This is a genomic window from Streptomyces sp. LUP47B (genome assembly GCF_001746295.1).
GTDB lineage: Bacteria > Actinomycetota > Actinomycetes > Streptomycetales > Streptomycetaceae > Streptomyces.
Map to the genome: position 1 here is coordinate 1 of NZ_MJAH01000018.1, position 57,671 is coordinate 57,671.

Annotated in this window: 54 protein-coding genes and 3 pseudogenes; 33 read left to right on the forward strand and 24 right to left on the reverse strand. The window is 67.8% G+C overall.

Features of this window, described 5'->3' with window-relative positions; translation table 11 throughout:
• The 4 genes and pseudogenes from BFN33_RS50690 to BFN33_RS39730 form a co-directional block, all read left to right on the forward strand.
• On the forward strand, positions 1–209 hold a 209-nt coding region (locus BFN33_RS50690; RefSeq protein ID WP_176742557.1), incomplete at its 5' end, for a transposase.
• A 137-nt stretch (positions 210–346) separates the two neighbouring features.
• A complete protein-coding gene (locus BFN33_RS39725) occupies positions 347–718 on the forward strand; it encodes a hypothetical protein (RefSeq protein WP_256122991.1) in 372 nt (123 codons plus the stop codon).
• A 7-nt stretch (positions 719–725) separates the two neighbouring features.
• Positions 726–911, forward strand: a pseudogene (locus tag BFN33_RS50695) (ISKra4 family transposase); the annotation flags it as partial.
• A gap of 129 nt (positions 912–1,040) precedes the next feature.
• Positions 1,041–1,667, forward strand: a complete 627-nt coding sequence (locus BFN33_RS39730; RefSeq protein ID WP_256122992.1) for a hypothetical protein — start codon at positions 1,041–1,043, stop codon at positions 1,665–1,667.
• A gap of 800 nt (positions 1,668–2,467) precedes the next feature.
• On the opposite strand, the pseudogene BFN33_RS54815 reads toward BFN33_RS39730, so the two are convergent.
• Positions 2,468–2,707 (reverse strand): annotated as a pseudogene (locus BFN33_RS54815) (IS701 family transposase); the annotation flags it as partial.
• Between the two features lie 1,308 nt (positions 2,708–4,015).
• Positions 4,016–4,993 carry a helix-turn-helix transcriptional regulator gene (locus tag BFN33_RS39740; protein ID WP_069765081.1) on the reverse strand — a complete coding sequence of 326 codons (978 nt, stop codon included), beginning with the start codon at positions 4,991–4,993 and terminating at the stop codon, positions 4,016–4,018.
• A 139-nt stretch (positions 4,994–5,132) separates the two neighbouring features.
• Between BFN33_RS39740 and BFN33_RS39745 the strand changes: the two genes are divergently transcribed.
• Both BFN33_RS39745 and BFN33_RS39750 read left to right on the forward strand, forming a co-directional pair.
• Complete coding sequence (locus BFN33_RS39745) at positions 5,133–5,579, forward strand: peptidase inhibitor family I36 protein (RefSeq protein WP_069765082.1); 447 nt, start codon at positions 5,133–5,135, stop codon at positions 5,577–5,579.
• A gap of 509 nt (positions 5,580–6,088) precedes the next feature.
• Positions 6,089–6,580, forward strand: a complete 492-nt coding sequence (locus BFN33_RS39750) for a lamin tail domain-containing protein (protein ID WP_079141267.1) — start codon at positions 6,089–6,091, stop codon at positions 6,578–6,580.
• Positions 6,581–6,864: 284 nt separating this feature from the next.
• Here the strand turns inward: BFN33_RS39750 and BFN33_RS39755 are convergent, their stop codons facing one another.
• Both BFN33_RS39755 and BFN33_RS39760 read right to left on the reverse strand, forming a co-directional pair.
• A complete protein-coding gene (locus BFN33_RS39755) occupies positions 6,865–7,536 on the reverse strand; it encodes a class F sortase (protein WP_088245487.1) in 672 nt (223 codons plus the stop codon).
• A 99-nt stretch (positions 7,537–7,635) separates the two neighbouring features.
• The gene (locus BFN33_RS39760) at positions 7,636–7,986 is read right to left on the reverse strand and encodes a hypothetical protein (RefSeq protein ID WP_370743357.1); all 351 of its coding nucleotides are present in this window, start codon (positions 7,984–7,986) and stop codon (positions 7,636–7,638) included.
• A gap of 483 nt (positions 7,987–8,469) precedes the next feature.
• Here BFN33_RS39760 and BFN33_RS53455 point away from each other — a divergent pair, with 483 nt between their 5' ends.
• Positions 8,470–8,616 (forward strand): hypothetical protein, encoded by a 147-nt coding sequence (locus tag BFN33_RS53455; RefSeq protein WP_176742590.1) that lies wholly within the window; start codon positions 8,470–8,472, stop codon positions 8,614–8,616.
• A gap of 264 nt (positions 8,617–8,880) precedes the next feature.
• Here BFN33_RS53455 and BFN33_RS39765 read toward each other — a convergent pair whose 3' ends face one another.
• Positions 8,881–10,314 (reverse strand): hypothetical protein, encoded by a 1,434-nt coding sequence (locus tag BFN33_RS39765; RefSeq protein ID WP_069765085.1) that lies wholly within the window; start codon positions 10,312–10,314, stop codon positions 8,881–8,883.
• Between the two features lie 1,046 nt (positions 10,315–11,360).
• Here BFN33_RS39765 and fxsT point away from each other — a divergent pair.
• On the forward strand, positions 11,361–13,628 hold the full coding sequence (gene fxsT / locus BFN33_RS39770; protein WP_256122993.1) for an FxSxx-COOH system tetratricopeptide repeat protein: 2,268 nt from the start codon (positions 11,361–11,363) through the stop codon (positions 13,626–13,628).
• A 632-nt stretch (positions 13,629–14,260) separates the two neighbouring features.
• On the forward strand, positions 14,261–14,581 hold the full coding sequence (locus BFN33_RS39775; protein ID WP_069765086.1) for a hypothetical protein: 321 nt from the start codon (positions 14,261–14,263) through the stop codon (positions 14,579–14,581).
• A gap of 216 nt (positions 14,582–14,797) precedes the next feature.
• Here BFN33_RS39775 and BFN33_RS55685 read toward each other — a convergent pair whose 3' ends face one another.
• Positions 14,798–15,247 carry a DUF6193 family natural product biosynthesis protein gene (locus tag BFN33_RS55685; protein ID WP_370743358.1) on the reverse strand — a complete coding sequence of 150 codons (450 nt, stop codon included), beginning with the start codon at positions 15,245–15,247 and terminating at the stop codon, positions 14,798–14,800.
• Positions 15,136–15,528: a hypothetical protein gene (locus tag BFN33_RS52805; protein WP_141758038.1), complete on the reverse strand. Its 393-nt coding sequence runs from the start codon at positions 15,526–15,528 to the stop codon at positions 15,136–15,138. Before BFN33_RS52805 ends, BFN33_RS55685 begins: the two co-directional genes overlap by 112 nt.
• A gap of 855 nt (positions 15,529–16,383) precedes the next feature.
• Here BFN33_RS52805 and BFN33_RS39780 point away from each other — a divergent pair.
• From BFN33_RS39780 to BFN33_RS54825, 4 genes are all read left to right on the forward strand, one after another.
• The gene (locus tag BFN33_RS39780; protein ID WP_069765087.1) at positions 16,384–17,190 is read left to right on the forward strand and encodes an SDR family oxidoreductase; all 807 of its coding nucleotides are present in this window, start codon (positions 16,384–16,386) and stop codon (positions 17,188–17,190) included.
• A gap of 27 nt (positions 17,191–17,217) precedes the next feature.
• The gene (locus BFN33_RS39785; RefSeq protein WP_069765088.1) at positions 17,218–18,111 is read left to right on the forward strand and encodes a helix-turn-helix domain-containing protein; all 894 of its coding nucleotides are present in this window, start codon (positions 17,218–17,220) and stop codon (positions 18,109–18,111) included.
• A 410-nt stretch (positions 18,112–18,521) separates the two neighbouring features.
• Positions 18,522–21,314: a GH92 family glycosyl hydrolase gene (locus BFN33_RS39790; protein WP_176742591.1), complete on the forward strand. Its 2,793-nt coding sequence runs from the start codon at positions 18,522–18,524 to the stop codon at positions 21,312–21,314.
• A gap of 350 nt (positions 21,315–21,664) precedes the next feature.
• Positions 21,665–21,796 carry a hypothetical protein gene (locus BFN33_RS54825; protein WP_256122994.1) on the forward strand — a complete coding sequence of 44 codons (132 nt, stop codon included), beginning with the start codon at positions 21,665–21,667 and terminating at the stop codon, positions 21,794–21,796.
• A gap of 52 nt (positions 21,797–21,848) precedes the next feature.
• On the opposite strand, the gene BFN33_RS39795 is transcribed toward BFN33_RS54825, so the two are convergent.
• Positions 21,849–22,697, reverse strand: coding sequence for a sugar nucleotide-binding protein (locus BFN33_RS39795; RefSeq protein WP_069765089.1), 849 nt, complete (start codon positions 22,695–22,697; stop codon positions 21,849–21,851).
• Between the two features lie 158 nt (positions 22,698–22,855).
• Between BFN33_RS39795 and BFN33_RS39800 the strand changes: the two genes are divergently transcribed.
• Together BFN33_RS39800 and BFN33_RS39805 are read left to right on the forward strand one after the other, a co-directional pair.
• Complete coding sequence (locus tag BFN33_RS39800) at positions 22,856–24,064, forward strand: RNA-guided endonuclease TnpB family protein (RefSeq protein ID WP_069765090.1); 1,209 nt, start codon at positions 22,856–22,858, stop codon at positions 24,062–24,064.
• Positions 24,065–24,991: 927 nt separating this feature from the next.
• Positions 24,992–25,978 carry a cellulase family glycosylhydrolase gene (locus BFN33_RS39805; RefSeq protein WP_069765091.1) on the forward strand — a complete coding sequence of 329 codons (987 nt, stop codon included), beginning with the start codon at positions 24,992–24,994 and terminating at the stop codon, positions 25,976–25,978.
• A gap of 239 nt (positions 25,979–26,217) precedes the next feature.
• Here the strand turns inward: BFN33_RS39805 and BFN33_RS54830 are convergent.
• Positions 26,218–26,426 (reverse strand): annotated as a pseudogene (locus tag BFN33_RS54830) (IS5/IS1182 family transposase); the annotation flags it as partial.
• Between the two features lie 552 nt (positions 26,427–26,978).
• On the opposite strand from BFN33_RS54830, the gene BFN33_RS54835 reads away from it, so the two are divergent.
• The 7 genes from BFN33_RS54835 (at position 26,979) to BFN33_RS39835 (ending at position 32,253) form a co-directional block, all read left to right on the forward strand.
• Positions 26,979–27,218 (forward strand): helix-turn-helix domain-containing protein, encoded by a 240-nt coding sequence (locus tag BFN33_RS54835; protein WP_305144242.1) that lies wholly within the window; start codon positions 26,979–26,981, stop codon positions 27,216–27,218.
• Between the two features lie 56 nt (positions 27,219–27,274).
• Positions 27,275–27,418 (forward strand): hypothetical protein, encoded by a 144-nt coding sequence (locus BFN33_RS53460; protein ID WP_176742589.1) that lies wholly within the window; start codon positions 27,275–27,277, stop codon positions 27,416–27,418.
• A 203-nt stretch (positions 27,419–27,621) separates the two neighbouring features.
• Positions 27,622–27,990, forward strand: a complete 369-nt coding sequence (locus BFN33_RS39815) for a Tat pathway signal sequence domain protein (RefSeq protein ID WP_069765218.1) — start codon at positions 27,622–27,624, stop codon at positions 27,988–27,990.
• 2 nt (positions 27,991–27,992) lie between these two features.
• Positions 27,993–28,634, forward strand: a complete 642-nt coding sequence (locus tag BFN33_RS39820) for a class F sortase (RefSeq protein ID WP_069765217.1) — start codon at positions 27,993–27,995, stop codon at positions 28,632–28,634.
• 115 nt (positions 28,635–28,749) lie between these two features.
• A complete protein-coding gene (locus BFN33_RS39825; RefSeq protein WP_069765093.1) occupies positions 28,750–29,241 on the forward strand; it encodes an RNA polymerase sigma factor in 492 nt (163 codons plus the stop codon).
• The gene (locus BFN33_RS52815) at positions 29,225–29,773 is read left to right on the forward strand and encodes a hypothetical protein (protein ID WP_141758040.1); all 549 of its coding nucleotides are present in this window, start codon (positions 29,225–29,227) and stop codon (positions 29,771–29,773) included. Before BFN33_RS39825 ends, BFN33_RS52815 begins: the two co-directional genes overlap by 17 nt.
• Before the next feature lie 470 nt (positions 29,774–30,243).
• Positions 30,244–32,253 carry a S9 family peptidase gene (locus tag BFN33_RS39835; RefSeq protein WP_069765095.1) on the forward strand — a complete coding sequence of 670 codons (2,010 nt, stop codon included), beginning with the start codon at positions 30,244–30,246 and terminating at the stop codon, positions 32,251–32,253.
• 117 nt (positions 32,254–32,370) lie between these two features.
• Here the strand turns inward: BFN33_RS39835 and BFN33_RS53730 are convergent, their stop codons facing one another.
• The 5 genes from BFN33_RS53730 to BFN33_RS54845 form a co-directional block, all read right to left on the reverse strand.
• A complete protein-coding gene (locus BFN33_RS53730) occupies positions 32,371–32,499 on the reverse strand; it encodes a TerD family protein (RefSeq protein WP_218109067.1) in 129 nt (42 codons plus the stop codon).
• A gap of 893 nt (positions 32,500–33,392) precedes the next feature.
• The gene (locus BFN33_RS39840; RefSeq protein ID WP_256122995.1) at positions 33,393–34,742 is read right to left on the reverse strand and encodes an ankyrin repeat domain-containing protein; all 1,350 of its coding nucleotides are present in this window, start codon (positions 34,740–34,742) and stop codon (positions 33,393–33,395) included.
• Between the two features lie 87 nt (positions 34,743–34,829).
• Positions 34,830–35,339 (reverse strand): hypothetical protein, encoded by a 510-nt coding sequence (locus tag BFN33_RS39845; protein ID WP_256122996.1) that lies wholly within the window; start codon positions 35,337–35,339, stop codon positions 34,830–34,832.
• A gap of 59 nt (positions 35,340–35,398) precedes the next feature.
• Positions 35,399–35,545, reverse strand: coding sequence for a hypothetical protein (locus BFN33_RS54840; RefSeq protein ID WP_256122997.1), 147 nt, complete (start codon positions 35,543–35,545; stop codon positions 35,399–35,401).
• Positions 35,526–35,741, reverse strand: a complete 216-nt coding sequence (locus BFN33_RS54845) for a hypothetical protein (RefSeq protein ID WP_256122998.1) — start codon at positions 35,739–35,741, stop codon at positions 35,526–35,528. The genes BFN33_RS54840 and BFN33_RS54845 overlap by 20 nt, the downstream gene beginning before the upstream one ends.
• Before the next feature lie 246 nt (positions 35,742–35,987).
• Between BFN33_RS54845 and BFN33_RS39855 the strand changes: the two genes are divergently transcribed.
• The 4 genes from BFN33_RS39855 to BFN33_RS39870 all read left to right on the forward strand — a co-directional run bounded on the left by BFN33_RS39855 (position 35,988) and on the right by BFN33_RS39870 (position 38,892).
• Complete coding sequence (locus tag BFN33_RS39855; RefSeq protein WP_079141269.1) at positions 35,988–36,971, forward strand: tetratricopeptide repeat protein; 984 nt, start codon at positions 35,988–35,990, stop codon at positions 36,969–36,971.
• 130 nt (positions 36,972–37,101) lie between these two features.
• Positions 37,102–37,422 carry a hypothetical protein gene (locus BFN33_RS39860; RefSeq protein ID WP_069765099.1) on the forward strand — a complete coding sequence of 107 codons (321 nt, stop codon included), beginning with the start codon at positions 37,102–37,104 and terminating at the stop codon, positions 37,420–37,422.
• Between the two features lie 80 nt (positions 37,423–37,502).
• On the forward strand, positions 37,503–37,907 hold the full coding sequence (locus BFN33_RS39865) for a hypothetical protein (protein ID WP_141758041.1): 405 nt from the start codon (positions 37,503–37,505) through the stop codon (positions 37,905–37,907).
• Positions 37,908–38,286: 379 nt separating this feature from the next.
• Positions 38,287–38,892, forward strand: coding sequence for a hypothetical protein (locus BFN33_RS39870; RefSeq protein WP_370743359.1), 606 nt, complete (start codon positions 38,287–38,289; stop codon positions 38,890–38,892).
• Between the two features lie 258 nt (positions 38,893–39,150).
• Here the strand turns inward: BFN33_RS39870 and BFN33_RS39875 are convergent, their stop codons facing one another.
• The 3 genes from BFN33_RS39875 to BFN33_RS39885 all read right to left on the reverse strand — a co-directional run bounded on the left by BFN33_RS39875 (position 39,151) and on the right by BFN33_RS39885 (position 41,659).
• Positions 39,151–39,942: a hypothetical protein gene (locus BFN33_RS39875; protein WP_069765102.1), complete on the reverse strand. Its 792-nt coding sequence runs from the start codon at positions 39,940–39,942 to the stop codon at positions 39,151–39,153.
• Between the two features lie 173 nt (positions 39,943–40,115).
• Complete coding sequence (locus BFN33_RS39880) at positions 40,116–40,655, reverse strand: RNA polymerase sigma factor (protein WP_069765103.1); 540 nt, start codon at positions 40,653–40,655, stop codon at positions 40,116–40,118.
• A 371-nt stretch (positions 40,656–41,026) separates the two neighbouring features.
• On the reverse strand, positions 41,027–41,659 hold the full coding sequence (locus BFN33_RS39885) for a DUF2461 family protein (protein WP_256122999.1): 633 nt from the start codon (positions 41,657–41,659) through the stop codon (positions 41,027–41,029).
• A gap of 281 nt (positions 41,660–41,940) precedes the next feature.
• Here BFN33_RS39885 and BFN33_RS39890 point away from each other — a divergent pair, with 281 nt between their 5' ends.
• Complete coding sequence (locus BFN33_RS39890; RefSeq protein WP_256123000.1) at positions 41,941–42,471, forward strand: hypothetical protein; 531 nt, start codon at positions 41,941–41,943, stop codon at positions 42,469–42,471.
• A gap of 213 nt (positions 42,472–42,684) precedes the next feature.
• The gene (locus tag BFN33_RS52820) at positions 42,685–43,038 is read left to right on the forward strand and encodes a hypothetical protein (RefSeq protein WP_141758042.1); all 354 of its coding nucleotides are present in this window, start codon (positions 42,685–42,687) and stop codon (positions 43,036–43,038) included.
• A gap of 80 nt (positions 43,039–43,118) precedes the next feature.
• Here BFN33_RS52820 and BFN33_RS53465 read toward each other — a convergent pair whose 3' ends face one another.
• Both BFN33_RS53465 and BFN33_RS39895 read right to left on the reverse strand, forming a co-directional pair.
• Positions 43,119–43,274, reverse strand: coding sequence for a hypothetical protein (locus BFN33_RS53465; protein WP_176742593.1), 156 nt, complete (start codon positions 43,272–43,274; stop codon positions 43,119–43,121).
• Positions 43,275–43,519: 245 nt separating this feature from the next.
• Positions 43,520–44,173 carry a TetR/AcrR family transcriptional regulator gene (locus tag BFN33_RS39895; RefSeq protein WP_069765105.1) on the reverse strand — a complete coding sequence of 218 codons (654 nt, stop codon included), beginning with the start codon at positions 44,171–44,173 and terminating at the stop codon, positions 43,520–43,522.
• Positions 44,174–44,306: 133 nt separating this feature from the next.
• Here BFN33_RS39895 and BFN33_RS39900 point away from each other — a divergent pair, with 133 nt between their 5' ends.
• The gene (locus BFN33_RS39900) at positions 44,307–45,056 is read left to right on the forward strand and encodes an NADPH-dependent F420 reductase (RefSeq protein WP_069765106.1); all 750 of its coding nucleotides are present in this window, start codon (positions 44,307–44,309) and stop codon (positions 45,054–45,056) included.
• Positions 45,057–45,363: 307 nt separating this feature from the next.
• Positions 45,364–46,305, forward strand: coding sequence for an alpha/beta fold hydrolase (locus BFN33_RS39905; protein ID WP_069765107.1), 942 nt, complete (start codon positions 45,364–45,366; stop codon positions 46,303–46,305).
• Positions 46,306–47,426: 1,121 nt separating this feature from the next.
• On the opposite strand, the gene BFN33_RS39910 is transcribed toward BFN33_RS39905, so the two are convergent.
• Both BFN33_RS39910 and BFN33_RS39915 read right to left on the reverse strand, forming a co-directional pair.
• Positions 47,427–48,104 carry a response regulator transcription factor gene (locus tag BFN33_RS39910; RefSeq protein WP_069765108.1) on the reverse strand — a complete coding sequence of 226 codons (678 nt, stop codon included), beginning with the start codon at positions 48,102–48,104 and terminating at the stop codon, positions 47,427–47,429.
• Positions 48,105–48,117: 13 nt separating this feature from the next.
• The gene (locus BFN33_RS39915; RefSeq protein WP_069765109.1) at positions 48,118–49,305 is read right to left on the reverse strand and encodes a sensor histidine kinase; all 1,188 of its coding nucleotides are present in this window, start codon (positions 49,303–49,305) and stop codon (positions 48,118–48,120) included.
• Positions 49,306–49,344: 39 nt separating this feature from the next.
• Here BFN33_RS39915 and BFN33_RS52825 point away from each other — a divergent pair, with 39 nt between their 5' ends.
• The 3 genes from BFN33_RS52825 (at position 49,345) to BFN33_RS39925 (ending at position 53,879) form a co-directional block, all read left to right on the forward strand.
• Positions 49,345–49,620 carry a hypothetical protein gene (locus tag BFN33_RS52825; protein WP_141758043.1) on the forward strand — a complete coding sequence of 92 codons (276 nt, stop codon included), beginning with the start codon at positions 49,345–49,347 and terminating at the stop codon, positions 49,618–49,620.
• Between the two features lie 85 nt (positions 49,621–49,705).
• The gene (locus BFN33_RS39920; protein ID WP_069765110.1) at positions 49,706–52,156 is read left to right on the forward strand and encodes a glycoside hydrolase family 2 TIM barrel-domain containing protein; all 2,451 of its coding nucleotides are present in this window, start codon (positions 49,706–49,708) and stop codon (positions 52,154–52,156) included.
• Positions 52,157–52,217: 61 nt separating this feature from the next.
• Positions 52,218–53,879, forward strand: coding sequence for a DUF5597 domain-containing protein (locus BFN33_RS39925; protein ID WP_079141271.1), 1,662 nt, complete (start codon positions 52,218–52,220; stop codon positions 53,877–53,879).
• Positions 53,880–54,263: 384 nt separating this feature from the next.
• On the opposite strand, the gene BFN33_RS39930 is transcribed toward BFN33_RS39925, so the two are convergent.
• From BFN33_RS39930 to BFN33_RS39940, 3 genes are all read right to left on the reverse strand, one after another.
• Positions 54,264–54,659, reverse strand: coding sequence for a hypothetical protein (locus tag BFN33_RS39930; RefSeq protein ID WP_069765112.1), 396 nt, complete (start codon positions 54,657–54,659; stop codon positions 54,264–54,266).
• Positions 54,660–54,858: 199 nt separating this feature from the next.
• Entirely contained in the window at positions 54,859–56,073 is a 1,215-nt protein-coding gene (locus BFN33_RS39935; RefSeq protein WP_079141272.1) for a CaiB/BaiF CoA-transferase family protein, read from the reverse strand.
• Entirely contained in the window at positions 56,070–57,572 is a 1,503-nt protein-coding gene (locus BFN33_RS39940) for an aldehyde dehydrogenase family protein (RefSeq protein WP_069765114.1), read from the reverse strand. The genes BFN33_RS39935 and BFN33_RS39940 overlap by 4 nt, the downstream gene beginning before the upstream one ends.
• Positions 57,573–57,671 lie beyond the last annotated feature (99 nt).

A 57,671-nucleotide genomic window follows, 5' to 3' on the forward strand; every position in this document is an offset into this window, starting at 1 on the left:
TCGAGAGCGTCAACGCCCGCATCCGCAGGTCCGTCCGCGCCCGCGGCCACTTCCCCAACGAGGCCGCCGCCCTCAAGTGCATCTACATGGCCTTGATGAGCCTGGACCCGACCGGGAAGGGCCGCAGGCGGTGGACCATGCGCTGGAAAGCACCTCTCAACGCGTTCCAGATCGCCTTCGAGGGTCGCCTGACCCCGAGCAACAGCTGACCACTCAACAACCAAGATCAGCCGTTAAATTGACACACCCGGAACTGGAGGCGAAGTCAGCTGAGTTGACCGCTCGGCTGGAGGGCGAGCGTGAGGTGTGGTCGCGGCTGCGGGTGATGCGCGAGACAGTGGCCCAGGTGCTCTCCGAGCTGCCCGGACAGGACGTTGCCCAGACTGCGTCGTTGCGGGAGCCGGTGGCGGCGGAAGAACCGGTGAAGCCCGAAGTGCGGGTGGTGGGGGCGGTCACGGTGCCGCACTGGCGGGAAGGTTTCACGACGGACGTCCTGCCGGATGCGTACCGGGACATCGTCGAGGTGATCGCGGATGCGCCGGGACCGATGCATGCCAAGCAGATCGCGCCCAGGACCGGGCTTCCCGCCGTGACCGCGAAGATCGAGGGGACGCGGGGGAAGCTGAAACGGCTGGTGGAACACGGCTGGCTGATCGAGGATCAGCCCGGACGGTTCGCCCCGGCTCACCCGGCGCCGGGCGGGGAATCGGCGAACTAGCGGAACGATAATCGGTGACCGCCTCGACATCACCGGCAGCCGCTGGGGCCTGGACGGCGCCGAAGCCGTCCTCCAGCTCCGCGCTCTCATCGACAATGGCGACTTCGACGCCTACTGGCGATACGACCTCGCACGCGAGCACGAACGCCTCTGCCCAACCCCCGACCAGCACCACTACGAACTCACGGCCTGACATGGCGCTTAGCGAACGGACCGACCCGCCAAAGTAGCCGATACTCCTGTCCCACCTGCAGGACTCCCGAAACACGTCCGTCTTCCAGTGCACCTTCAGACGGGCCTTCCAGGGCGATAGCGTGTGGTCGTGACGGACCATGCGTATGACGCGGCCGACATCGAGGTGATCGAGTTCGATGCCGCCGTGCGCAGACGGCCGGGCATGCACTTCGGGGTGGAACCTGAAAATCCGAAGCTGCCGGCCAACTTGCTCTGCGCGGTGGGTCGTCATGTGCTTCATCCGGCGACAAGCGTTGCCGAGAACCACACCCTGCGTGGTCTCCTCGAGATCACCAGCGACAGCAGCTTCACGATATCCATGGACCAACCGCACGCCTGGCATGACCCCGGTACTCCCGTCCTCGGATACTACGGCTCTCTCCTCGGGCCCGAATGGTGGCTATTGGCCGCTGCTGCCGCGCTCTCCGGGCAGGTGACTGTTGAGATGTGGGGCGCGGGGCGCGGGTTGCGTCAAGTCCACACTGGCATCCGGCCCCGCACCGCTCCCCGAGAGTTTCGTCCACCACAAGGCAGCGGCACGAGGGTGAGCTTCACCTTCGACCCGGCATATGTCGGGCCGCACTTCGTTCTCCCCACGGAACTTGAGAACCTCGACCTGCACGGTCCGCACTGCGCGCAGCCAGCGGGCTCGGGCCACGTCCTGTTCAGGGACATCCGCTGCGGACGAGAGGCACAGGAAGTCTTGCACCGCTGACTCAACCGCGTGATCAGGGACGTTCCTCAAGGGCTACACCCGTCGAAGATGCGGTCGTACGAGAGCGACTGGCCAGCACCAGACCACGCCCGAGTTCCTGCCCGTACACGTCCAGGAAGTCACGAACCCGCGCTTCCGCCCGCACCGACGGCAACGCCTCCCTGCTGCTGGCATGCAACGTCGCCGTCCTCGCCAAACTCGGCTCGATCGCAGACGGAGGCCTGCCGACCGTCACGAAGGGCTTCGCCGCCGTGCTCGCCCTGGCTGGAGTTGAGGAGGAGGGAGGGCGGGATGGGTGGCGCGGACGCCCCGGGGATCGGGGCGGGCTCGTTCGTGTTGCACATCGAGCGGTCTCCACGCCCGTGCCGCCGTTAGCTCGGCGGCGACGTCCGGGACGTCGGCGGGGGAGAGGTCGGGGTAGGCGTGCGGCTATGGGTAACCGTTAATGTGGGAAATCTCTGTTGGTTCGGGAATGAATTCCCGGACCAACAATCATTTCCTGAATTCAGACGGGTGCTGCGCTGCTAAATGCGGAGAAGGGTGCATCGATGAATGACGCGGTAAGGAAAACTCTAGTCTTCTCTGCAATTTTGATCGTAGGGGGACTCTGCGGGTGCGTTGTTGGACTGATTGCTGGAGACGTGCCGCCGATAGTGATGGGTGCGGCCGGTGCAGCATGCGGAGCGCTTCTGGCGGCTTTTTCCGTGCTGGCCCATCGGAAAAATCGCTCTTGACCATGGTGCTAAATTTGGCGAGTCGACGTTCGCGCCAGGTAGTACTCCAGTCGCAGATCGTGATCTTCATGTCTGGGATACGGCTTGTCGCCGGTAGTGGCTGGTGCGGGACTGGACTTGATGGCGGCGTCGCCAGTCAGACCAGCTGAGGTCGTGCGCTGCGCCATGGGCCGGTCGGATGACGAGCGTGATGAACAGGCCCTGGATCTCGTTGCAGGACAGCGGGATCAGTCCGTCGGGGGCCGCGGGCTAGCGGGCGTGTTTGTCGGCACGGACGACGGCGAGGAAGGCGTAGGCGAGCATGGCTCCCTGCATCCGCATCAGCAGATGGACCACTGCTGATGTTCCGGCAACACTCCAGTTTCCTCGACCAGGTAGGTGACACCGGACGTAATGCCCGGCACCACCTACCCACGTACGTGCCTTACGCAGCTACGAGGTAGCTGATGCTCTCACCGGGTTGTGTCTTGAACTCCAGGCGGAAGCGGGTGTTGTCCCGCACGTTGGTGGACAACGTCGCCCATCCCGGGTATGGCAGCAGCTTCCAAGGGCTACAGCTGATCGTCGATCCGTTGGCACGCTCCAGGCAAGAGCGGGCGTCCGTCTGGTATCGGACGTGCGTAAGCTGCACGTTGATATCCGCGCAGCGGTTGGTTGTGTAGTAGGGCCCTACCGCGGTGGAGCCGTACGGCAGCCTGATGGTCGCCGACTGGGCGCCCCCATAGCAGCTCGTCGCGGCGGAACTGACTCCTGCGCTCGGTCCCGATATACCCCCCAAGGCCATGGCTGCCACAAGAGCGATCTTCGCCCACTTGCGCATACACACCTCCATCGATAGACCGGATGATTCGGTCTATGGGTTCATTAAATGCCCCATGGGGTGTATTAGGGGTGATTGCTAATTAGTGCTCTTAAATGCCCATCAGGAGTGACACCCTGTCCGTTGGTGTTCGGCGTAGTAAGCCTCATTGACCAGTACTTCGAGTGTGTGTCGACGCCTCCCATTACCGACGGCAAGTATCCGCTCAGCCGTGAAGATCGCGATCTGCAGCTGGAGTACTAGGAAAGCCCGTAGCGCGACGGTGGAGGACTCGCTCTGTCGGCTTTTCCCGCCTTTCTGGGACGAAGCACCCCAGAAAGGCGGGAAATGCGTGCCTCCGATGACACCAACCGCCGCAGGTGTCTACCTCGACCCCTCAGGCTTCTACAAGACGGGCGCCTGCTACTACGACCCCAGCCTCGGCCGCTTCACCCAGTGCGACCGGAGCGGCAAAGAAGGAAAGGTGCACACGGGCAGGCTCGGCCACCGCACCTCCAGCAGGGGGCTCGGACGTCACCGGGCATCCAACCGCCACGACCACCAACCCGGCGAACCAACGCGGTCAGAGCCTAGTGATCACGCGATCCCGATGATGTTCGTGGTCCGAGTCCCTCGCGGGAATCTCTCAACTCACTGGGCGCTTCCGAGCCCCTTGCAAAGACCAGGACGGTGACGACCCGCCACAGGCGCAGCCCGCGCTGCTCCGTCCGGCGCCGAGGCAGATGTGTTCTCACACATCCTCAGGACGGTCCCGGGCCATGAGCCGGCTGCGATCCCGTCGCCTCGGCACGACGTTAGCGGGCCGGCGCCCGCAGCAGGGCGGCTCCGAGTGGGGTCAGGGTGTGCAGGACCGTGTTGGCGTGGCGGTGGCTGTTGATCAGGCCGGCGTCGCGCAGTACGGCGGTGTGATGGCTGGCCGTCGTGGGGGTCACGCCGGCCCGGCGGGCGGCCTCGGTGGTGGTGGAGCCGGTCGCGCTGGCTCTCAGGATGGCGGCGCGGGTGGGGCCGAGCAGCACGTGCAGTGGTGGGGAGTCTGCGTGCGAGGTCGTCGTCGGCAGGTGATGGAGGGGATAGAGGAGAACGGGCGGGAGCCCGGGGTCGGCCAGAGCGATAGGCGCCTGCCAGCAGAAGTGGGAGGGGATCAGGAGCAGCCCCCGCCCGTCGAGGTGGACGTCGCGGTGGTCCGGATACGGATCGATCTCCAGTACCGGTGGCCGCCAGTGAATCGCGGGGCCCAGTCCGGAGAGCAGGCCTTCGGTTCCCGCGTGGAACAGGGTGTGGGCGTGCCGGGCCCGTTCGGCGTGCAGGTGTTCCTGGATGCACTCCTCGTGCGGGGCGATCGCGGCACGGTGGTAGGCGCGCAGGGCGCCCACGAGTTGTTCGCGCAGGTCCGGCTCGGTGAGCCGGCGTGTCCAGGCCGGGGCTCCGACGACCCGGTTGAGCGCGTCGACCTCGCGCGCGACCCTCTGGCCCGGCGTGTCCCGAATTGCCTCCAGCCCGGCGTCCAGTCCTTGGGTGCCCTCCAGTGGTGTCAGGAAGTCGGGGAAGTAGCTGGCGCGGGGGAAGAGCGGCAGCAGGAAGTTCTTCACCGTCCGTTCGAGCCCGGCCAGACGCAACGAGTCACGTGCGGTGCGGAACCAGGGTGCGTAGGCCCAGCGGCCTTCGCGGGTCTGGAGCCGGTGCAGACTGACCGCGATCTCCCAGAGCGCGTGCGGTTCGGTCGCCACTCTGACCCTGGTGAGGTCCTCGGACGTGAAGTGAAAGCGGAGCATCCCTTTCCCCGTGGGGTACTGGTGCCGACCTGCGAAGTGTCAGTGGACTCGCATGAGCATGACAGCGATACGCGGGGCCGGGAAGCATGTATCCCGCCAGCCGTAGGCCCGTTGGGGCAGTCCACTAGAAGGGTACGAAATGTTCCCGTACGAGCAGGAGCACGACCGGAAGTCCAGCCGCACCCGCCGTCGGGGCCGCCGGGGTCTCGTCGCCGCGGCGCTCACCCTCGCCACGGCCGCCCTGGGCCTGATCGCACCGAGTGCCGCGAGTGCCACGGCGCAGGCGTGGGAGTGCAACAGCGGCAGCGTGTGCGTCTACAGCGGCAACAACGGCACGGGCAGCCGATGTTCATGGAGCAACGCCGACCCCGACTGGTACAGCGGTGACGTCCAGTGCTCGTGGGCCGACAACCAGGTAGTCAGGTCGATCTACAACCGCGGCACGTCGTCCTCGTACAACTGGGTCGTTCTCTACACCGGCGCCAACTACACCGGCGACCACTATTGCTGGGCGCAGAACGGTGGCTTCGGATCAGAATTCAACACCAAGATCCGCTCCCACCGCTGGCGCGCTTCCTGCTCATGACCGGATGACAGGTCGGCGGGCCCCCGAGCGCGGGGACCCGCCGATACCTGTGGGCCCCACACCCCGGTGGAGCTCATTCAACGAAGCGGCTCCTCGTGGTGACCTGCCGTGCGCGGTCGGGTTCCCGCACGTGAGGGTGCGTGGCGCCCGGACGGAGAGCCTGTTACGCACTTTCGGGTGACGGCCCGCCAGGGACTGGGGTGGCGCATTCCGGCAAACACGGGCGAGGGACCAAGGCGCATACCGCTCGATGATCTGACGTGGCGTCAACATGGTGCGTTCGCGGCATAAATGGACAATGCATCCAAGAGTCACAGCAATGTGGATGACCAGTAACGGACCGTCCGTATTGCGTTCACAACCTGCACGGCACGGCCATGGTGTGGATGTGCGGCCAACCGGCCGCCACCCGCACACCGCACCAGCCCGTTCCACCGGCCCCGCTGCAAGGGGCCGTCGGGACAGGGCGGGTGCTCGTACAGCCTGGGGGCTTTGTGTCTTCTTCCACGGTGACCGCCCGTCGTCTCTCCGCCGCCGTGCTGTCGGCCGCCGCGATCGTCGGGGCGGCGGCGCTGCCGGCGTCGGCGGCCGACCACGCCCGGCCCGACCGGACGAAGGTGGAGATCAGCGCGGTCCAGTACGACGCGCCCGGATGGGACGACCGCTCGCGGCGCTCGCTGAACAAGGAGTGGGTGGAGCTGTCCAACCCCTCCCGCCGCACCGTCAACCTCGACGGCTGGACCCTGAAGAACGAGGACGGCGACACCTACACCTTCGACCACTACCGTCTCGAGGGCCGCGCCACGGTCCGTATCCACACCGGCTGGGGCCACGACACCGACAGCGACCTCTACATGGACCGCCACAACGAGGTGTGGGACAACCGCTCCGACACCGCCACCCTGCGCAACGACCACGACCGCTTCGTCGACGACGAATCCTGGGGCCGCCACCACCGCGGCCACGGCGGTCACCACCACGGCGGCAACCGCCACCACTGATGCGTCGTCCCGCACCTGCGGCATGAGGTGGTGCTGCAGGTGCGGACGGGGTGTGGCCCCGGACGGTTCGCCCGGATGCTGTTTGGTTGCTTCTGGGGGCTGACGTGACGTCGGCCTTCGACCATGGAGGATGTGGCCGACCCGTTTACGGAACTGACAACGACGGATGGGACCCTCGGGCTCAGTGTCTTGTAGTCGGTGACCGTCCTGGAGGCGGTCGTGCGGGCATCCGAAGAAACCCTCGCAGAGGGCGAGCTCTGGGGCGTGGCAGGCCGGCTCGGTGGTCACGTCACCGCGGTCAGCGTCGCAAATACCACGACATTGCCTCGGTAGCCGGTTCCTGCGGCGTATTCACCCCCACAGGTGATCACGCGTAATTCGGGCCGGGGGGAACTGCCGTAGACCTTCTCGTCCGGAAATGCCTTCTTGTCGTAGAGCTCGACGGCGTCGACCGTGAAGACTGCTGTGTGCCGGTCTGCCCGGGTGATCTCGATGGTGTCGCCCTTGGCCAGTGCCCCGAGCCGGTAGAAAACCCCCGGTCCTTCCTGCGTGTCGACATGTCCCGTCGTGATGGCTGTGCCCTGCGAGCCGGGAGTTGGGCCTTCGCCGTACCACCCGGCGAAGGCCGGCATATCTGCCGGTGGTGGGCGCAGTGCTCCTGTCTCATCGAGGGTCAGTTCCGTCATGGGGGCGTTCACGCCGATGGCGGGGGCCCGCAGCCGGACCGGATCAGAGGGAGGCAGCGCCGACACTGAAGGGTGGTGGGCCGAGGCGGTGTTGCTGGGACTGGGCTGCAGGGAGGGGGAGAAGGACTGCGTGGTCGAAGGCTGCGGAGGCTGTCCGTCCCGGAGTGCCGTGGTCATCAGCATCAAGCCCGTCAGCAGGGTGCAGGCGAGCCACTTGGTGGAGGGGGTGAACAGGGGGGAAGGTTCGACGGGCTCGTCGCTGGGTGCCATCGCTCTAGCGCCTTTGCTGTGCGGCCGAAATGAGTGACGGGAGCGACTCGAGCCCCGGGACCGACGAAGGCCCGGGGGCTGGGCCGATGGAGCAGAGCGTCAGGTGCGGGCACCGGCCTGGCGGCGGCGCATCTTGATCGCGCCTCCGGCGGCGGCTCCGGCGAACAGCACCGCCCCCAGGGCAAGCTGTGTGCCCTTGTCGTTGCCCGTTCCGAAACCAGCGTCGACTGGACCGTTGGGGTTGCCGGTGCCGACCAGGTATGTGCCCGTGATTTTGACTCGCGGCGGGCACTTCAGGGTGACGGTGTAAGCACCGGGCTCGGTTCCGCTCGGCACCTGGAATTCGCCGGTCAGTACGCCCGTGCGGGCGCCTGGGAAGAGGTGGAACATGCCTCCTGCCTCGGCCTCGCCCTTCCCATAGGTCTCCGAGCCACAGGCTGTGGTGCTCACGCGGACGGTGGAACCTGGGGCGGCGTGTCTCGTGCTGATGTGGATACCTGATTCGCTGCTGGGGCCGCTCGCGGCTGCTGCGGCTGTGCTCGACAGTCCGACGGCACCGAGAACCAGACCGATGCCGGCGCCTGCACATTTGATACGCATGAAGTTCCTCCGGGGAAGCAGTGGCCGGCCCGATTGCGCAGCCCCGTTGTTGTGCTCCGCTCATGAGAAAACCGACAGACCGTCAGGGCCGCAACACGGCATACGGACGGATGGGTCATCCGGCCACACCCAGCGACCGCAGTCCTTTGATCATTTACGCAGGTGAGCGGCTTTGAGGGAGAGATTGGAAGAATGCACCGCACAGGTGACGAAGGACCAGCGTCCGTCATGGCTGAACCTTGAGTCGAGTCCCCACGTTGCTTTTGGAATGACGATCACCCTCCTGCATCGCGCGGGGGAGGAGCGCACCGGTTCCTATGGAGCTGCCCCGGAATGGTTCCTGAGCCGGGAGAAATGCAGGTCGTCGAGGTCGACCAGCCCGATCGACGCGCCGTCGGCACGCCCAAGACGGGCGAGGGCCCGGCCGCCGACCTGCGCGCGCTGAGACCGGCGAAGGAATCGGCCGTCAAAGCCCGGTAGCCGACGGCGAACCCCGCAGCGTCGGCGAGGTTCGCTGCGCGCTCCCTGCAGCCTGGCCGTTCCGAGGAGGGAGTGTCCTGCCAGGGGGCATCCAGTCTGACTGCGGTCCAGCCGGTGGGCTGCTTGCCCCATCTGCAGGCCATGCTCGGCATTCTCCGGGTCCACGACCTGGCCCTCACAAGCTAACCCACGCCCCATACGGGACAACCTCTATGAGAGCCGCCTGCCGCTCACCTGCACCTCAAGGACCGGACCGGTGCCGTGTCACCGGTGTCTTCTGTGCCCGGCCGCGCCCTGACGGCTTTGACGGCCGCGGAGGCCGGGCTTCGGCTGGTGTCGCTTGCGCCGCTTGCCCGACCGGTTCACGGCCGTCTGAGCACGCGCCTGGGCGGGCGGGCCGGTTTGCCGCAGGCTCTCGATCGTGTCCTCAATGTCGTGCAACTCCGCCTCGGCACGCCCCGGTTCCTCCGCGTCGAGCCGGGCGAATGCGTAATGCGCCTGCTCGTGCGCGCGCAGCACCTTGGCCCGGGGGCGGCCCCGGCCTCCGTACGACTGGGCCAGCACTTCCTGCGCCCGGGCCCTGTTGAACCTGAGTCGCCAGGCACGTACGTCCAACTCGTCGTACAGCGTCAGTGCCCGGCGGGCGGCGGCCTCGGCCCGTCCGCAGGTCTGCCGGGTCGCGGGTGCGGCACGCTGCGGCCGGCCGGTCGCGTCCAGCGCGAGCAGAACCTCCGCCTCCAGACAGTTCGTCCAGGCCTCGTGGATGCGATTGGCCCACCGGTCCTCCTCGCGCATCCCTTCGTACTGTTCCAGCGCCTGCTCGACGTGTTCCAGCGCCTCGAGCAAGTCCTCCTGGCGGCTCTCCGCCGGACGGGCACGCGCCCTGCCCAGGTGCGCCTCCGCCAGTCGGCCCAGCGCGAGGGCGTGCTGCGGCCGTACGGCCTCGCGGTACTCCCGCTCCAGGGCGTTGTAATGACGGTTCAAGGCTTCGGTGTGCCGCTCGACGCTCTCGTCCCACTCCTGCCGGGCGGCGTGCTGGACGCCCAGGATGGACAGGGCTTCGGCGATGTCCCGTTTCCACAGGCCCGGACACCTCTCGCGCAGCGCCTCGTAGATCTCGACGCTCTCCGAGGCCCTGGCCACCGCATGGTCGACGCGTCCGCTCGCACCGAGCTGCCACGCCAGACCGCGCAGCGCGAACGCCCGCATGCCCTGGATCTCGTCCGGCGCGTGCTCGTCGCTCTCTTGGGCGTGCGGCAACCGCTCGATCAGCTCGCACGCCTCGGTTGCCGCCTGCAGGGCCTCGCGCTGGCGGCCGATGCGGTGAGTGGCCGTGGCCAGCGTGCACAAGGACTTCACCAGACCGAAGGCGTTCCCGCGGCTGGGGTTGCGCTGGAACAGCGGTTCCAGACGCCGTATGGAGTCCCGGGCACAGAGGTCCGCGTCCTCGAACCGCCCCACGTCGACGAGCCGGTCGGCCAGGTCCTTGAGGGCCTCCGCCAAGGCGAACTCGTGCTCCTCGGACGGACTGAACTGGTGCAGCGCGTGGTATATGTCCACCGCCTGCCCGGCGACCTCATGCGCCTGGATGCGCAGACCCGAACTGGCCAGGTACAGCGACCAGCGCTGAAGGGCCTGGGCCAGCTCTTCCCGGTGGTCCTGGGCGGGCGCTCCGCTGCCCTGGCGGTAGTGCTGCACGGCGTGTTCCGCGACGGCCGTGGCCAGCTCCAACAGGACGTCCGGGCAGGCGAGGTCGAGTTTCCCCGAGGACCTGGGCGGCGACCTCCTGCGCCGACTCCTTGCGCAGCGTGGAGTTCAGCGCGCAGGCCAGCGAGGTGCCGATGGCGCGCGCGAACTGGTCCTGATCGGTGGCCGCGACCTGTTTGACCAGCCTGACGAGGGGGCGGGCGTGATCGCGCAGCGCGGCGTCCAGCGCCTCGCGGGCCCGCTGCTGGGCCGACGGCTCACTCGTCCCGTCGGCCCGCCAGCCGTCGGAGCCGGCGGTGAGCTGAAGGACGTGCAGCACATTGAGTATCTGGCGTGCCTGGTCGGTCGAGGCCTGGGGGATCCCCGGGCCGTCGCCGCCGACGTCGAGCAGTCGCGGGGCGATATCGGGAAACGCGGCGATGACCTTCGCGCCGAGCCGTTCGGCGAGCCTCAGCGGCTGGAGCGACCGCAGGTAGCCGTCTCCGGTGAGCTCCGCGTGCTGCCATCGGGCGAATGCACGCGTGAGCCACTCCGGTTCGTCGGCGAGGTCGGGGACGAGCCGCAGCCGGCGCGCCGCCTCGGTCTCCCGCTCCCCGTCCGTCTCGCCGTCGGCCACCGCCAGACTCGAGACGGCGACGATCCGTTCGAGCAGGACCGGGTCGTGGGGCAGCCTCTGACGCTCGGCGGACGCCTGCCACCTCTGGCGTTGCACGTCGAGGGCGTAGTCCAGCAAGGCGTTGGCGCGTGAGCGCGTGGGCGGTCCCGCGGTGGCCGAGTGCGTTTTGAGCAGTAGGCTGCGGGCGTCCACCAGTGCCTGGATGAGGATGAGCAAGGGGACGCGGTGGCCTGGTCGCTCGGCACGATGCAGCGAGGGGCACGTGACGGGTGAGTTCCAGCAGCTCCAGCTCGTCGTTGCCGACGCGGCGAGACAGCCGCCGTTCCCCGCCGACGTCGAGTGTCACGCAGTGGTGGTGCTCTTTGCAGGCATTGTCCATTGTCCTACACAGCGATCAAGTCGCTTATCCCAATGAGCGGTTGTGACCGTCGCGGGCTCCGGGCGGCCAAGTCATTTCGGCCATCAAGCGGCGACAAGCTCACTGCCATACCCGGAGCCCTCGGGCCCACTGATCCTACGAACGACCGGAGTTGGCCCGCGCCAAAACGGTAGGACAAGCTCAGTTTCTGTCTCTTCGGCAGGCCCTTTCATCGGTTTAGTCAGCGGCTCCTGGGATAACATCACGCAGGCTGTTGATCGTCGCGGCAGCCGTGATACCGAAGAGGGAGCCATGTGGCGAACGCTGGCCGGTGTGGTGTCCGGTCTGCTCGTGCTGTTCGTCGGCAGTCTCGCCTTCAACGCGGCGTCCGGGCAAAGCCATTGGCCAGGACCGCTCGACCTCGTGCGGGTCCACCCGTGGCTGGTTCTCCTCCTCCTGATACCTGTGTCGCTGATCGGGCTGTGGCAGGCGCCGCGCCGCGACCGCGGGCAGAGCCCGCCCGCGCCCATGACGTACCAACTGCCGCCACGCAACACTGACTTCACTGCCCGCGACGCCACGCTGCGGGAACTGCGGCAGCGCCTCACCTCGACGAACGGTGTCGCGATGCTGGTCGTGCGCGGGATGGGCGGTGTCGGCAAGACCCAACTCGCGGTCGAATACGCCTACCGGCACCTCGAGAAGTACCGGTTCGTCGCGTTCGTGCATGCCGGGGACGCCGACCGGGTGGCGTCGCAGTTCGTGTCCCTGGCCGGGGAGCTGGGGCTGGCGGAAGCAAGCTTCGACCAGGTCATCCCGCGGGTGTACGGCAAGTTGGCGGACCGCAGGCCCTGGCTGATCATCTTCGACAACGGGGAGGAACAGAACACTCTCACGCACGCGCTGCCATCGGGTGGCCTGGCGAGCAACGGCCATGTCATCGTCACCACCAGGGTGAGGAACTGGTCGAGCAGTGCCGGTGTCATCGGCCTGGACGTGTTCGCCAGGCAGGAGTCGGTGAGCCTGCTGACGCGTCGGGTGCCCGGCATGACCGCGGCGGTGGCGGACCGGATCGCCGAGGAACTGGGGGATCTGCCGCTGGCGTTGGAGCAGGCAGCCGGGTACATGGAGTACAACCAGACGGCGCCCGATGACTACGTGAGTCTGCTGACGTCCCGGCTGGAGGAGATGATCTCGCTGGGCGCGCCGGGCGACCGGTCGGCGGTGATGGTCGGGGCCTTGTGGCAGCTCAGTGTGCGAAGGCTGGAGGCGGAGCGGCCGCAGGCAGTGCGGATGCTGAGGCTGTGTGCCCTACTGGCGCCGGAACCGATCCCGCTGGACCTGTTCACCCGTAGTCCCGAGATCCTGAACGTGGGCGCCTCCGATCCGCTGGTGTGGGACAGGACGCTCGGTGCTCTGGCCGGTCTGGGACTCGCGCGGCGCGGGAACGCGTCGCTGGTGGTGCACCGGCTGGTGCAGGCCGCCGTCCGGGCCGATATGCCGGAGGAGGCGCATGCCGACGCCCGGGTCCAGCTGTGCCGGGCGCTGGTCGCGGCCGTACCGCACGACGTCCACGGCGACCCGGACGCGCGGCCGCGCTGGCAGGAGTTGCTCTCGCATGTCCTGGCGGTGACCAAGGACGATCCACCGGTCGAGTGCGCTGCGGAGACGGCGGTGCTGCTCAGGCTGGCGTCGGAATTCCTCATCCAGATCGGGGACTACCAGATGGCGCTGCCTCTGTGTGAGCGTGCCCTCGCGATCGACGAGTCGATCGAGGACCGGGATGCGGAGACTGGCTTCGATCTGATCACTCTGGCGCAGATCCACCGGGAGCTCCACGCGCCGGAGAGGGCCCGCCCACTCGTGGAACGCGCGCTGCGGCTGCACGAGTCCTGCCTGCCGGCGAACGATCCCGCCATCGCAACGGACCTGGCCACGCTCGCGCGCACGCTGTGCCTCCTCGGTGAACACCGTGCGGCGCTGCCACTGGCCGAGCGGGCGCTGCAGATCGACGAGGCGGCGCTCGGGCCGAACGACCCATACGTGAGCTTCGACCTGATTGCACTGGCGAATGTCCATGTCGACCTCGGCGACCACGAGGCGGCCCTGCCACTGATCTCACGGGCACTGCAGATCCGCGAGGCCGTCTATGCGCCGGACCATCTGTACATCGGCTACGTCCTCATCTTCCAGGCCAAGGTCCTGCACGCGATGAACAACCCGACCGCCGTGGGTTTCGCGCGCCGGGGTGCACAGATCCTGCAGACCCGGCTGGGCCGGACCCACCCCAAAACCGAGGATGCCTTCACTCTGGTCGACCGGCTGCGTTGACTGACGCGACGAGTGGCACCGAGGCCGGCAAGGCCACTGTGCGGCGTCCCCGGAGGTGGCCGAGTTCCTCGGTGGGGTCGACTTTTGGTGGCCCGGGCTCAGGCCGGGGGCGGCTTCCTGCAGCAACTGACCAGGCGGTTGCTGGAGTCCGCGCTGGAGGGCGAGCTCACTGATCACCGGGCTCGTGCCCCAGATGATCAGTGAGCTCGCCGTCCTTCATCCACCCCGTCGACGGGCAGGTCAAGATGCTCGCCGGACTGTACGAGTACGGTCAGCCCGGAGATCAAGAACGACCACGGCCCGGCCACCTGGCTGATGAACTGCACGACCATCGCGCCGGGCCGCGTCCACCCCTGCATGCCACTCGCCCCGGCCCCGCCCCTCTACGACGCCTGGCTCCATCCCCACCCGGAAGACCCCGACGACCTGCGGGCCCTGCTCATAGCGTCGGCGGCGTCAACCCTGCGGCCCTTGAGGACATGGCGGGCGCGGGAGCCGGGGTTGGTGGCGATCACGGTCATCAGTTGCGGCGTGGTGACAGCGACCGGTGCGCGGGTCGGGGTCCGTTCGGTGGCCAGTTGCTCGGCGCCGGCCGGAGCCGCTCGGGCCTCGCCGGAGAAGACACGACTCTCGTGCGCGAGTTCGGAGAGGTAGTCGAAGAGGCGGAGGCTGGCGTCGCGGATCTTGTCGCGGCTGACGCCGAGCTCGCCCCGGAACGGCTCCCTCGGATGGTGATGGGGATGGGCTCGACGTGCCCGGAACGGGCGATCCCGCGGGAAGGGATTGATGATCGGGCCGGTGCCCTCGTCCAGGTGGAAGTTGTAGAAGTGGTGGGCGCGTACTTCGTTCCGGCTGACGGCTTGCCCGTGACGAGATTCGGTGTACCAGGTTCTGCCCTCGTGGGCGGCGCAGGGCTGGGCGTGGTGATCCCGCGCTGCTTGAGCCGCCAGTGAACGCGAATCGGCCTGTCACCTATCTGCATCCACCGAGCGAAGTCCCGCGCTTCGTGCCTGTCCTTCGTCTCACCGGATCTCCGAATCGCGCAGCCACGCTGACGACCTGGCACCAGTAGATATCTCCACTTGCGCCCGTCTGGTGAGGAGTCATGTGGCCATGAAAGTGGTCACCATCAGTAACTCGGTTCAGATTGCTGATTTCTGATGCGGACATCACACAGGTGACTCGCCGGTTCCGGCGGTGGCCGGGCCGAGGCCCGGTGGGAGGTGGGCCACTGCCAGGGCGGCAGCCTCTTCGGCTGTGGCAGCTTCGCCGAGGACACCCTCGTGAAGAAACCGCTGAACACGGTACGGGCGTCCGGCGTGGGACGGGACAATGGCCACTACCACGGGGGATCTGCGCCCGGTGTAGGTCCTGAAGCCGAGCGTCCAGTGGCTGGAGATCGGGGAGAGCTGCCGCAGGCGCGGTTCGGTCTGGGCAGCTTCCACAAGCAGACCGAATTCAGGGAAGTCCGGCGCATCGGCGGCCTGTTCCCGGAGCAGACGCCAGCTCACGTCAACCGCTGCGGCAGGCCCGCGTTCGTGAGCCTCGGCAAGTTCGCTGAAGTGCAGAAACGGCAGTTGAGCGTGCAGTTCCCGCAGGCTCTTACCTTCCCCCCCCACGCCACGCCTGCCCGGACGACGTCAGCGAGATCGGGGGTTGCTCCGGTGATGAGTTCGACTCCCTGGCTCCAACCGGAAACACCGAACCAGCGCCTCTCGGCTCCGATGTGAACGGATAGCGGCAGACGTTCAGGAACCAAGGCCGCGATGCTCGCCGAAACGACTGGACCCCAGTCCCCGGGCAGGGTCACGAGATCGACACCAAGTTCGGCCGCCACCTGGTCCAGGGCGGCGGCCAGACTGCCGGCGGCGGCCAGGTCGGGATAGAGATCGGAGTTCACGATCAAATTGTGCCTTCACCGCGCTCTGGCGAAGAACAGCAATCGATGAAGGAAGTGGCGCCGGGCGCCGGGACGCACGGGGACAAGAGTCACTGCTCGTGTCCGGCGTTCGCTGCTTGGGAGTGCGACTGGCCACCAATGGGGACCGTGAGCGGAGGGTCCCTGGCCGTACACGGGGAGAAGGTCTTGGTCACCGTCCAGACCTGAACCTGCATCAACACGGACAGATCTCCTGAATGACGCCGTCCTGGCCGCGCCTGTGAGGGAGTTCGGGAGGCCGGCCGTCGTCCGGACGCGGAGTTCGACCTCCTTCATCGCAGCAGCGCGGTGGCCTCGAAGTCTCCTCGCAGGAATTGGGGCCGTGCCTTCGCCTCCAGAACCGGGCACGAGTTCGATGTCGAGCCGTTGAACTGCTCTGATCCAGGGCAGGCCTTGGTCGGGTGCGGCGTGTCCCTGGCGGGTGACGAGGAACGAGCCCGATGTGTCCTGTCTGACGTTCCAGACCATGAGTCCGCGGTTCAGCAGCCACGACCACGCTTCTGTCAGCGCCAGAACAGCCTCGGGCTTCTCGTAGTAGGTGACTCATGCCTGTTTAAGCCAGTTTTGCCAATTCCACTCGTTGTTGTCCCGAGCGTCTTTGAGTGAGTCAGCGCACCAAGCAAGGGGGGCTCTCACAGTACCTGTATCACCAGGGTCTCCCGGACGTCCCAAACGCCTGTCAACCTGGTTGAGTCGAAGGCGCCGACGACACTCCATGGACACGGACTGCCGCTTTACTCCCATCAGTTCAATTCAGCTGCCGCGAATGCGCGACCCTGTCGGCGCATTCTTCCGCGACAGAAGGAACGGAGACCAATGGCGAACAACGAATTCACCACTCAGACAGAACTTTTCGATCTGAGTGGGAAGTGCGCACTTGTCACTGGCGGCACCAGGGGCATTGGGATGATGATCGCGCGCGGCCTTCTCCAGGCGGGCGCCCGCGTCGTCATCAGCTCACGCAAGGCAGACGCGTGCGCGGAGGCCCAGCATCTACTGTCCGAATTCGGCGACGTTCAAGCAATCCCCGCCGACCTGTCCAGGCACGACGAGTGCCAGCGCCTCGCTGACCTTGTCATGGCCGACTCGGAACGCCTGGACATCCTTGTCAACAACGCGGGAGCGATGTGGCGCGAGCCGCTGGAGACGTTCCCGGACGAGGCCTGGGACTCAGTGATCGACCTAAACCTCAAGTCGCCGTTCTGGCTGGTACAGGCGCTGCTCCCCGCACTTCGCAGGGCGGGTACCGCCGATGATCCCGCGCGGATCATCAACATCGGCAGTATCGCCGCCATCCACGTCGCCCAGGCGCCCAACTACTCGTACGCCAGCAGCAAAGCGGCACTCCATCAACTCACCCGCGTGCTTGCCAGGGAGCTGGGCCCACAGCACGTCACGGTGAACGCGGTAGCACCGGGAGTGTTCCCGTCGCAGATGATGGAGGCCACGCTCGATGCCATCGGCGACAAGATCTCGGCGGCGGCCCCTCTGCGCCGGCTCGGCCGCGACGACGACATGGCGGGTATCGCCGTGTTTCTCGCCAGCCGGGCTGGGTCCTACCTCACGGGCACCATCATCCCGGTAGACGGCGGCACCGCCACGACCGCAACGGGCACCCCCTAGTTTGCGGCACGGGCTTACGGTAAGGGGATGGCCACGATGGATCCACGCACCGAGATCCGGGAGTTTCTCAGCTCGCGTCGCGCGCGCATCACACCCCAGCAGGCGGGCCTGCCCGCATACGGCGGCAACCGTCGGGTCAAAGGTCTGCGCCGCGAGGAGGTAGCGCTGCTGGCGGGGGTGTCGGTCGACTATTACGTGCGCATGGAGCGCGGCAGCCTCGCCGGTGCCTCTGATGGCGTGCTCGACGCGTTGGCCTCTGCTTTGCAACTCGACGAGGCCGAGCGCGATCACCTGTTTCACCTCGCGCGCCAATCCAGGGCACCCAGCGGCCCACGCCGGCGTAAGCCTGCCGTGACGGTGCGCTCGACGCTGCAGCAGGTGCTCGACGCGATCTCCGATGCGCCGGCCTGGATCGGTAACGGCCGCTATGACGTGCTCGCCATGAACCAACTCGCTCGCGCGCTGTATTCACCGGTGCTGGCCGATCCGCGACGGCCCGCGAACACAGCGCGCTTCGTCTATCTAAACTCTGAGGCGGCCAGAGATTTCTTTGTCGATTACGACCAAGTTGCCGGCGCCGCGGCCGCGAAGCTACGCATGGAAGCCGGCCGCAATCCGCACGACGAGGAGCTGATCGCCCTGGTCGGTGAACTGTCGACGTGCAGTGAGCTGTTTCGGCAGCGGTGGGCATCTCAGGACGTGCGGCTGCACCGGTCCGGCCGCAAGCGTGTGCACCACCCGATCGTGGGTCAGCTCGACTTGGACGTCGAGTCCCTGGAACTGCCCGCCGAACCCGGCCTGCACCTCAACGTCTACACCGCACCCGCGGGCACACCGACCGCTGACAATTTGGCGCTCCTGGCGTCGTGGGCGGCCACCCAACAGACGTTGGCGACCGAGCTCGAAGCACACAACGGATAGTCCACCGCCATCAGCCGTACTAGTCAGCGGACCATGACGTGGGGCAACAACCTGCCGGGAAGTAAACACGGGAGTGAGACAAAAATCAGTGTGGACACGCGTGAATCGTTGAAGATGGCGCTGTGGCGGCGCGATGACGCCTGACGCCGTGTCAGTGACGGGCTGATCCATCACAGCGATGCCGGGCCAATACAACTCGAATGCGATGCGGAAACTTCTCACTCGTTGCAGAAAAGCGGTGTCAACGGCCCCTTGGCGCCGAGCTGTTCAGTTCCACTTCAACCGGCGTCTCGCCTTTTGAGAATCTGCCCTACCGCCTCTTTCGTCTCGTCTCCACCACGAGCAAGATGGGTGCCTCGAGGGATGGCAACGTTGTCATCCCTCTCCGCGCGCACTTCCTTGGAGACACCATGCACGCCACGACGGGCCCCGCCCGGACCAGAGCGCAGGCCTTGTTGTCGCACCGGATACGGACGCGGCCAACTCCGCCGACACGGACTGTCCTCATCCTCATCGCCCTGCTGGCCGCGCTCATCCCGCCGCTCGGCATTACGAACCTTGCGGCAGCAGCAGCCCGGCCCGAGACCGCTTCCCGGTCGAACGTGAGCCAAGTCAACCCGTTCATAGGGACGACCGGCAGCAGTAGCACCGAGTACGGGGGGATGATCCCAAGTACCGCGCCGCCCTTCGGGATGACGCGGTGGTCGCCGATGACGCGCGAGAACTACGTCAGCCGCCTGCCCTACCACCTCGGCGACCCGAAGATCACGGGCTTCATCGGCACCCACCAGCCGGCGATCTGGATGGGCGACTCCGGCTACGTGGTCGGAATGCCCGGGGTCGGCGCCGTCAAGACCGCTGAAGCAGACCGCGGACTGCCGTACAGCCACAGCGATGAGACTGCCTCCCCCGAGCTGTACACCGTGCACATGCACCCGTCGCCCGAGCAGACGCTCCGCGCCGAACTCACCGCGACCTCCCGGGTCGGCGTTCAGCGACTGACCTACCCTCAGCACACGGCCCCGAATTACGTGGTGCAGGCGACACGATCCGGCATCACCGGCAACGTGCACATCGATCCAGCTCGGCGGGAGATCAGTGGTTACAACCCCGACCGCCAGGACAGTAACCTCGGGCCCTTCAAAGCGGCCGGCTTCAAGGGCTACTTCGTAGCGCGCTTCGACACCTCCTTCGCCGGCTACGGCACCGCGACCGGCGCCACACAGTACGACCGGCAGAGCGACCGCACGGATCAGGACGTCTCGGGCTACGTGCGGTTCCCGTCCGGCACCGCGAACGTCACCGTACGGATCGCGACCTCGTTCATCTCGGTCGACCAGGCCCGGGCCAACCTCGACAAGGAGGTACCCGACCGGCAGAGCTTCGACGCCACGGTGGCCAGGACCAGGGCCGCCTGGGCGGACAAGCTCGACCGGGTCGACATCGACGGCGCGACGCCCGACCAGCGGGCCGTCTTCTACACCGCGATGTACCACGCCCTGCAGTACCCCTCGGAGATGTCCGAGTACGGCCACTACTACAGCGCGTACGACGACAAGGTGCACAAGGGAGTCAGCTACACCGGATACTCGCTGTGGGACACCTTCCGCGCCGAGAACGCCATCCTCACCCTCTTCGCGCCGGAGCGCATCAACGGCATGGTCACCTCCATGCTGCAGGACTACCAGCAGGGCGGCTGGCTGCCGTTGTGGAAGAACCTCACCGAGACCAACATCATGGAGGGCACGAACGCCGACTCGGTGATCGCCGAGGACATCGCCAAGGGCTTCCACGGCTTCGATCTGAACCTCGCCTACCAGGCCGTCCGCAAGGACGCGATGACACCACCCGACGACGACACCACGCTCTGGTACGGCGACCGTCAGGAAGGCACACCTGTCGAGGCCCGGGCGGGCCTGACGACCTATCTGAAGAACGGCTGGGTCGCCGCCGACCACACTGCCGAGGCGGGCGCGCGGACCATGGACTACGCCTACGAGGACTGGGCCGTCGCACAGGTCGCCAGAGCAGCGGGCAAGACCTCCGACGCCGCGTACTTCCTCAAGCGCAGCAAGAACTACCGGAACCAGTACAACGCCGCGACCGGTTTCATGCAGGCCCGCAACCTCGACGGCAGCTGGGCCGGCGGTGCGTGGACCGAGGGTGACCAGTGGGTCTACACGAACGACGTCCTTCACGACGTCCCCGGCCTGATCGCGCTCAAGGGAGGAGACACCGCCTTCGCCTCCTGGCTCGACACCTACTTCGCCGGGGGACACAACAACCACACCAACGAGCCCAGCCACCACATCCCCTACCTGTACGACTACGCCGGCCGGCCGTGGCAGACCCAGCAACTGGTACGACAGATCGCCGACGCCAACTACCAAAACACTCCCGACGGACTCAGCGGCAACGAGGACGCCGGCCAGATGTCGGCCTGGTACCTGCTCTCCGCCATGGGCTTCTACCCGGTGAACCCGGCCTCGGGCCAATACGCCGTGGGCAGCCCCTTCTTCGACAAGGTCACCCTCGAACTCCCCGGGGCACACCGCCCGCTCGTCATCTCGTCACCGCACGCGGCGTCCCGGCCGTACGTGCAGGCGCTGAGCCTGAACGGCAAGAGCATCACCAAGCCCTTCCTCAGCCAGACAGACCTCACGGGCGGCGGCCATCTCGACTTCACCATGAACGCCGCACCGCAGGCCTGGAGCGCGTCGACGACGCCGCCCCCGGCGGCCCAGAACCTTGCCCGGTCCAAGCCGGTGGAGATGATCGACGGAACTCCGGCGATCGACTGGGGCAAGCCCACCGACAACGCCGTTGACGGAGACCCCTCGACCGAGGCGCAGTCGACCAGCGGCGAGCCGTGGAGTCTACGAGTGGACCTGGGCGCCGCCACCACCGTGGGACGCGTGGTGGTCAACCCCGACTGGGAGAACTACCCAGTGAACTACGCCATCAAGGTCTCCGACGACGGCACCACGTGGACCACCGTGGCCGCGGAAACCGCCGCCGGCGGCACAGCTACCTGCTCCGCTTACGGCGTCACGACATGCGGTCAGCTTCACACCTACACCTTCACGCCGACGAATGCCCGCTATGTGCAGCTGAGCGTCAACAGCTGGGCCTCCGCCAAGACGGGCGCACCGGCCAATGGGTACGGCTGGGCACTCAGAGAGTTCGAGGTCTACGCCGGCTGACACGTAACGTGCCGGTCGTCGGCCTGCCTGTTCGGGGTGGAATGCGTGATTCCTCCGAACGGGCAGGCCGAGTGTGGCGGCGCATGTGCCTGCGGGGGAGGGGTTCTTACGGTTGTGACGGTCTTGGCTCGGCCTCCCACCCACATGTGCCCGCGCGCCGCGCGTCATGAGAGCGGCAGTGCTCGTGGGACAGGGAGCCCGATCGGCTCACCGAGGTCCACATGAATGACCTGCTCAGCGATGACGAGGCGCGCCGCCCTTGCCCTTTCGGCGGCACCGTGCGTGTGCTCAAGCGCTGCTGGCGATCGCCTGCCTGCGAACACTCGCGAAGTGGGAACGGCGTCCCGCTCGTGGACCATCGCTTCGCACACCCGCGCCAGCCGCTGTCCGCGACATGGCTGTACTGGTGGAGTCTCGCCCTCCAGGACGCCTTCTGGTACCGCAGGCAGCGGCAAGGCGCCGGCAGCCTGCCGACGGCGTGAAGTCCTTCATTCGGGCGGGCCAGGCGCAGGGACCGCGGACCCCGGCGCTCCCTCAGTTGGCGCCTGGCGGCCCAGAGATGGCGCCGTGCAGTACTACCCGAGCACCGCGCAGCGTGGTGCTCAGTTTGCGCTGGGTTTCCCGGCTGTCGAGGCGTACGTCCAGGGCTCCCGGCAGCGGGCTGTCGCTTCGCAGGCCGGTCGGGAGTCTGGAGGCGTCGAGGCCGTCCCGCCTGGCGATGAGGATGCCGAGTTCGTGGCGGCTCACCGCGTCGGGCCCGGCGACGTGGTGGATGCCGGAGCTGTTGCCCGAAGCCAGCTCCAGGAGGGCGGCGGCCAGGTCGGCGACGTGCACCGGGCAGCGGATATCGTCGGTGAACAGGGCGCCGTCGCGGGTGCCGGCGGCGAGTTCGTGTACGAGGCGCTCATGGACCGACCCCCCGTCGCCGATGATCAGCGACGTGCGGGCGACCACCGCTTCCGGGTGCACGGCGAGGACTCCCGTCTCCGCCGCAGCTTTCGCCGCCCCGTACGGGGTAACGGGGTCAGGCAGGCTGGACTCGTCGTAGTGCACCCGGGACCCGGAGAACACGGCATCACTGGACACGTGGACGAGGCGGGCACCGTGACTTGCCGCAGCCATGGCGAGCCGGATGGGGGACTGTGCCGTCACGGCCCAATCGGCCCCACCGCTCGATGCGTTGATGACAAGACGCGGGCGCACCTCGCTCATGACGGCGTCCAGGCGGCTGGCGTCCCGCAGATCAAGGGGATACCAGAGGGCTTGGGCGGCGTCGCCAGGCCTGGTGGCGTACGTCGCTGCCGTGGCCTGCTCGGCTGTGGTCGCCTGCCGGATCAGCTCGGCGCCCAGGAAGCCGCTGCCACCGATGATCAAAGTGGTCATCGGATCTCCTTCGTGGAAACCCCGGCCTTCAGCCGGGGAGGAAGCGAAGCTCCTGCGGAGCTGGGCAGGGGAGGCCGGTTCGCCGCCAGGGCGGACCGGCGTGCGCCGTCCACCGGCCGACACCCGCCGCCCACACGGGAGCTGATAGGTTGTGAGGTGTGGCGGAGCAGGTCAAGCGGGCATTCCAGTATCGCTTTTACCCCACCGGCGAGCAGGCGGCTGAGCTGTCGCGCACGTTCGGCTGCGTCCGCCTCGTCTACAACAAGGCGCTCCAAGAGCGCACACGGGCCTGGTACGGCGAGCAGCGCCGCATCTCCTACGTGCAGTCCTCGGCCGCTCTGACCGAGTGGAAGAAGACCGAGGAACTGGCCTTTCTGGCGGAGGTGTCCTCGGTTCCGCTGCAGCAGGCGCTGCGTCATCTGCAGACGGCGTTCGGGAACTTCTTCGCCAAGCGCGCGAAGTACCCGCGCTACAAGTCTCGCAAGAAGTCGCGGGCGTCGGCCGAGTACACGCGCAGCGCCTTCGCGTGGCGCGACGGGCACCTGACCCTGGCGAAGATGGCAGACCCTCTGGATATCCGCTGGTCGCGTCCCCTACCCAAGGGGGCGGAGCCGACCACTGTGACGGTGTCCCGGGATGCGGCGGGTCGCTGGTTCGTGTCCCTGCTGTGCCAGGACACCATCGCCCCGGCCGCCGCCGCCACAACGGCCGTCGGCCTGGACGCCGGGATCACCTCTCTGGTGACGCTGTCCACCGGCGAAAGGGTCGCCAACCCCAAGCACGAGCGGCGGGATCGCGCCCGGCTGGCCCACGCGCAGCGAGAGCTGTCCCGCAAGGCCAAAGGTTCCGCGAACCGGGAGAAGGCCCGCCGCAAGGTCGCCCGCGTGCATGCGCGGATCGCCGACCGGCGCCGCGACTTTCTGCACAAGCTGTCGACTCGTCTCGTCCGTGAGAACCAAACGGTCGTGATCGAGGACCTCACCGTCCGCAACCTGCTGAAGAACGGCAAGCTCGCGCGCGCAATCAGTGACGCGGCTTGGACGGAACTGCGCTCCATGCTGGAGTACAAGTGCGCCTGGTACGGGCGGGAACTCGTCGTGATCGACCGATGGTTTCCCAGCTCGAAGCTGTGTGGAACCTGCGGGACGATCGCGGCGAAGCTGCCGCTGAACGTCCGCGTGTGGACGTGTGATTGCGGCGCGGTGCATGACCGCGACGTGAACGCGGCGCGCAACATTCTGGCCGCCGGGCTGGCGGCGTCTGCCTGTGGAGACGGTGTAAGACCTCAACGGGAGTCTTCCCGGACGGGGCAGTCGTCGGTGAAGCAGGAACCCCAGCGGGCGACCGCTGGAATCCACCGCGTTTAGGCGGGGGAGGAAGTCAAGGGGTGAAACGGTAGACCGATCTCAGGGGGCACTGAACAGCGTCTGCCGGTACGCGGCCGCGAACGGGGGAGTCGACATCGCAGGTAACGGCAGCCCTACTGAACAAACTCGCCAGACGAGGCCGGTGGGCCCGTCTGGTCAGGCATCCGCTTCAGCGGACCGCCGCGCGGAATTCCTGACGTTTCAAGGTGCCAACGATGTACGCGGAAAAGAGGGTTGGCCGAGATCCTTCTGTCGTCACCGACCGCAGATGCGGGAACAATGCTCCTGCAGGCGAAGACGAGCAAAGACGTCATGATCCCTGGTTCAACGCGCGGGTCAACACCCGGTTCGCTGCCCGCGCGGCACCAAGTTCCTCCGTCCGCTCTTCGAGCTCGCCCCGCTACTCAGCGAGGTCCTGTTTAAGGAGGGCGATCCGCCGTTGGAACTGGTCGATGCCGACCGCCGCGGGCGCGCTCCATGGCCGGCTGTCCCGGCGATCGCCTGCCCGACCGCACCCGCGCCCGGCGCCCGTAGCCGTCCGCCGGTAGCCCGGGACGGAGGGCAGCAATCGTGGAAGGCCCGATCAGCGCCCCGAGTTGAGGTCTCACAGCTGTCCGGGCCCGTCAGTCCAAGCAGATGAGCATCGCGTAGTCCGCTCATGGCAGCAGCCTCGAAGAACTGTGTGAGGCCGTCGTACCAGGGACGTCCCCATGCCAGTGAGCTGAGCTCAGACGCCATGCGCTGGTGAGCACCCATTGGTCGCCGGCCCCAACTCGCCGCTGTCACACGGGGTACGGATCCTGGCAGGCTCTTGACACTTAATCGATGGAGGATCAGCATGCAGAAACCTCCCCGTCTTCGACTCGGTAGCCCCACGTCAGGACGGATGTTTACGTAAACATCGTGCAATCGAACAATGGAGTTCGTGTGAATCGCCTCCGCTCTCGCGCCCGTCTGCGCGCCTTCCTGATCGCAGCACTTCTCGCGCCACTGTTGACGGTTTCCCATGGCGCATCCGCCGCCACCAACTCCTTCCGCGGAGTCAACTGGGCGGACAGCCGCGACAATTACGTGGACGGCTGGGTGATCCCGACCGGCCTCACGGCCGGGGACAGCTACGACAGCGTCCGCTCCAAGGCCGACGGCATCATCAGCGGCTTCCAGCAGCAGCTCGGCGCGAACACCGTGCGGCTGCCGATCAACCCGCAGAGCGTCAACTCGGACTGGTGGGGGCGGTACAAGGGAGCCGCCGACTCGGCCCTGTCCCACGGCATGAAGGTCATCTTCGGCTACTGGGAAGCGAACAAGGACGGCAAAGTCGATGACATGAACGCGTGGAACACCATGTGGGACAAGGTCATCAGCGACTACGGCAGCAACGGCAACGTCTACTTCGAACCGATGAACGAGCCGTTCGGTTACAGCCTGAACGACTGGGTGTCGCTCTGCTCGTCGTGGCTGTCCCGGCATTCGAGCACCCCCCGCGGGCGGGTTCTCATCAGCGGCACCGGTTACAACGACAACGTCACGGGCGTCGGAGCGGCCGGCGCCCTGAACGGCACGCTGCTGTCGCTGCACTTCTACGGATACTGGGCCTCGGACACGACCCGCTCGGCGTGGACCACCAACCTGAGCAACCGGCTCGGCTCGTACTCATCCCGCACCATCATCGACGAGGCCGGTGCCCCGATGACGACCGGGCTGAACTACTACGGCGGTAACCAGGACGGCAACACCTTCACCGCGTACTTCGCCGCCACCACGGACCTGACGAGGTCCCGTCAGATGGGCGTCGTCTACTGGCCCGGCCTGCGCTCGGGCGACAGCTATTCGATTACCCGGCAGAGCGGCAGCGGGCTGACGGTGAACAACTCCTCGGGCGTGGCACAACTGCGTTGGGGCTGGGGCCTGTAACCGAACAGACGGCCGAGGGGGCTTTCCGCCCCACCTTGACGTTCTTCGTCACGACCGTGCGCCCCGACGGATGCCCGCACTCGGCAGCTGTCGGGGCCGTAACTTCCTCCTGGTGCTACCAGGGCGGCACGGCTGGCGTCTCCCACCCCGGCTCGGCGACCCGCATCGCCGCCGCGTCGTCCCGCTCGCGCAGCGAACCGTCGTCCAGAGCGCCGGTGGAGGGAGGAGGCTGCCCACTCCAGCGCGGTGGACAGGTCCGAAGCAGGGCTGGCGAGCACGGTCAGTCCCTCGTGCAGATAGCGGTAGGCGGGGGCACCGAGATCTGGTTATCCCGGGCGAGTTGGGCCAACCGGGTCCCGTCGACGAACCACCGCAGGACGAGGATTCTCGGCTTGACGACGCCCAGGGCCCGGGTGTGCTTCGGGTGCCGAGCCGGTCGCGGTGCTCGCGCAGGAGCCGGGTCCAGAGCCTCGGCGGTCTCCTGCCGACATCGAGCACGGCGGTGTAGGTGATGCTGGTCAACGCATGAAGCCTCTGGCCGTACGGAACTTGATCTTCGCAGAACTGTCCCTACTGGGGCTTCACTCATATCTGATGCCAGGTCACCCGGCTCGGAGCCGCATCGACGCCACTACGTCACGCATCGCAACCGTCACGTTGGCGGGAAGACCTCCCCTCGAGGTCCACGGCCGTATCGCCAGCCGCGAGGAGCCCTGAGGCGAAGGGGCTACCCCCACACCTCATCGAGGCGGCGCGATCGAACAGCCTCCTCCGCGTTGACCGTCGTCACCCCGCGCCAGTCTCCGGTGCCACTAGCCCTACCGAGCAGTATTTCTTATCGACATCCGTGTGACGAAAGATCACCAACTGCCTCGCAAACCCGTCCGCCTTTCCTGTTCCTGGGAGATGGACGATCGGACTGACCGCGGAGCGGCGACAGTTTCGCGAATAGATCCGGTACGAGGCGGGTCAGCGGTTCGTCCGCGGCGAGAGGACCGCGGTGATCGCGAGGGATCTGCGGGTGAGTGAGCGGTCGGTGGAACGCTGGCGGCGTGCCTGGCGGAAGGGCGGGATGGACGCCCTTGCCACCGCCGGGCCGCCGAAACTGCCCAAAATATCCGACGATTCGCCGAGCTGGAGAAGGAGTTGGTCCTCGGGCCCGCCGAGCACGGTTGGGAGGACCACCTACAGCGTGTGTCCTAGGGCGTGTGTGTCGCAGAGCACAGGAGCTCCGGGGTGAGATGCGGAGCGTTACGGGGTTCGGAGCTACTGATGACGTAGTGAGGGGGAGTGGGTTTGGGCCAGTGGGTTGAGTGCCGGGACCTGCGGCACGCTCTGGTACTGCCGGAGGGCTGCGGCCAGTGGACGCAGCAGGAGCGGCCGGACGAGGTCGGCGCGGCACTGATCCCGTTCCTGGAGGAGTTGAGGGACAGGATTTGAGGGGCGTGGTGGCTGGAGCGGTGAGCCACGTCGGAGCCCCCTCGATGACTTTGCCATCTCTTTACAACCGACCCCTCCGTCGACTCGTCTCTTCGCACGATCCGTCACGCAGCCCGCCCGCACAGCCCGGTCATCAGACCGACCATCGGGCCGGGCTTTCCTCCGGCGGACCGACGAAAGAGAGCGATTCCATGCGACGTACCGTGTGCCGTACCGTCCTCAGTGCCGTGGCACTCGCGGCCACCGCCGTACTGGCGGGCACCGCCCCCGCGTTCGCCGACGGGACGAGCCCGACCGCCACCGCCGCGCCGACCGAGGCCCCCCCGTCAGCGACCGCGGCACCGGCCGACCAGGCCACCCCGTCAGCGACCGCGGCCGGCACCACCGACCCCAACTCGGATGCTTCCCAGGTCGCCGCGGTTCCGGCCGGCGCGCCCGACACCGGGGTGACACCGACGTCGACGGACTCCGGAACCCCGGGGGCGCTGATCGGCGGGGGCGCTGCCGCCGCGTTCGCCGTGGGCGGCGCCGCAGTGTTCGTCGTACGCCGTCGGCGGGCGACCGGGGCGTGACCGTGCTCTCCAGGCGCGCGTTCGGCACCGGGGCCACGGCTGCCGCGGCCTCGCTGCTCGTGGCCTGTTCCTCTGGCGGCACGGGCGTACGGACGACGGGGACCGCGAGCCCCGACGCCTCATCCCTGCCGCCGGGATCGACGGCCGGCAAGCGCACCTCCGCCAAGTCCGCGCGGGCGGTGGGCCGTTCGGCCCCGGTCCGGCTGCGGATACCGGCTCTCGGGGTCGACACCCCGGTGATGCGGCTGGGGCTGGCGTCCGACGGCACGGTGCAGGTCCCTCCGATCACCGACCACGACCAGGCCGGCTGGTACGAGCACTCGCCGACGCCGGGCCAGACCGGCCCGTCGGTGATCCTCGGCCATGTCACGGTCGGCGCGTACGGGGACGGCGTCTTCCGCGGCCTCTCGCGGCTGCGCCGGGGCGAGAAGATCGTGGCGCGTCTGGAGAACGGCACGGAGGCGGAGTTCACGGTCACGTCCCTGCGGACGGTGGCCAAGGCCGACTTCCCGACGGACGACGTCTACGGGAACGTGGACCGTCCGGAGCTTCGGCTCATCACGTGCGGAGGCCCCAAGGACGAGACCGGCTACCTCGACAACGTGATCGTCTTCGCCGCGCTGACGTCGTCCACGACTCCGTGAACGCCCCATAAGCACACGGAAACACACCGGACGGTGGGCCGCCGGAACGTACGCCGCCGGCCCGCCGTCCTCCCCCACGAGTGCCACACCGGTGGCGACAGCACCATGGAGAGCGTTGAAACGGTCCCGCGACAAGGCAGCGTCCGAGCTGTTCGCAGCCTTCTACCCGCGCCTGGCCGGCTGGTGCCGCCGTCTTGTCGACGACGACGAGACGGCCCACGAGATCGCCTCGGAGGCGTTCACCCGCCTGTGGGCCCGCTGGACGTCGGTGGAAGAGCCGCGCGGCTTCCTCTATGTGACGGCGGCCAACATCGTCCGGGACCACTGGCGCAAGATGGAACGCGAACGCAGGGCCATGCGGCATGTGACGACGGAAACGGCGCTGCGCACCCACACCGAGGCGTCGGACCCGTCCGTCCGCCTGCTGGTGCAGTCGCTGCCGGAGCGACTGCGCGTGCCGATCATTCTCCACTACTACGCTGACATGCCCATCCGGGAAGTGTCCGCACTGACCGGACGTAAGGAAGGAACCATCAAGGCCGACCTCCACGCGGCCCGTGAACAACTCCGAGCCCACCTGAGGAAAAGCCTTGACCACACGCTTTGACGAAGACGACGACCCGGAATTCGGATCGATTGACCCCACCACCCCGGGCCACGACCCCGACGACCCCCTCCTGGTTCTCCTGGGCCCGGCTCCGGCCTATCTGGGCGCGCCCCCGGGCCGCTACGAGGAGATCCGCCGCACTGCGGTGCGCCGTCGTCGCATCCGCACGGCGGCGGGAGTGGGCATGGTCTGCGCCGTCGCCGGCCTCATCGCCCTTCCGCTCAACCTGACGACGTCCCACAGCCCCCGCTCCCCTACGGTCCCGCAGGCCCCGCCCATCTCGACGAGCTCGTCGACACCCCCCGCCGACCGCTCGCCCGCGCCTGCCACACCGCAGCCGTCCGATGCCGCCAGTACCGACCCCAAAACCCCCGACTCCTCCGCCGCCTCCCCCACGCCGAGCCAGACGCCCACCGATGAGTCGCCGGTGGCCACCGCCGCGCCTACGACGCATCCGACCACCGCAGAGATCGTGCCGGCGGCGAGCGTGGCCGGGACCACGGCGACACCGGACGGCACTGTGGCGCCGTAAGAGCACGAACCGCACTCCAAGAGGACGTTTGTACGAGGCGGCGCTGCGCCAGCGGCCCCGAGATCACGGGGCGCCCAGGCTGCCGCGGACGGTGCCTGTCGCCGTACTGCGGCCTACCTGCTGCGCAGCAGGTTCGGCCAGCTGACGGCGCTGCGGACGCGGGCAGCGGCCGGTCGCACCGCGGGGTCGCGTGACTCAGCCGTGAGGCGGTCCTGGCGGACCACGCTTCAGCAGGCTTCCCGGGCGGGCCCCGGTCAGGGCACGGCGAAAGTCTGAGAGGCGCCGCTGTACATTCACGGATGCAACGCCGTTCGCTGTCGCCATTACCGAGACGCTTTCGCGGAACGGCCACTCCAGCCCCAGAAGCCCCACGACGGAAGTGGGGCTATGCGGGAAGGGCGGCTGACAGACGGGCGCCCCACAGCATGCTCTCTGGCCGTCCGTATCGTGCACGGGTGACAATCGCCCGCATGACCGAGTCCTCCGGTGGCCCGTCCACCTTCCGTGACCTGTCCGCCCTCGTCGCCTGCCCCCGCGTCAACTCCCTTGCCCTGTCAGTCGACGGCACTCGTCTCGTCGCCGCCGTGCAGGTGCTGTCCGGGGACGGGACACGGTTCGTGTCCGGTCTGTGGGAGATCGATCCGACCGGGGAGCGCGACGCGCTGCGGCTGACCCGGTCCGACAAGGGTGAGTCGGGGCCGGTGTTCGGTCCGGACGGGACGCTGTACTTCCTGTCCGAACGCGCCGCCGCGGACGGCGACGAGGGCGAGGGCGCCGCGCTGTGGGCGCTGCCGCCGTGCGGGGAGGCCGTCGTCGTGGCCCGGCACCCGGGCGGGATCGCCGCGGTCACCGTCGCCCGCAACTCCGGCGCGCTGTGCCACACCGCGGGACTGCTGCCGGGGGCCGCCGACGCCGAGGCGCACGGCAAGCTGCGCGCGGCACGAAAAGACGCGAAGGTCACCGCGATCTTGTATGAGGCCGGGCCGACCCGCGCCTGGGACCACGACCTCGGCCCGGCAGAGCCACACACCTTCGTCCGTGCCGGTGCCGATGCGGAGCCGGTCGTCGCCGGCGGGCAGGGAATCGGTCTGGAGGACCCGGGGGACGCGGCGTTGTCGCCGGACGGCACACGGGTCGCGTACCGCCGGTTCGTGCCCGGGCGGGTCCCGGACGAGCATCGCACCGCCGTGGTGGTGGCCGACGCGGTAAGCGGTGAGGAGGTCCTCGTCGTCGGCGATCTGGAGCACCTCTACGAGGCGCCGCGCTTCACCCACGACGGCTCGGCCGTCGTGTGCTGCCGGATGCGCTACCCGACATACAACGACCCCTGGGATGTGACTCTCGTCCGGATCGACCTGACCGACGGCACGGTGCGGGACCTGCTGCCCGGGTTCGACAACTGGCCCGGCGGCGCGGCCTGTTCACCGGTGGACGACACGCTCTTCTTCACGTCCGACGAGCAGGGGCACGCGCCCGTCTTCCGGCGCGACCCGGACGGTGGCGTCACACGTCTCACCGCTTCGGGCGCGTACGGCTCGCTGGCCGTGGCCCCCGACGGGCGGACGCTCTACGCCCTGTGCCACGCGGTCGACGCGCCGCCGACGCCCATCCGGATCGACGCCCACATCGTCGACCAGACTCCCACCGCGCTGCCCGCCCCGGGCGGCATCGGGGAACTGCCCGGCACGCTCACCGAGGTGCACCCGGAGGCCGACGACGGGTTCGTGCTGCGCGGCTGGCTCGTGCTGCCCGAGGGCGCGTCCGACCAGCGGCCCGCTCCGCTGCTCGTCGCAGTCCACGGCGGACCGCAGTTCAGCTGGAACGGCTGGACCTGGCGGTGGAACCCGTGGCCGTTCGCCGCGCGCGGCTATGCCGTACTGCTGCCGGATCCGGCCCTGTCGACCGGCTACGGGCAGCTCAACCACCGGCGCGGCTGGGGGCAGTGGGGCGGACGCCCCTACACGGATGTGATCGCGCTGACCGACGCGACCGAGGCCCGCAACGACATCGATGCCTCACGTACGGCGCTCGCCGGCGGCTCGTACGGCGGATACATGGCGAACCGGGTCGCCACCACCACGGACCGGTTCAAGGCGATCATCAGCCACGCGGGCCTGTGGGACCTGCGAATGTTCCAGGGCGACACCGATGCGTCCTGGTACTTCCAGCGGATCTTCGGCGACCCGCTGACCCGCCCCGAGCGGTACGAGGCCGACTCGCCGCACCTGGACGTCGCGAAGATCCGCACCCCGATGCTGGTCATCCACGGCGCCAAGGACTACCGCGTGCCCGTCGGGCAAGGCGCCACGCTCTTCCAGGAACTGCAGCGCCACGAAGTCCCCGCGAAGTACCTCTACTTCCCGGACGAGAACCACTGGATCCTGAAGCCGAACCACACACGCCTTTGGTACGAGACGTTCCTCAACTTCCTCGACCACCACGTCCTCGGCACCGAATGGCAGCAGCCCGGCCTGCTGTGACCGAGCCGAGCCCGGCAGCCATCGGTCGCTGCCGACGGTCAGATCGGCAGCCCCCCCCGGACGGTTGCGGACAAAGCGTCGGGGAGAATCCATCGGTCCCACCTGTTCGATGTCTGATCATTCGACGTCGACTCCGTAGGCCCGAGCGAGGCTGTCGAGCCCATCCGCCCAGTCCTGGCCCAGGGCCCGCAGCTTCCACACCGGGTTGTCGCCGACACTGTGCCGGTAGAGTTCGGTGATGACCATGGTCCGAATGGACGGGTCGGCGGGAGGCCTGAAGGTCCAGGCGGTGCCGCTTGGGCAGTCCAGGTCCAGCGCTGCGTGAGTGAGGGACCCGCAGGTCAGTCCGGTCTCCCGCAGGGCATCTGGTCTTCACCGTTCCCCACCAGCGTTTCGAGGCGCCGCATGCGCGGTGGAACGAAGGCGCGGACGAGCCGCCGGGCCGTGTGGTGGGGAGCTACTTCGCGGAGGGATTCTGGCGCTCGGCCAACCCCGACGGCGCCTGTCGGGCCGGCAACCAGCACGCATGCTCTCCACTTATGTGACCAGCCTGGTTGAGCAGGGTTCGTCATCGGCAGGCTCGCGGAGCCGGCTCCCGACGCCCTGGTGATCGCCGAGCAGCCGCTGCGGGCCGGACTGCCGCCGTTCCTGCTCATCAGCGGGCTGCGGAGTTGAGCTCCACGGCTGCCGGATCAACGCGAGGCATGCATCCGGCATGAGGAGGACGTGATGCCCGTTCAGCGCCGCGCTACCGACCCGGCTGGCGGAGGCTCAGCAGGCGGACAACGCGGACGGGCCATGGAGATCAGGTCCGTTTGTCTCGCTGCTGAATTTCCTTGAGCCCTTCGGCCACCGTCGCGAAGTCATTCCACTCGGAGGATGATGTGCCTGTGATGGACCGCGGTCGCACACACCGACAGGTCGATCACTTCTGCCGCACGAGGCTGGGCCTGCTGAGTCAGGTAACTCCTGTGGAGGCGACTTGTGCTCGGGGAGCGAGCCTGTCCTATTCAGGTATGGCACCGTAGAGCCAGGCTGGCTCCGTCGCTCCCCCCCCGTGGTGACGGAGCCAGCCTGCGTCTCGGGTTCCTCCGCGTCCATGGGGTCGGGGAGCGATCGGTGTTCGCTCTGACCGGTCGTCACTCGGCAGCCGAGTTCTCCTTCTGCCACCTCCACTGCCAGAGCGCGCTGGCCCGGTGGTGGTGCTCCAGGCCGTCACCGAGAGGTCCTACCCGCTCGATGGCCGTGGCGGTGCGCGGGTCGTCGCGCAGGGCGAGACCGTAGGCGGCCTCCAGACGCACGAGTTGGTTGTCCTCGTCGAGCAGTCCTGCCAGGGCGTCGGCGACGGCGGGCGTACGGTCTCGGGAGCCGGCCAGTGCCGCCACGGCCGCACCCCGTGGGACGGCATCCGGGTCCTCGATCAGTAGGAGCAGCGCTCGGGTGGTCTCCGAGAGGAGGTCGTCGTCTCGCATGCTCGCCGTACACGCTCTGAGCCGCACCTCGGCGTCCGGGTCGCGCATGAGGGTGCGCAGGGCGGCCCTGGCTGCCGGAGTGCGGGGAGCGGAGTCTGCGGAGAGGGCATAGGGCACTTCGCGGCGTACGCGCGGGTCGGGGTGGTCGCAGTAGCGCAGGCCGATGGCTTCCTGGCCCGGGTGGTCGTGGTCGGTGAAGGCGTCGAGCACCTTCGCGAGTATCTCGCCGTCCGTTTCTTCGGCCGACCAGGCGGCCAGGAGTTCGCTCTCCTTCTTCTCGAAGCGGGGGCTGGTTTCGAGAAACTCCCACATCCGCAGGTAATCCACCACGAACCGGCGATGCGCCGGGTCACGGTCGTGGCGATGGGCCACCACGGCCGACCAGGTCTCAAGGCTGCGGCGCTGGGTGAGGATCCAGCAGACCGTCGACCAGTTCACATGGTGCTCGTCATTCCGGTCGACAGCGCGGGTGATCAGTTCGTCGACGGGGGTCAGGATGCGAAAGGCCCACTCCAGCGAGGTCAGGATGGCCCCGTGCCCATCTCGTACGTTCAGGTCGCCGAGTGAGACCAGATCGACCCAGTCGTATTCGTCGTCCTGAACGCGGACCGTCGTGGCCGGACCCGGTACGCCCGTCCTGCGCCGCAGTTGCTCGACCGCGCCCGTCTCGTACCAGTCCCGTGCCACGGCGAGCATCCGTTCACGAATGGCTTGCGAAAGTCGCAGGCGGGGCTCTTTGCCCAGCACGGCTGAGAACACCGCGGGGGAGCCACCGTCGATGGCGCGCCACAGCGGCGTGGTCCCGTCCGGCAACACCTGGTCAGGATCCGCACCGCCCTCTACCAGCGCCTGAGCCACCGACGCGTCGTAAGCCGCTACGGCCCCGTACAGCATCGGCAGCCCGCCCGTGTCGACCGTGTCCGGATCCGCGCCCCGATCCAACAGATCCCGCACCATCTCAGCGTCCCCCGCCCGAACCGCCGACCTCAGCCGACGGTCGAACTCCGCCTCGCTCAAGCTTGTGTCCTTCCATCCGAAGCGCATCGCCGGCCCGTCGAGGCCCGCGGGTTCAGAGAAACCGCTCGCGGGTCGATTCCACGCCCATCAGCTGGGCGTAGCCGTGGGTTCGGCGGGAATTGTGGGGTGGTTAGCGAGGCGGCGGGCTTCGGCTGTGACCTCGGCATCGACCTGGTCCACGGTTGTGTCGCTGTATTCGAGGATGTCGTACTCGTCGTCGAGTTCGGCGAGCCACTCAGTCAGGGACAGCTCATGTCCGTAGCGCTGATGGATCCGGAAAGTGAACTCCCCAGGCGTGAGCTTGCCCGCGAGCATGTGGCGCGCGAGGGCTCGGACAGCGGCTTCCTGGCCGGCCTCGCCGGCGACCGGAAAGAAGGTGAGGCGGAGTTCGTCGAGTGCTGCGGGAAGCAGGTCGTGGATGTCGTAGTCCGCCTCGGCGCGCGTGCAGGCGGCGAGGATCCGAAGGCCGGGGGAGCCGAGTCCGGCAACGAGCGCATCACAGGCGGCATCCACGACCTCGCTCGCGCGGATTTCCCCCATGCCCCAGAGGGCGGGATGGTCCTGTAGAGCGATTGCTGCTGCTTCTGCCGACGTCACTCGTCCATGATTCCCTTCATGGTGCGTCCGGGTCGAGCAGATTTCATCGAAGGTGCCGTTCAGGCCTGTTCCAGCCGGGCTCGTGCGGAGTCCGCGTAGCGCATCGCGGTCTTCTTGTCGAGCCCGAAGACTTCGGCGAGATGTAGTGGGTCAGGCTCGTGGGGCAGGGCCTCTTCGAGCTGCCGGTCAACGCGGAGCCGTTCCACGGTGGCGTGGTGTCCCCGCAGCGGAGCACTGATGGCAGTGGTTGCGGGCCCGGCTGGTCGTGTTGGCGGTCAGGTTGTTGATCAGCAGGTGGAGGTTCGCGGTGCTGGGCCACTGATGGCGCCGGTAGTCCAGCCACTCCGCCGTGAGCTTCAGGGTGAGGTCGTCGAGAGGCCGGGTGCGTCCGGCGATGGTCACCGGCGGTTGCCGAGGTCGACGTCGTCGAGCATGAGGGCGGCGATATGGGCGTCCCGGGCGGCGTGGACCGCCGCGAGGGCGAGAACGGGCCGCGCTGCGGGGGTCGTCGCAGTCGCGACGGAGCGTTCGATCTACTCGGGGAGGAGCGGGTGCAGCACGGCGTACTCGTTCTGCCCGACCTTGATCCGGCTGGTGGGGTTGCGGAGGATCAGACACTGCACCTTTGGCCAAGAGTATTCTCTGGCGATGTCCAATCAGTCGGTGGCAGCGGGAGTCAGTCTCGCTGGTGTGATGGCGCACTGCGGCGGAAGCCCAGTAGGCGCGGTGAAGCTCTTGGTGGGGGCGATAGCCTCGGCACCCGCGGCTCCGCAGCCTTATACGGCCCTCGCCGAGTTGTGGCGGGACCGACGCTCGGAACTGAAGGAGAGCCTCGAAGAGGACGGCTCCCTGAGCGCTGTGCTGGCGCAGGCGTACTTCTTGTTCCTTGACGGGGACATGGACGACGCGGTGATGGCCCTTGGTTCGGTCACCGGTGTGCGGCCCGACGTGGCATGGGGCGCCGCACCCTGGTTCGGCGATGCGCGCTTTCTCGACGCGGTGGGTGCCGGGGCGCTGGCAGAGGCGTGTCTGCGGGCGTTGGACTACGGCCACGACCTGGACACTGACGAAATGCGGGAGCGCTTCGCGCCCTGGTTCCATGCCCTCGACGTGGTGTCCGAACGGAATCCCGTACCGGAGTCGCTGGCCGCCATGGCCCGGCTCCCACGGGCCTGCGGCCGGTACGAACTGTCCTTCGCCCTGTGCGACCGCGCCGATGCCGTCAATCGGGTCATGTGGACCGCAGTCGCACGAGCGGCCACCTGGCGCGCGATGGGCGACCTGGACCAGGCTGCTGCGGCCTTCGAAGGCGCCCTGCTTCTAGACCCCGCCAACTGGTCCCTCTACCTGGACCTGGCGGACGTGCGTGCCGAGCAGGGCGACTTCGCCGCAGCCGCAAGTCTCGTCGAACAGGGCCTGGAATACGAACCTCACGAAGTCTCCCTGCGCGCGGCGGGCGCCGCCTACCGCACACGCGTCTACGGCTCGTCAGACGACTTGATGGCCCTGATCGCCCTCGCGCCGGAGCTCGCGAACACCACCTACCGGAACCTGCTGATCGACTACGCATGTGCAGGGCCGCAGCTGCCTCGAAGACTCGTTGCGAAGGCCCACCGCAGCCGTAAGAACTGAAAGGGCTGCCGTGCCAACCGATACCAGCCAGGAGGGCCTTCCGATTCCTCGTCAGTTGATGGCGAGTGCGGACGCCACGGCCGTCGATGCCCCTCGGACACCCCGGCCGGGTCCCGGCTGCCCAAACATCATGGCCCAGTACTTCGAGGACAAGCAGCGCGATCTCGCCGTCTCCAAGGCCTCGGCGGGTGTGCGCTACCGGTCCCCGCAGACGGTGTTCGAGGGCAAGCGGATCTGCGACACGCCGGAAGGCATCAACGGAGTAGTGGCCGGACCGAATGGCGACGGCGACTTCCACCATGACGACGACGCGACTCAACTGTGCTGGTGGTTCTGGGGAGACAGCGGCCTCAGACGGGAGAGCTACCACCCCAGCAAGACAGGCACCACCGCCTACACGCAGGCGTTCATGACGCTGGGCCCCGCAGCGATCAGACAAGAGGACGAGTGAACCCGTCTCTTTCCTCCGCCGGTACCCCGTCGCGGTCCGACCGCGGCGGGGTACCGGCCCCCGGCTGCATGCTGGCACTCATGGTGCCCGTCATCCTCGTGCTGTTCGCCGTGGGGACACTCATGATCATGTCTCGCCGCCAGAATGACGCCAACGAACGCCATGAGAACGAGGCGCTGGAACAGATAACGAGGCATGTGCAGTCGTACGAGGACGATGTGCTGAACGTGGCGCGCAACGGCTACCCGAGCGAGGACCGGACACGTGCCATCGCCCAGCGGAACCGCAGCAGCCTCATCTCGTACGGGCAGTCGGCCCAGTCTCTGACTACCGTCGTCGAGTTCTTTGCGACGTATGAGGACACCAGTTTTTTCGGTACCTCACCCTCAAGGGCCTACCGCTGCTACGTCTTCCGCTTCCAACCGGATGCCACGGGCGGAACAAGCCGGACGACGCTTCACCTTCAAGAGTGCAATTCCACGTGACCGGACAACTGTTAAAGGGGCCTGCGCGACTCCATCGTGGAATGGGCCGATCTTCGCGGCGACCTTGGCTAAGTGAGGGTCTGAGTCTGCGCAGGATCCTTGTTGGCCAGAAGTGCTTGATGGCAGTGATGGCAAGGACCGATACGAGTAGGCTCCGGCTCGCCTTCTCCACGAGCGGCTGGCCTTGCTCGGGGATGGGAGAGACACGTTCGCTGAGATTCCCGAACCACCCGTCGCCGTCACGCGCGTCCCCCTCATGCAGCCCTGATCAGTACGGCACAATCGCGGTCAACTGGGCGGGCACAACGGTGAGGGTGGGAACGTGTGGCGTTTTGGGTCGCGAGGCCGACGTAAGGGCATACCGAACGAGCCGGCGCTCTTGGCTGCGGCTGCTGAGAATCCCGGTGGCAGCGTCGCCGAGATCGACCCGGCGTATATCGACGACCCGAACGGCTACGTACCTCCCGAGGCCATCCGCGGTGCGTGGTTGGTGGATAGCAGCGGGAAACTGACAGGTGAGTACCAGGAGAATCTTCGTCACGGTGTGCCACAGGACGACTTCAGCAAGCTCACTGATCCTGATCACTGGCTTGGTTGGCTTGGCGATGACCCCGCGACCGCCGTCCGGGAGGGCATCGAAGAGTCCTTGCGTGCGCAGGTGGCAGACGCAGCGGTCGAGTGGGTCAAGATCCTTGAAACGCCCCGTTTTCTCACGGGCGGGCGTCGACATTCTGAGGACGAGGAGGTCATGTTGGTCACCCGCGCGGCACTCGCCGCGCCGTTTGCGTTGTCCGTGCGCACAACGCAGCATGGTCGTTCCATCCTCCTGGGGGTGTTCTCGTGGGCGGCGGTGAACCTGGCACCGCCCGAAGTCCGCAAGGATCGGCACTGGTTCGACCTTGGCGTCGACTTGGACTGGGCCGGTGAGCGGCTTCAAGGGCGGATCTACGAGATTGACGGTGAGGACGGCACCGCCGAGCGGTAGAGCGGCAATGCCACTCCGTACCGGTATCAAAGTGGAATGGCGTCGCAGGCGGCCTTGAGGGGGAGGAGCAGGCCGAACCCTCGACTGGCGGATGTGGCCCCACCCTGCCCGGTGGTGAACAACCACGGAAAGCCTGCCGTCCGGCCGGAACTCGGGTCGGACCGCCGTCGCGCGGGGGCGAATCCAGCGACCGACGGCCCGTTAGGGCCGTCGGCGTGCGCAGCTGGTTTCACTGCCCGCGTGTGGTGCGTGCCGGGGTCATCTGGTTGGCGTGGCACTGAGGTAGGTGCGGTAGTTGATCACTGCGGGGCCCTTGACGTTCAGCTTGCCTGCCGTCTTGGTCAACGTCTCCTCCACCCCCAGCACTTGCCCTGATGCGGGATCGACGATGAAGGTGTAGCGGGTGGGCAGGCCGCTGCCTGCAGAAGTCGCGGAGAACGCTTCTCCATCACGGCCGGCGCGGTCCACAACCTTTCCGTCGAAGGTAAGGCCCGGCAGCTCTCCGATGACGTGCAGCAACGCGGCACGCTGCTGCGGCCCAAGGACCTGCCTCTGCAGCAGGTCGCCTGCGGCCCGCGCGGCGCCCTTCGGGTCGGACAGCGAAACGTTGGACCGGGACTGCAGCCATGCCCTGAATTCCCCGGCATCTCCCGGAACTGCGCCGCCCAGCCTGGATCGGCCCAACGGGTAGGTCTCCGAGCGACCGTGGGTGGTCTGCTGCTCAGTGCCTGTGCCGTCCGCGTGAACCGTCACCACATAGTCCTGGGGCACCAGTGTCGACTCCGCATCGCCGCCGGTGTCCTCGCGGGTGAACAGCGACCAGCTCTTCCAATGAATCCGCCCACCTGCGGGGGAAGGGCTGGAGGGCCGGCCATCAGTGATCTGCCCCTCGATCTGCTGCAGGAGTACCGCGGCGGGCGCGGCGTCCGTAGCTCGCGCATACCGCAGCGGCGGTGGTGTAACGGCGTAAGCCGAGGTCGAGGAATTGCCGATACCGAAGCCGAAGACCACCGTGGCGATCATCGCGGCAGTGATGGCGACGCCGGCCACAGCGATCCTCAGAGGCCGGCGGCGTAAGCCGACGCGAGGGACCGCCTCTCGGGAAGAGGGCGGAGAGGTGGAGAGGATCTGCCGCAGATCCGCATCGGCGCGCTGTTGGTCAACGACGCAATGCTCCGCAGGATCAGCCGGTGCCATCGTCCGTCGAATCTGCGCAGTCAGCCTCATGTTCTGACCTCCGGTTTCATCTCGCCATGAAGGCCCCGATCCGTGACCTCTTCTCGTGACAGCTGGCTCTGAAGACGACGCCGCGCCCGGTGCAGCCGAACGGAGCACACGGCAGCGCTGCAGCCAAGTACGCGGGCAGCATCCCCCACGCCTAACCGCTCCCAGCCGATCAGCGCCAGAAGTTCACGATCGTCTGCGCTCAGCCGAGACCACGCCCGCTGGACCGCGTTCGCCTCCGCCACCTGGTCCCCGACGTCTCGGACCATCGGCGTCCGAGAGGCCTCGCCGGCATGTCGAGCCATGAGACGATCCGCTCGCTCCGAGGACCGCAGATGGTTGGCCACGATTCTTCGAGCCACCCCATACAGCCAAGGCAGCACCTTGGGTGGGATGTCATCCATCCGCCGCCACGCGACGGCGAAGACCTCCGCGGTGATGTCCGGTGCATCATCCGCACCTACGCGCCGATACGCGTACTGCAGTACAGAGCCATAGTGGTTCGCATACAGCACGCTGAACGCCTGCGGATTCTGCACGGGCACTCCTCTAAACGGGGCATGTCCTCTTCTTGTCCGCCTGGCTGCTGCTTCTTACAGGCGACTCGGACGAAGTTCGTTGCCTAGAGCCGAGATCGAGCCACCTGCCGGGAGTTCGCCTCGGTGCTCCCCGTTGTCAGTGTCGGCCGCTACGGTCCGCACCATGACGTCGACTCCCAACCCCCACCCCGTGCGGTGGCTGCTGGAGGTCACCGCTGCCACAACTTCCGTGGCCCCGGCCTCGTTCGAGCAGCAGCGGCAATTCCTGCGGTCCGTCGCTCAGTTCGACCGGCCTTCACGGGCCTGGTGGGCGTATATGGGCGCGCTCGATGTCCAGGCGCTCCGCAGTGCCACGCGGCGCCCTCGTGACGTCAGGCGGCGCGCTTCACGTGGCGGACCAGCCACATCAGCAGGGCGTCCAGGTCGGCGGCGGCCGAGAGGACCCGGTCGACCGCCTCAGGGGTGTGAAGCCACTCCTCGCAGCCGAGAGGGCGGGCGGCGATCAGCGACCGGTGGCGCAGAAGGTTCGTACGGGAGTGGTTGGTCGGGTAGCCGCGCGGGGGGCGTTTCATCACGTCCCCGGAGATGTCGTAGCCCTTGTTCCGTACGTCCTCGACGATGGCGGACAGTTCGCGGCCGCTCCTCTCGGAGGCCACGGCTTTGCGGAACGTGTCCACCTGGCCGGGATCGGGGTACCACCAGGCGCCCTGGATCCGCAGGCCGTCCAGGGAGAACCGGAGATTGATCTCGATCTTGCGGCCGAGTCGGATCACCGCGCCCTGGTGCTGCCACCACCAGGAGTTGGTGCGGTAGTGCCAGACGGAGAAGTCCTGGTACCGGGAGTCGGCGTCCGCGACCTCGTTGAGCAGGGCGATCATCGGCTGTCGGACCAGGCGTTCGCGGTCCGCGCGGTAGCGCTCGCGGGTCGCGTGGGTCGGTTCGCCCTGGAGCTGCCACAACACGTCCATGGCCTGCTCCGGCCAGCCGGTGAACTGTCCGCGCATGCAGGCAGGTTAGCTCACCCATGGTCCGCGCGCGGAGAGCGAGACGGCTAGGGAGGCGTGGCCCCAGACAAGGTAGGAGGTGCTGCGGCTGTCCTGTTGCCTTGAGCCTGCTTATGGATCTTGTGCTGAGCTGCGGGGTTGCCAGGTCGGATGAGAACACTCAGGTCGGAGTTTTCAGTGCAGCTGGCTTCTGTGGAATCCGGGGTGGGTGCGAGCCGAGTCACGGCGGGACCGCTCGGACGAGTGTGGAGCAGATCTCGCGCGACGTAGGCTCACGGGTTGTGAACCAACAGGGTGAGGTCGGTAGGACGCGCTATCTGGTCCTTCATGACTATGGGATGGGGGGTCTGCGGTGGTGGGTGTGGGCGGGCTCGGCCGAGGAGATCATCGGTGCCTGCGCCGAGGTTGAGGTGGTCTCGGACCCGGATGCCGTGAGCCGTGCCGAGACATGGACCTTGGAGGAGGTCTGTCTTGACGATCCGGATCCGAATCCGCTGTCCAGCCTTCGCGCTCAGCGGGATGCCCAGCGTGGCCAGCCGGGATTCGGTGCCCTGGTGGGACGGGAGCGTGTGTGCTTGCGCTGGCCGGAGGGCGATGAAGGAGAGGTCTTCTTGATGGAACTCGGCCCGGACGGACGGCGGTTGCGGCAGGTTGAGATCGGTCCGGACGGTGGTTCGGTCAGGACGGGCATCGAGGACTGGCCGTTCAACCCGCCGTTCGACCTTCATGATCCGCAATATGCGTCCATGGAGATCGGCTCTGGTGACTTTCAGGAAGCGTGGCAGCGGGCCCGGCACGAGTCCGAAGGTTGATCAGGCGGGTTCCGGCCTGTGTGAGCTCGGCAGAAGCGCTGACAGAGCGGGTCCTGGCGACCGCGGATGGTGTAGATCCGCGCGAATCGTCGGCTCAGCACGGCGGTCGTTGCCAGGTAGAGCGCCTTGGGGTCGAGGGCGGATGTGGGCGGGCCCAGGATCAGGTGCGTCAGCACCACGATCTCGGGGAACGCCGCGAGATGGGTATTGGTTGTGGATCTCGTCGACGAGCGCGAGTGCGACCCGCATTTTGGTCAGCAGGTCGCAGACGGCGTTGGTAATGGAGGTCTGGGTCTCCTCGCCTGGGACGTCACCCGCACCAGCGGCCGCGGCGGCATCCGGCTCGACTGGGAGGAACGCCAGGGCTGCCACTACGCTTTGACCGGGCTCGACGCCTACGACGTGCTGCTCTACACCGTGGTCACGGCGCTGCGCGCACCTGTCGCGGATCCGGAGCGGGTGGCAACTGGTGCGCCGGCGGCGGCTGCCCGACCGCGACATCACCGCCACCCTAGGCCGAAAACCTCAGTAGCCGTTGATCCGTTGCGCGCTCGTTGTTGCCTGTGATCGGCGGCATGCGGGACGGATGCGGCCAACGGTGATCATCGGTGTCGGCCCGCACAAACTTTTTCGGGCGACACGGCACGTCAGCCTCCGTCGGCTCGCAGCGGACACACCGCCCCGGCCTCGCGGCCTGTCGCCACCACCTCGACCGTGCCGAACGCGGTCGAAACCGCCTCGACATCCACATCGCCGATCCCCTCGAACACCCGGGAGTCCCAGGACGGTGCATCGGTCTGCACGACCAGCACCATCACCGCCCACAACCGACCACAGCAGCGGCCAGGGGGCACCTGAGGGAGCGTCACTTCCAACCCTCCGACGGCAAGGCGTACGCGGTCTCACTCGAACATCGCGGTAACGCTCCGCGACGGCTCCCCAAGATCTGTGCCGGAGCCGAGATTTGAAGTCCCTCAAGAAGCTGTGCAATATCCCGTCGGTGGGTGATGTCCTGTGAGGATCGGCCTTGGGGAGCATCGCCGTCGCCCTACCGGATCGTCGGCAGCAAGGAGTTGTGGACGAGTGCCGGGGGTAGGGGCCCGGTGTCGGTGGCGCACATGCCGTCGAAGGTGAGCTGCAGGTAGCGCCGCCAGGCCGTCGGATCGGCAGCCAGCAGGGGTGCGGCGGTGTAGTAGACGCCGCAGATCAGCAGCATCACGTCCTGCCCGTTTATGTCCGCTCGGAGTGAGCCGTCGCGTTGCGCCCGCCGCGCCAGTGACTCGGCTGTTGCGATCAGCTGCTCCTGTCCGGCCTGTATCTCCGGGTGCCGAACATCCGACACCATACGGACTGCCTCCGCGAGCGCCCGGTTGTTTGCGTAGAGATCGACGCCCGCGCTCATGAACTGCAGCAGGGCGGCGTCGGCGTCGGCCTGCTCGGCCTGCTGGCGGCCCACTGTCACCAGCCCGTCGATTGCCTCGCTGATGATCGCGGCGAACAGGTCCTCCTTGGTGGGGAAGTGCCGGAAGACGGTTCCCTTTCCGATCCCCGCCCGTGCCGCGATCTGTGCAATGGACGCTTCCGCGCCGTGCTCGGCGAACACCTCCGCGGCAGCCTTCAACAGCGCCTTGCGCGTCCGCACCGCGTCGGCTCTCATCCGTCGCGCGGGCGGCGCTGCAACGGCTTCTTCTTCAGTGCTCATGGGTCCACTCTACGCAACATGACCGAGCGGTCCGGTTAGGTGGTACGGTAGTTAAAGTGACCAGCCGGTCCGGTTATGGTTCGCGGCTGTGGCCGGTTCCGCATTTCCTCATCCCATTGGAGAACAAAGCACCATGAACAAGACACTCGCCTTCATCGGCAGTGGCAACGTCGGCGGCACCTTGGCCCGCCTTGCTGTCGCCGCAGGCCTGGACGTCGTCCTGAGCAACTCCCGCGGCCCCGAGTCCCTCGCCGGTCTCGTCGCCGAGCTCGGCCCCCGCGCCCGGGCGGCCACTCCCGCCGAGGCCGCCGAGGCCGGGGACCTGGTAGTGGTGTCCATCCCGCTGAGCGCCTATGAGCAGATCCCGGCACAGCCGCTGGCGGGCAAGATCGTGATCGACACGCTGAACTATTACCCGGAGCGCGACGGCCGCATCGCCGAGCTGGACGCGAACGAGCTGACGAGCAGCGAGCTGGTGCAGCGCCACCTGGCCGACTCCCGTGTGGTCAAGGCGGCCAGCAACATCGTCGTCAGCCAGCTGTTCAGCCTGGCCCGCCCCTCGGGTGCGCCGGACCGCAGTGCCATGCCGATCGCCGGCGACGACGCCGCCGCCAAGGCGGAGGTCGTGGAGTTGCTCGACCTCCTCGGCTACGACGCGGTGGACATCGGCACGCTCGCCGACAGCTGGCGTAGCGAACCAGGCACGCCCGTCTACTGCAAGCCCTACTTCGGGGAAGTGCCCACGGACGTGAGCTTGGACAAGACGATGGAATGGATCTTCCAGGCCCCGGGCGTTCCGACACCTGCCGACCGCGTGAGGGAACTGACCGCCACGGTTGTCCGGCCCGCGGGCGACAGCTTCTCGATCGCCGACTGGAGGTGAGTGGAGAGCATCGCGGAAGAGGTGGAACCGGAACTCCTGCCCGGGTCCGCACACCGACCCAGCGTGGGGGTTCCGGCCGCCGGCGGGGAGACAGACGCCTGCGGCCGCCACCCCGGCCGCGACTGCTGCGGCTGAGCCGGCACCTGCACGAGGCAGAGGGACCCCGGCCCGCAGCCCGTCACCGACCTCCCACGGCTTCCGCCGCGGCTGGTCACACCCCCCCAGAAAACACGGGATTACGTACATCTCCACCGTGCCACAACACGATCTTCCTGCAAGGACCCCTAAAAAAGGACGTAACACCGCCATGAACGCTTTCACCACCACCGCCGCAGCCGTCGGGTCGGAGGAGCCGCTCAGCCCCGGCTACGACACGGCGACCAAGGACGACGCCGAGTTCAACAAGCTCTTCCGGCACGGCTTCACCACCATCGACGACGTGCAGATGCACTACGTCATCGGCGGCGACGGCCCGCAGGTCATGGTGCTGCTGCACGGCTGGCCGCAGAGCTGGTACGAGTACCGCCCGATCATGCCCTCGCTGCTGCCCGGCCGCACCGTCATCGCCATCGACCTGCCGGGCATGGGCGACTCGACCGGAAACCCGCCCTCCATGACCAAGACGGTCCTGGCCACCTACGTCCACAAGCTGCTCAACCACCTCGGCCACCACGAGAACGTACAGGTCGTCGCCCACGACCACGGCCTCAACGTCGCCTACTCACTGGCCGCCCAGTACCGCGACCAGGTGGCGGGCCTGTTCCTCATGGACGCCGCCCTCGTCGGCAAGAACCTGAAGTTCGCCACCCTCGAATCGATGTTCTGGCACTTCTCCTTCTTCCTGCAGAATCCGCTCGCCGAGGAACTGGTCACCGGCCGGGTCGAAACCTTCCTCACCTACTTCTTCCAGAGTGTGAAGACCGCCGGCGAGAACGTCTCCGACGACGAACTCGCCGAGTTCGTCCGGGTGTACTCCCGCCCCCAGGTCCTGTACGCCGGCTTCGGGCTCTACCGAACCCTGACCCAGGACGAGGCCGACAACACCAAACTCCAGGACACCCCGCTGACCATCCCGGTCCACCTGATCACCCAGGCCGGCCTCGCCGACGCGTTCCTGCCGCCCCTCCAGGACGCCGCCCCCCACGCCACCTCCGCCGCCGTCCCCGGGGCCGGACACTTCCTCCTCCACGAAGCACCCGACCGCGTCCTGGCCGAGATCAACGCCTTCTACTCCAACCCCACCCCCTGACCAAAAAGCACCACACGACCACACGACCACACGACGTCCAAACCGTCCGATGCCAGAACTCGCGCGGTCCCTGAACGGCGGCCTCGAAAGCCGGCACACCGAGGCCAACATAAACGGGGCCTGACGACGTCTCAGCCGGATCACACCTGCCGGCATCCGGGTACGAGTGGATCCGCACCCCGGTCGGGGAACACGTCGCGGTGCAGCCCGCGAACGGTGGGACGGGCATGGCGACCGCGCTCGTCGGCGGCGCACGATCCTACCGGTCCGGCACGGTGAGCTGTCCGGTCCCTCTCCCGGGCAGGGTGCCCACCCTGCGGTTGTATGGGCATCGACCCTGACGACAAAGCCGGAGCGCTCGTCGAGGCCGTGGCCCATCGCGACCTCGATGATGGTCCGGAGCGTGTCGGTCACCTCAACCGATTCCACCAACACGCCCTCCACCGAGGAGAACAGCAGCTCATCCAGCCGCGGTCGCACTGTGTTCACGGCGAAGGACTGTCGACCACACCACCATCCAGCCCAGCGATTTTCGGGCGAACTCAACCACCATCAGGCGAAGGCCAACAGTCACCCTGCGTACGCGACCACACGAAGTGGACCAGAGCCCCTACTCACCGACATAGCCAGGCCGACCACCGGAAGAAGACAAACACCTCTGTCCGCAGTTCCGTGAACAGCGCACTGGTCAGTGGGTGTCTCTCGCCCTGTCAGTGGATTCGAGTCTTGACGGATCACGGCATTGAGTTCCTGGTCTTCCGACTTCATGTTGTGCCGGCGGTTCTCGCCCTTGCGAGTCCGTCGTGACAGCGCGATGTCTGGCTGCGGTCGGAGGAGTTCGAGGACCTGGACTACGTGGTCACCGTGCTGTTCCACGACTTCTGCAACGCAGACGGCCCCGCACCGTGGCTGGGCAAGAGCCTGCGGACCGAGGAGGAAGTCGCGCTCATGAAGGAGCGGGGTCTACGCGACCGTGCAGGAAGAAGTAGGTCGCGGTGAAGGCAGACGCGGCGCTCGCTGCAGCACAGCGGGGCGGCCGTAACGGCCAAGGACGGGCACATGTCCCGCGATCTGTCGGCGCTCGGAGCAGGCCCACCCGTGCCGAGGGCGGACGGCCCGTCTCAGTCTTGCGGTTCTCCGGCGCGGACCAGGCCGGTCTCGTACGCGATGACGACGAGTTGGGCGCGGTCGCGTGCACCCAGTTTGGCCATGGCCCGGTTGGCGTGGGTCTTGACGGTGACCGGGGTGACGAAGAGGCGTTCGGCGATGTCGTCGTTGGACTGGCCGGTGGCCACCAGGGCCATCACCTCGCGTTCCCGGGGAGTCAGCGTGGCCAGCCTGCGGGGGTCGACGAGGTCGCTGGGGGAGGGCTGGGCGAGGACGCGGGCGATGAGGCCCTTGGTGGCTGTGGGGGAGAGCAACGCCTCGTCGGCTGCGACAAGGCGGATGGCATCGAGAAGCTGAGCCGGCTCGACCCCCTTGCCCAGGAAGCCGCTCGCGCCGGCCCGGAGCGCCTCGATGACGAACTCGTCCTCCTCGAAGGTGGTCAGGACGAGGACCTTGACTCCGGCCATGTCCTCGTCCTGACCGATCAGCCGGGTGGCCTCGATACCGTCGACCTCCGGCATCCGGATGTCCATCACCACCACGTCGGCGCGCTCGGACCGGGCCAGCTGCGCCGCTTCCCGGCCGTTGGAGGCCTCCGCGACGACCTCCATGTCCGGCTGCGCGTCGATGAGCAGCCGGAAAGTGCCGCGGAGCAAAGCCTGGTCGTCGGCGAGCAGGACTCGAATGGTCATGTGCGGCTTTTCCTCACGCGTGTGTCAGACGGCTGCGGGGCGAGATCGGCAGTTCGGCGACGACCTGGAAGCCGCCCTCGGGGCGCTGGCCGGCAGAGACGGTACCGCCCACGGCGGCGGCCCGCTCGTGCATACCGATCAGCCCATGGCCGGTGCCCGCCCCTTTGGGCACGCCCGGACGTCCGTCGTCCGTCACGGTGACCCGAAGGCCGTGCGCACCGTAGTCCAATATCACGGCGGCCCGGGTCGCGGACGCGTGTTTGTGGGTGTTGGTGAGGGCTTCCTGGACGATGCGGTAGGCCGTGAGCTCGGTGGAGGGTGCCACCGACGAGGGGATGCCGGTACGGGTCACCCTCACGTCGAGCCCGCTCGCACGGAATCCATCGGCGAGATTCTCGAGATCGTCCAGGCGGGGAACGGGGGCCCGGGATCCGGGTGTGTCGTCGGGCTGTCGCAACAGCCCCACTGTCGCGCGCAGTTCATCCAAAGCGGCGCGGCTGTTGTCTTTGATGTGGGCCAGCGCCTGGTACGCCTGCTCGGGGTTTGCGCGCATGAGGTGGTGGGCCACTCCTGCCTGGGCGTTGACCAGGGTGATGTGGTGGGCGACGATATCGTGCAGATCGCGCGCGATGCGTACGCGTTCCTCGGTGACCCGACGCCGGGCCTCCTCCTCCCGGGTGTGCTCGGCGCGCTCCGCGCGCGCCCTGGCCGCCGCGAGGTTGTCGCGGCGGCTACGGACGGTGCGGCCCAGCACGGTGGCGCCGAGCACGAAGTCGAACCGCACCAGGCCGGCTCCCCCCACCACGGAGTCCGCGTGGGTGGCGGAGTAGACACCGGCGATCGCCACGGCCGCGACGAAGCCGACGATCCACGCGGTGCGCCGGTCGCCGAGTAGGGCGAGCGTGTACAGGGCGACAAGGCACGCGGCCGGGGTCGGGGAGGTGTGCGAGACGACGGACATGAGTGTGAGGTCGCCGGCCAACGTGAAAAGGGCGACCTGCAGCGGCCAGCGGCTCCGGACGACCAGGGGGACGCAGGACAGGGCCGACCACACCACTTCGTCCCAATGGGGCTCGTGCCATGCGGAGTTGCCGACCGCGGTCGTCGCCATAGCGATCACGATCAGCGGCACCGCCGGGAGCGCGTCCCTGACCCGGTCATGACGGGCCAGCCACTGCCGCCACACCATTCTCGTCTCCATTCTCTGACTGTAAGCAGCGCGGGCCGACGGGAGGCCGGATTGGGAAGGCCCGCTGGACGACCCGGTACACCCGCAGCAGCCGCTGGTGCGGGAGCCGCAGAGCGCCTACACGGCCGACTGAGCTCGACAGCACGGCCTCTGTCCCACACCACCGCGAGCAACTACGCGGCCAGCGCCCAGTTCTACCGCGACTCCGGCTTCACCCACGGCTACTGGCTGATCTGCGGCGTCTGCCTGGTGGGGGCCGCGCTCGCTCTGCTGGTCCCGAGGGCTAAGCGGATCGACGAGGTCGACGCGGGTCAGGCAGTCGCCTGACCCGAAGTCCCCGGGCCGGCTCCGGTGCCTCGAAGCCGGCCCGGCCGCACCATTCGCCCGACGATTGCCGAACAAAGAGGATCCCGTGCTCCGCTCCGCATTCAACGACAACTGGCAGGCCCGCCCCAAGGTGAACCCGTTCGCCGAACTGTCCGGGATATCCGTCCCGTTCCAGCCGGTGACCGTGCCGCACGACGCGATGATCGGGCAGGAACGGGTCGTCCCGGTCGAGTCGACCGGAGCCGAGGGTGGCGCGGGCGCCTACTTCCCCGGAGGGACCTTCGAGTACCGCAAGACGTTTCACGTCCCCGAGGAACTCCTGGGCAAACGGATCCTGTTCGAGTTCGAGGGCGTCTACCGCGACGCCACGGTGCACATCAACGGCGACTACGCCGGGCAACGCCCGTACGGCTACTCCCAGTTCCACATCGATGCCGACCGGTTCCTGCGCTTCGGCGAGGACAACGAGATCCGCGTGGTGGCCCGCAGCCACCACGACTCCCGCTGGTACACCGGTGCGGGAATCTACCGGGACACCTGGATGCTGGTGGGCCCCCTGGCCCGGATCGCCCCCGAGGGCGTCCAGGTGACCACCCCCGAGATCGAGGCGGAGCTGGCGGTGGCGGAGGTCACCACCCGGGTCGAGAACGACTCGATAGCCATCCGGACGCTCGACCTGGTCACCGCGGTCCGCGACGCGGACGGGACTGTGGTGGCCACCGACGCCACCAGGATCACCGTGCTACCGGGCGAACCCGCGACGGCGCGTCAGCGCCTCTACGTACCCAACCCGTCACTGTGGAGCCCGGACGCCCCGGACCTGTACACCGCCGCGGTGACCCTCAAGGACGCAGACGGCCAGGTGGACGCCGAGTCCGTCACCTTCGGCATCCGCTCGCTGCGGCTGGACCCCCGCCGAGGGCTGAGGATCAACGGTGAGAGCGTGAAACTGCGCGGGGCGTGCATCCACCACGACAACGGCCCCCTCGGTGCGGCGACCTTCGCTCGCGCGGAGGAGCGCCGGGTACGCCTCCTCAAGGACGCCGGATTCAACGCCATCCGGATGTCCCACCACCCGGCGAGCAAGGCAATGCTGGACTCCTGCGACCGCCTGGGCATGCTGGTCGTGGACGAGGCCTTCGACATGTGGACCTCGGCCAAGAGCGACTTCGACTACAGCCTGAACTTCCCCGAATGGTGGGAGCGCGACATCGAGGCCATGGTCGCCAAGGACGTCAATCACCCCAGCGTGATCATGTACTCCATTGGCAACGAGATCCCCGAGACCGGATCTCCCGTCGGCGCCGCACAAGGACGCGCACTCGCAGAGAAGGTCCGCTCTCTCGACAGCACCCGCTACGTGACCAACGGAATCAACGGGATGCTGGCCGTCATGTCCGACCTGGCCGCCATGCGGCAACAGGCAGGGCAGCGGGTCGATGAGGGCGAGGGCATCAACACCCTGATGGCCGACCCGGGAGCGGCGATGAACGCGATCAGCTCCTCCGAGCTGGTCACCCAGCGCACGGCCGAGTCCTTCGGCGTCCTGGACGTGGCCGGCATGAACTACGCCGAGAGCCGCTACGCGCTCGACCGGGAGCTGTTCCCGAACCGGGTCATCGTCGGTACCGAGACGTTCCCCACCCGCATCGACGGCAACTGGAAGCTGGTCAAGGAGCACGCCCACGTCATCGGCGACTTCACCTGGACAGGCTGGGACTATCTGGGCGAGGTCGGCATCGGCCGCCCGCAGTACCTCACCGCCGAGACCCCGCGCCCTGCCTTCATGGCGCCCTATCCGTACCTGGTGGCGGGCTGCGGCGACATCGACATCACGGGGCATCGCCGCCCCGCGTCCTACTACCGCGAGATCGTCTTCGGCCTGCGCGACCAGCCCTACCTGGCCGTTCAGCAACCGCAGCACCACGGAAAGACGTTCGCGGCCACCCCGTGGGCCTGGAGCGACACCGTCGCCGGCTGGACCTGGCCCGGCTTCGAGGACGCGCCGGTCACCGTCGAGGTCTACAGCGACGCCGACGAAGTCGAACTCTTGGTCAACGGCCGCTCCCTGGGTCGGCAGCCGGTGGGTGAGGGGCACCGCTTCCGCACCGCCTTCGAGACCACCTACCAGCCGGGCGAACTGGAAGCCATCGCCTACCGCGGCGGCGAACCGGCCGGCCGCATCTCGTTGCGATCCGCCACCGGTCCGGTCCAGTTGCGCGCCGAGGCCGACCGGCCGACGGCCACCGCGCACGGCGACGACCTCGTCTACGTCACCCTCACCCTGACCGACGCGGACGGCACCCTGCATGCTGCCGCCGACCGGATGGTGAACCTCGAAGTCACCGGCGCCGGCACCCTGCTGGCGTTCGGCAGCGCGGATCCCTGCACCGAAGAGCGCTTCGACGCCAAGGACCGCCGCACCTACCAGGGGCGCGCGATCGCCGTCATACGCCCCACCGGCGTCGGGGAGATCCGGATCACCGCTACGGCGCCGGGCTGCGACGTGGCCCAGACCACTGTCAGAGCCACATGAGCGAGCACCTCATGGCCGACCCCGATGCCCCGCTCCGAGTCCAGCGACTGAGAGAAAGACCATGACTGCAGCTATCCCAGGACGGCCCAACCGAGTGCGACTGGAAGGGCTGGACCTGCTCATCGACGGTGCTCCCTTCGTTCTCCTCGGCGCCGAAGTACACAACTCCAGCTCCAGTACCCCGCAAGCCATAAGCACGGCCTTCGACAAGGTCAGCGCTCTGGGCGCGAACACGGTCCTCGCGCCCGTGGCCTGGGACCTGTGGGAGCCGTCGGAGGGAACCTTCGACACCGCCCTGCTCGACAGCATGATCACCGCGGCCCGTGAGCGCGGCCTGAAGCTGGTGCCGCTGTGGTTCGGATCGTGGAAGAACGCCATGTCCTCGTACGTCCCGGCATGGGTCAAGCAGGACACCGACCGCTTCCCCCGGGCCCACACTGCGACGAGCGGCCGGATCGAACACCTGTCACCGTTCGCCGCCGAGTCACGCGATGCCGATGCCCGCGCCTTCCACGCACTCATGGACCACCTGCGGGACGTCGACCGGCAACAGACCGCGGTAATGGTCCAGGTGGAGAATGAGGTGGGACTCCTCGGCGACTCCCGCGATCGCAGCCCGCTGGCCGAGAAGGCATTCCACTCCACGGTCCCGCCTGCCGTCGTCGAAGCCATCGCACGCTCTGAGCACCTGCCGGTGCACCAGGACTGGCTCGCGGCGGGATCCCGCCGCGAGGGGAGCTGGCCCGAGCTGCTCGGCCAGGGGCCCAACACCGACGAGGCGTTCATGGCCCACGCCTACGCCGCCTACATCGAGCACGTCGCCTCCGCCGGGCGGAAGGCCAACGACGTGCCGCTGTACGTCAACGCCTGGCTCGACGCCCCACTGGAACTTGACCTGCCCACAGGCCTGAGCCGCGAGCAACCCGCGCAGGGCACCGCGCCCGAGACGGCCGGCACCGTCGCCCTCGCCGGCGGCCGGCAGCCCGGCACTTACCCCAGCGGCGGACCGCTCCCACGCGTCGCCCCGATCTGGCAGACTGCCGCCCCCACACTCGACTTCCTGGCCCCGGACATCTACTTCGGCGACACCAACGCGATCTGCCGCGACTACACCCAGGCGACCGGTCGGCTCTTCATTCCCGAAATGCGCCGCAGCCCGGCGGGCATCGGCCTGATGTTCACGGCAATCGGTGAGTACGGCGCGCTCGGTGTCGCCCCGTTCGGCGTCGACTCCCTGCCTGGCGACACCCCGGACGGCGTGGCCCTCGCCGACGCCTACCGCCTGCTGACCGCGGCGACCGACCGCACCCGCGCCGGAGCGAGGAGAGTCACGGGATTCATGCTCGACCACGAGCGCCCCACTACGCAGCACTCGGCCGACCCGTACACCCTGGCCTTCGACGCCCCAGGTCCGTTCAGGCAGTCCGGCGGCCCCGCCTACGGGCTGGTCCTGCAGGAGGAGCGGGACCAGTTCCTCCTGGTGGGCCGCGGTTTCACGACGAGCTTCGCGGCAGCGCAGGACGCCAGGGTCGGCACCCTGTCCGTCGAGGAACTGGACTTCGACGGCCGATGGACCGTCACCCGCCGACTGGGGGGCGATGAGACCTCGTCGGGCGCCTCAGTGCGGCTGCACAGCCTTGACGCTTCCCAGCCGGCCTTCTTCCCGATCCCTCTCCCGCTCGCCTCCACCGGGATCGTCCGCGTCCGTCTTTACACCTACTGAGCGGACAAGGCCGTCCCGACTGCCTCGTCCCTTCGTCCGCGCTGGCACCCCTATCACGGGCTGTGCCCTGACTGTCCTGCGACTGATCGGACCGGGAGGGATCGCCTCACCGCCACCGCGCCGGGATGCGAACCGGTCGACGTCACCGTCAGGTGAGAGAGCAACTGGTGTCCCACCCCGTACGCAGCCCCGCACAGATCGTCGGGCTGGTCGCCGAACTGACCCTTGAACAGAAGAGCAACCGAGCGTGTTGAGTGGGGCGGAAGTCTTCGCCCAGCGAGGCGAGGGCACCTCGGCCGCTCCCATACCGGACACGCTTGCTGTCCGCGCTGCGCCCCCACGGCGGGAGGCACTTGTCACTCGCCTGGGTATCGGAGCCCTGGTTCACAACAAGGTGTTGGCGGTGCTCGGCGCGTGTTCAATCGTGAGGCCCTGCCCGAGGTCACCGGCAATCAGGAGGAAGCTGCCGGTGAGCAGTGTGTACCGTACCGAGTTGGGACTCTTGAGGTAGAGCAGCTCCATGGCGGCCCCCGGCCAGCACCAGCAACAGCGAAGGTTGGGGGAGGAGCCTGGCCGCCAGTGCGAGGGCGGCGCACGTACGGAGCAGCGACGCGGGCCGGTACACACCGGCGAGGCGGTGGGCCCGACGAGGGCGAACCGTTGCTCCGCCCGCGCACAGCGCAGGGTGCAGACCACGCCGAAGGCAATCCGGAACAGCTGCACCCGCCCGGGGTCGCTCGGGCGCTGGAAGCCGGAGGCGACGGCGTCAAAGAACCACATGGCTGTCCGTCACCTCCAATGGCCACTCACCGTCCCCGGACAGGATGCGGCCGGCTCCGTCGATTCGGTCGTACTCGTGCAGTCCGCTACCGGTAGATGTTCACCGGCTCGGTGCGGCCGTCTTGGTTCGGCAGCGGACAGCGCAGATGAGGGCACGACAGAGTCCTCCGGGAACGGGAGGGTGAGCCCCTGCGCGGTCTCACGTGACCGCCGAAGCCTCCTTGAGCGCGGCGATCCGCTCCCAGTCCAGGCCCAGTTCGAGCAGGATCTCCTCCGTCTGTGCGGCGAACTCCGGGGCCGGGCGCAGTGCGGGGGCCGCGACGTCGAACTGCACGGGATTTGCCGCGAGTTGCAGCTCGCCGGCCTGTACGAGGTACTCGTTCGCCCGTACTTGTGCGTCGTCGCCGACCTGGAGTGAGTCCTGGACCGGCGCCCAGGGCCCGGTCAGGGTGGCGAACCGTTCGGACCACTCGGCCAGGGTGCGCGTCGCGATGACCTCTCGCAGGAGTGCCACGGCCTCGGCCGTGTGCTCGGCGATGGCCTGGGACGTGGCGAAGCGCGGATCGTCGGCCAGCTCGGGACGGTCGACATGGCGGCACATCTCGGCCCAGTACTTCGCGGGCTGCAGCATCACCAGGGACAGGTAGCGGTCGTCGGCCGTGCGGTACAGGCCGGTCAGCGGGTTGACCGGTGAGCTGTGCACGCCTGGCGGTGCCATCTCCCATGCCTGCTTCAGGTGCAGGGACAGTGCGATGCCGTGGCCCATCGCCCACACCCCGCTGCCGAGCAACGACACGTCCACGACCGAGGGTTCGCCCGTTCGCTCACGCTTGAGCAGCGCCGCCGCGATGCCGCCGGCCAGGTTCGTGCCCGAGATGGTGTCCCCGTACGCGGGCACCGGCGCGGACACGATGCCTTCCATGCCGGCCGGGGTGATGCTCGCCGCAGTGGACGCGCGGGCCCAGAACGCCGTCATGTCGTAGCCGCCGCGCTCGGCCTCCGGGCCGCGCGGGCCCAGTGCGCTGCCCCGCGCGTACACGATCTCCGGATTGATCGCGCGTACGTCGGCCACCTCGATGCCGAGCTTGCGGCGGGCGGCGGGCAGCAGACTGGTGAGGAACACGTCGGCCCGTGCGATGAGTTGGCGCAGGACGTCCATGCCCTCGGGGCGCGCGATGTCGAGGCCGATGCTGCGCTTGCCGCGGTTGGCGTGCTCGACGTTCGGGTTCGGGTCGCCCTCGACGCGCATCGCGCCGGTCTGGCGCAGTCCGCGCTGAGGATCGCCGGTCACCGCGTGCTCGACCTTGACGACGTCGGCGCCCCAGTCAGAGAGCACCGCCCCCGCGGACGGAACGAAGCCGTACATGGCGACCTCGACGACTCGGATCCCTTCCAGGGGTCCTGTGGCGCTCATGCGTCCACCCCCGCGACCACGGGCGCGCCGAACGCCTTGGTCTCCAGGAACTCCTCCATGCCCGCCACTCCGCTCTCGCGGCCGATGCCGGACTGGCGGTAGCCGCCGAAGGGCACGTCCGGGTGGAAGTAGTTGCCGCCGTTGATGCTGAACGTGCCGCTGCGGATGCGGCGCGCCACTCGCACCGCCCGCTCCTGATCGCGGCTGTGCACGGCGCCCGACAGGCCGTACACCGAGTTGTTCGCGATCCGTACGGCGTCGTCGTCGCCCTGTGTGTCGTCGTACGGGATGACGGCGAGCACCGGTCCGAACACCTCCTCCTGCGCGATCTCGCTGTCCGGGTCGACCCCGGCGAGCAGCGTCGGCGCGTAGAAGAAGCCGGGGTCGACGCGTTCGCCGCCGGTGATGAGCTTCGCGCCGTCGGCGACGGCCCGCTGCACCATGCCGTCCACCTTGTCGCGCTGTTTGGCGCTGATCAGCGGGCCCAGATACGTCTTCGGATGCGACGGATCGCCGGGGCGGATACGGGCGAAGTGGGCCGCGACCAGCTCGACGATCTCGTCGTGGCGGGAGCGCGGAACAAGGAGACGGGAGGTCAGCGCGCAGCCCTGGCCCGCGTTCACGCAGATCATGTACGCGGCGAACTGGGCGCTCACCGCAAAGTCGGCGTCGTCCAGGACCACCATCGCGGACTTGCCACCGAGCTCGAGGAAGACCTTCTTCACCGTCTCACTCGCGGCGGCCATGATGCGGCGGCCGGTCACGGTGGATCCGGTGAAGCTGACCGCGTCGACGTCCGCGTGCGTGGTGAGTATCTCACCGACGTCCGCGCGGGACGAGGACAGGACGTTGACCACGCCGGGCGGGATGTCAGTGTGCTCGGCGATCAACTCGCCGAGCGCCAGGGTGATCAGCGGGGTGTCGGGCGCGGCCTTGAGGACGATCGTGCAGCCGGCCGCGAGGGCGGGGGCGAGCTTGGCGAGGGCCAGCTGGTTGGGGTAGTTGTACGGCAGGATCGCCGCCACCACGCCCACCGCCTCCTTCTCCAGCCAGCGGTGGTGGCGCTGACCGTGCTTTTCGACCTCGCCCAGGTCCTCGGTGAAGGAGTAGGTGCGCAACAGGTCCGCGTAGTAGCGCACGATGCCGATGGGGTCCTCGAGTTGAGCGCCATGGGTAAGCATGCGCGTGGCACCGGCCTCGGCGATGGTCAGCTCGCGCAGTTCCTCCACCTGGTCGAGCAGAGCCTGGTGCAGCTGGTCGAGGCAGCGGATGCGCAGGTCCCGGTCCGTGGCCCAGTCGGTGGTGTGGAACGCGCGGTGTGCGGCGGATATCGCGGCCTCGGCGTCGGCGGGGGTGGCGTCGGGCGCATGGCCGAGTATGGCGCCGGTGGCCGGGTTGAGGCTCTCGAAGTGCTCCTTGGTGTCGACGAGTCGTCCGTCGATCAACAGGCGTCGCCGTGCGCGGCCCGGCTCGCCTGGATCGTTTCCCTGGACAGGCATCCCGCCTCCTGCGTCGTGTACTCGATGAAAATGCAATTCTCTAAATAGGAAATCTAATACCCGCCTGGATGGAACTCCAGAGTCCCGACGTGAATCGGG

Bases quoted from the DNA above. Each gene is read 5' to 3' on its own strand.
- BFN33_RS39740 (WP_069765081.1), bottom strand. From the start codon at position 4,993: ATGCTCCGCTTTCACTTCACGTCCGAGGACCTCACCAGGGTCAGAGTG.
- BFN33_RS39745 (WP_069765082.1), top strand. From the start codon at position 5,133: ATGTTCCCGTACGAGCAGGAGCACGACCGGAAGTCCAGCCGCACCCGC.
- BFN33_RS39755 (WP_088245487.1), bottom strand. From the start codon at position 7,536: ATGGCACCCAGCGACGAGCCCGTCGAACCTTCCCCCCTGTTCACCCCC.
- BFN33_RS53455 (WP_176742590.1), top strand. From the start codon at position 8,470: ATGGTTCCTGAGCCGGGAGAAATGCAGGTCGTCGAGGTCGACCAGCCC.
- BFN33_RS39780 (WP_069765087.1), top strand. From the start codon at position 16,384: ATGGCGAACAACGAATTCACCACTCAGACAGAACTTTTCGATCTGAGT.
- BFN33_RS39785 (WP_069765088.1), top strand. From the start codon at position 17,218: ATGGCCACGATGGATCCACGCACCGAGATCCGGGAGTTTCTCAGCTCG.
- BFN33_RS39790 (WP_176742591.1), top strand. From the start codon at position 18,522: ATGCACGCCACGACGGGCCCCGCCCGGACCAGAGCGCAGGCCTTGTTG.
- BFN33_RS39795 (WP_069765089.1), bottom strand. From the start codon at position 22,697: ATGACCACTTTGATCATCGGTGGCAGCGGCTTCCTGGGCGCCGAGCTG.
- BFN33_RS39835 (WP_069765095.1), top strand. From the start codon at position 30,244: ATGACCGAGTCCTCCGGTGGCCCGTCCACCTTCCGTGACCTGTCCGCC.
- BFN33_RS53730 (WP_218109067.1), bottom strand. From the start codon at position 32,499: ATGGTCATCACCGAACTCTACCGGCACAGTGTCGGCGACAACCCGGTG.
- BFN33_RS39855 (WP_079141269.1), top strand. From the start codon at position 35,988: ATGTCCAATCAGTCGGTGGCAGCGGGAGTCAGTCTCGCTGGTGTGATG.
- BFN33_RS39860 (WP_069765099.1), top strand. From the start codon at position 37,102: ATGGCCCAGTACTTCGAGGACAAGCAGCGCGATCTCGCCGTCTCCAAG.
- BFN33_RS39865 (WP_141758041.1), top strand. From the start codon at position 37,503: ATGGTGCCCGTCATCCTCGTGCTGTTCGCCGTGGGGACACTCATGATC.
- BFN33_RS39885 (WP_256122999.1), bottom strand. From the start codon at position 41,659: ATGCGCGGACAGTTCACCGGCTGGCCGGAGCAGGCCATGGACGTGTTG.
- BFN33_RS39895 (WP_069765105.1), bottom strand. From the start codon at position 44,173: ATGAGCACTGAAGAAGAAGCCGTTGCAGCGCCGCCCGCGCGACGGATG.
- BFN33_RS39900 (WP_069765106.1), top strand. From the start codon at position 44,307: ATGAACAAGACACTCGCCTTCATCGGCAGTGGCAACGTCGGCGGCACC.
- BFN33_RS39905 (WP_069765107.1), top strand. From the start codon at position 45,364: ATGAACGCTTTCACCACCACCGCCGCAGCCGTCGGGTCGGAGGAGCCG.
- BFN33_RS39910 (WP_069765108.1), bottom strand. From the start codon at position 48,104: ATGACCATTCGAGTCCTGCTCGCCGACGACCAGGCTTTGCTCCGCGGC.
- BFN33_RS39915 (WP_069765109.1), bottom strand. From the start codon at position 49,305: ATGGAGACGAGAATGGTGTGGCGGCAGTGGCTGGCCCGTCATGACCGG.
- BFN33_RS39925 (WP_079141271.1), top strand. From the start codon at position 52,218: ATGACTGCAGCTATCCCAGGACGGCCCAACCGAGTGCGACTGGAAGGG.
- BFN33_RS39930 (WP_069765112.1), bottom strand. From the start codon at position 54,659: ATGTGGTTCTTTGACGCCGTCGCCTCCGGCTTCCAGCGCCCGAGCGAC.
- BFN33_RS39935 (WP_079141272.1), bottom strand. From the start codon at position 56,073: ATGAGCGCCACAGGACCCCTGGAAGGGATCCGAGTCGTCGAGGTCGCC.
- BFN33_RS39940 (WP_069765114.1), bottom strand. From the start codon at position 57,572: ATGCCTGTCCAGGGAAACGATCCAGGCGAGCCGGGCCGCGCACGGCGA.